At 62.1% G+C, this 51,329-nt stretch carries 47 protein-coding genes and 2 tRNA genes; 14 read left to right on the top strand and 35 right to left on the bottom strand.

Annotated elements, in window-relative coordinates:
- From KHO23_RS32185 to ltrA, 4 genes are all read right to left on the bottom strand, one after another.
- Positions 1-76, bottom strand: a tRNA-Gly gene (locus KHO23_RS32185).
- Between the two features lie 238 nt (positions 77-314).
- The gene (pgsA, locus tag KHO23_RS32180) at positions 315-908 is read right to left on the bottom strand and encodes a CDP-diacylglycerol--glycerol-3-phosphate 3-phosphatidyltransferase (RefSeq protein WP_028199185.1); all 594 of its coding nucleotides are present in this window, start codon (positions 906-908) and stop codon (positions 315-317) included.
- Between the two features lie 314 nt (positions 909-1,222).
- The gene (gene uvrC, locus KHO23_RS32175) at positions 1,223-3,430 is read right to left on the bottom strand and encodes an excinuclease ABC subunit UvrC (protein WP_211616744.1); all 2,208 of its coding nucleotides are present in this window, start codon (positions 3,428-3,430) and stop codon (positions 1,223-1,225) included.
- 192 nt (positions 3,431-3,622) lie between these two features.
- Entirely contained in the window at positions 3,623-5,323 is a 1,701-nt protein-coding gene (ltrA, locus tag KHO23_RS32170) for a group II intron reverse transcriptase/maturase (RefSeq protein WP_211616742.1), read from the bottom strand.
- 1,223 nt (positions 5,324-6,546) lie between these two features.
- Between ltrA and earP the strand changes: the two genes are divergently transcribed.
- From earP to KHO23_RS32150, 4 genes are all read left to right on the top strand, one after another.
- Positions 6,547-7,740, top strand: a complete 1,194-nt coding sequence (gene earP, locus KHO23_RS32165; RefSeq protein WP_211616740.1) for an elongation factor P maturation arginine rhamnosyltransferase EarP — start codon at positions 6,547-6,549, stop codon at positions 7,738-7,740.
- A 475-nt stretch (positions 7,741-8,215) separates the two neighbouring features.
- Entirely contained in the window at positions 8,216-8,773 is a 558-nt protein-coding gene (efp, locus tag KHO23_RS32160; RefSeq protein ID WP_201070122.1) for an elongation factor P, read from the top strand.
- A 286-nt stretch (positions 8,774-9,059) separates the two neighbouring features.
- A complete protein-coding gene (locus KHO23_RS32155) occupies positions 9,060-9,266 on the top strand; it encodes a CsbD family protein (RefSeq protein WP_211616747.1) in 207 nt (68 codons plus the stop codon).
- A 279-nt stretch (positions 9,267-9,545) separates the two neighbouring features.
- A complete protein-coding gene (locus KHO23_RS32150; protein ID WP_211616738.1) occupies positions 9,546-10,928 on the top strand; it encodes a sigma-54-dependent transcriptional regulator in 1,383 nt (460 codons plus the stop codon).
- Between the two features lie 102 nt (positions 10,929-11,030).
- Here the strand turns inward: KHO23_RS32150 and nagZ are convergent, their stop codons facing one another.
- The 22 genes from nagZ to KHO23_RS32040 all read right to left on the bottom strand — a co-directional run bounded on the left by nagZ (position 11,031) and on the right by KHO23_RS32040 (position 31,470).
- Positions 11,031-12,059 carry a beta-N-acetylhexosaminidase gene (gene nagZ, locus KHO23_RS32145; protein WP_211616736.1) on the bottom strand — a complete coding sequence of 343 codons (1,029 nt, stop codon included), beginning with the start codon at positions 12,057-12,059 and terminating at the stop codon, positions 11,031-11,033.
- Positions 12,060-12,127: 68 nt separating this feature from the next.
- Complete coding sequence (acpS, locus tag KHO23_RS32140; protein ID WP_211616735.1) at positions 12,128-12,571, bottom strand: holo-ACP synthase; 444 nt, start codon at positions 12,569-12,571, stop codon at positions 12,128-12,130.
- Positions 12,572-12,587: 16 nt separating this feature from the next.
- Positions 12,588-13,352: a pyridoxine 5'-phosphate synthase gene (gene pdxJ / locus KHO23_RS32135; protein ID WP_211616733.1), complete on the bottom strand. Its 765-nt coding sequence runs from the start codon at positions 13,350-13,352 to the stop codon at positions 12,588-12,590.
- Positions 13,349-14,329: a DNA repair protein RecO gene (recO, locus tag KHO23_RS32130; RefSeq protein WP_211616731.1), complete on the bottom strand. Its 981-nt coding sequence runs from the start codon at positions 14,327-14,329 to the stop codon at positions 13,349-13,351. The genes pdxJ and recO overlap by 4 nt, the downstream gene beginning before the upstream one ends.
- The gene (gene era / locus KHO23_RS32125) at positions 14,316-15,215 is read right to left on the bottom strand and encodes a GTPase Era (RefSeq protein WP_211616729.1); all 900 of its coding nucleotides are present in this window, start codon (positions 15,213-15,215) and stop codon (positions 14,316-14,318) included. Before era ends, recO begins: the two co-directional genes overlap by 14 nt.
- 55 nt (positions 15,216-15,270) lie before the next feature.
- On the bottom strand, positions 15,271-16,551 hold the full coding sequence (gene rnc, locus KHO23_RS32120) for a ribonuclease III (protein WP_211616726.1): 1,281 nt from the start codon (positions 16,549-16,551) through the stop codon (positions 15,271-15,273).
- Positions 16,552-16,726: 175 nt separating this feature from the next.
- Positions 16,727-17,620, bottom strand: a complete 894-nt coding sequence (gene lepB, locus KHO23_RS32115) for a signal peptidase I (protein WP_211616724.1) — start codon at positions 17,618-17,620, stop codon at positions 16,727-16,729.
- Positions 17,621-17,638: 18 nt separating this feature from the next.
- Positions 17,639-19,432 (bottom strand): translation elongation factor 4, encoded by a 1,794-nt coding sequence (gene lepA, locus KHO23_RS32110; protein WP_211616722.1) that lies wholly within the window; start codon positions 19,430-19,432, stop codon positions 17,639-17,641.
- Between the two features lie 215 nt (positions 19,433-19,647).
- Complete coding sequence (locus KHO23_RS32105; RefSeq protein ID WP_211616721.1) at positions 19,648-19,938, bottom strand: glutaredoxin family protein; 291 nt, start codon at positions 19,936-19,938, stop codon at positions 19,648-19,650.
- Positions 19,935-21,467, bottom strand: a complete 1,533-nt coding sequence (locus tag KHO23_RS32100) for a DegQ family serine endoprotease (protein ID WP_211616719.1) — start codon at positions 21,465-21,467, stop codon at positions 19,935-19,937. The genes KHO23_RS32105 and KHO23_RS32100 overlap by 4 nt, the downstream gene beginning before the upstream one ends.
- A 37-nt stretch (positions 21,468-21,504) precedes the next feature.
- Entirely contained in the window at positions 21,505-22,548 is a 1,044-nt protein-coding gene (locus tag KHO23_RS32095) for a MucB/RseB C-terminal domain-containing protein (protein WP_120290413.1), read from the bottom strand.
- Positions 22,549-22,552: 4 nt separating this feature from the next.
- Complete coding sequence (locus KHO23_RS32090; RefSeq protein ID WP_211616717.1) at positions 22,553-23,179, bottom strand: sigma-E factor negative regulatory protein; 627 nt, start codon at positions 23,177-23,179, stop codon at positions 22,553-22,555.
- Positions 23,180-23,260: 81 nt separating this feature from the next.
- Positions 23,261-23,860, bottom strand: coding sequence for an RNA polymerase sigma factor RpoE (gene rpoE, locus KHO23_RS32085; RefSeq protein ID WP_006051939.1), 600 nt, complete (start codon positions 23,858-23,860; stop codon positions 23,261-23,263).
- Positions 23,861-23,961: 101 nt separating this feature from the next.
- Positions 23,962-24,447, bottom strand: a complete 486-nt coding sequence (locus tag KHO23_RS32080) for a hypothetical protein (protein ID WP_328822016.1) — start codon at positions 24,445-24,447, stop codon at positions 23,962-23,964.
- Between the two features lie 7 nt (positions 24,448-24,454).
- Positions 24,455-25,693 (bottom strand): beta-ketoacyl-ACP synthase II, encoded by a 1,239-nt coding sequence (gene fabF / locus KHO23_RS32075; RefSeq protein ID WP_172173055.1) that lies wholly within the window; start codon positions 25,691-25,693, stop codon positions 24,455-24,457.
- Between the two features lie 329 nt (positions 25,694-26,022).
- Positions 26,023-26,262 carry an acyl carrier protein gene (acpP, locus tag KHO23_RS32070; RefSeq protein WP_004197638.1) on the bottom strand — a complete coding sequence of 80 codons (240 nt, stop codon included), beginning with the start codon at positions 26,260-26,262 and terminating at the stop codon, positions 26,023-26,025.
- Positions 26,263-26,413: 151 nt separating this feature from the next.
- Positions 26,414-27,163 (bottom strand): 3-oxoacyl-ACP reductase FabG, encoded by a 750-nt coding sequence (gene fabG, locus KHO23_RS32065; protein WP_211616715.1) that lies wholly within the window; start codon positions 27,161-27,163, stop codon positions 26,414-26,416.
- 66 nt (positions 27,164-27,229) lie between these two features.
- On the bottom strand, positions 27,230-28,165 hold the full coding sequence (gene fabD / locus KHO23_RS32060) for an ACP S-malonyltransferase (RefSeq protein ID WP_211616713.1): 936 nt from the start codon (positions 28,163-28,165) through the stop codon (positions 27,230-27,232).
- Positions 28,166-28,276: 111 nt separating this feature from the next.
- On the bottom strand, positions 28,277-29,266 hold the full coding sequence (locus KHO23_RS32055; RefSeq protein ID WP_211616711.1) for a beta-ketoacyl-ACP synthase III: 990 nt from the start codon (positions 29,264-29,266) through the stop codon (positions 28,277-28,279).
- The gene (plsX, locus tag KHO23_RS32050) at positions 29,266-30,372 is read right to left on the bottom strand and encodes a phosphate acyltransferase PlsX (protein ID WP_211616709.1); all 1,107 of its coding nucleotides are present in this window, start codon (positions 30,370-30,372) and stop codon (positions 29,266-29,268) included. The genes KHO23_RS32055 and plsX overlap by 1 nt, the downstream gene beginning before the upstream one ends.
- A 172-nt stretch (positions 30,373-30,544) precedes the next feature.
- Complete coding sequence (gene rpmF, locus KHO23_RS32045; RefSeq protein ID WP_006051932.1) at positions 30,545-30,724, bottom strand: 50S ribosomal protein L32; 180 nt, start codon at positions 30,722-30,724, stop codon at positions 30,545-30,547.
- Positions 30,725-30,825: 101 nt separating this feature from the next.
- The gene (locus tag KHO23_RS32040; protein ID WP_211616707.1) at positions 30,826-31,470 is read right to left on the bottom strand and encodes a DUF177 domain-containing protein; all 645 of its coding nucleotides are present in this window, start codon (positions 31,468-31,470) and stop codon (positions 30,826-30,828) included.
- Positions 31,471-31,715: 245 nt separating this feature from the next.
- Between KHO23_RS32040 and KHO23_RS32035 the strand changes: the two genes are divergently transcribed.
- Both KHO23_RS32035 and KHO23_RS32030 read left to right on the top strand, forming a co-directional pair.
- Positions 31,716-32,333, top strand: a complete 618-nt coding sequence (locus tag KHO23_RS32035) for a Maf-like protein (RefSeq protein ID WP_211616705.1) — start codon at positions 31,716-31,718, stop codon at positions 32,331-32,333.
- Positions 32,330-33,049, top strand: a complete 720-nt coding sequence (locus KHO23_RS32030; protein WP_211616703.1) for an SAM-dependent methyltransferase — start codon at positions 32,330-32,332, stop codon at positions 33,047-33,049. The genes KHO23_RS32035 and KHO23_RS32030 overlap by 4 nt, the downstream gene beginning before the upstream one ends.
- Before the next feature lie 122 nt (positions 33,050-33,171).
- Here KHO23_RS32030 and KHO23_RS32025 read toward each other — a convergent pair whose 3' ends face one another.
- The 4 genes from KHO23_RS32025 to KHO23_RS32010 are packed head-to-tail and all read right to left on the bottom strand — an operon-like array spanning position 33,172 to position 36,288.
- Positions 33,172-34,176, bottom strand: a complete 1,005-nt coding sequence (locus KHO23_RS32025) for a S49 family peptidase (RefSeq protein ID WP_211616701.1) — start codon at positions 34,174-34,176, stop codon at positions 33,172-33,174.
- A 33-nt stretch (positions 34,177-34,209) separates the two neighbouring features.
- Positions 34,210-34,602, bottom strand: coding sequence for a Rieske (2Fe-2S) protein (locus KHO23_RS32020; protein ID WP_211616699.1), 393 nt, complete (start codon positions 34,600-34,602; stop codon positions 34,210-34,212).
- Positions 34,603-34,610: 8 nt separating this feature from the next.
- Positions 34,611-35,270 carry an HAD-IA family hydrolase gene (locus KHO23_RS32015; RefSeq protein ID WP_211616697.1) on the bottom strand — a complete coding sequence of 220 codons (660 nt, stop codon included), beginning with the start codon at positions 35,268-35,270 and terminating at the stop codon, positions 34,611-34,613.
- On the bottom strand, positions 35,263-36,288 hold the full coding sequence (locus tag KHO23_RS32010; protein ID WP_211616745.1) for an RluA family pseudouridine synthase: 1,026 nt from the start codon (positions 36,286-36,288) through the stop codon (positions 35,263-35,265). The genes KHO23_RS32015 and KHO23_RS32010 overlap by 8 nt, the downstream gene beginning before the upstream one ends.
- Positions 36,289-37,021: 733 nt before the next feature.
- On the opposite strand from KHO23_RS32010, the gene KHO23_RS32005 reads away from it, so the two are divergent.
- The 6 genes from KHO23_RS32005 (at position 37,022) to KHO23_RS31980 (ending at position 44,512) form a co-directional block, all read left to right on the top strand.
- The gene (locus tag KHO23_RS32005) at positions 37,022-40,303 is read left to right on the top strand and encodes an Rne/Rng family ribonuclease (RefSeq protein ID WP_211616695.1); all 3,282 of its coding nucleotides are present in this window, start codon (positions 37,022-37,024) and stop codon (positions 40,301-40,303) included.
- A gap of 231 nt (positions 40,304-40,534) precedes the next feature.
- The gene (moaA, locus tag KHO23_RS32000) at positions 40,535-41,644 is read left to right on the top strand and encodes a GTP 3',8-cyclase MoaA (protein ID WP_211616693.1); all 1,110 of its coding nucleotides are present in this window, start codon (positions 40,535-40,537) and stop codon (positions 41,642-41,644) included.
- Between the two features lie 13 nt (positions 41,645-41,657).
- Entirely contained in the window at positions 41,658-42,272 is a 615-nt protein-coding gene (mobA, locus tag KHO23_RS31995; protein ID WP_211616691.1) for a molybdenum cofactor guanylyltransferase MobA, read from the top strand.
- Between the two features lie 74 nt (positions 42,273-42,346).
- Positions 42,347-43,648 carry a molybdopterin molybdotransferase MoeA gene (moeA, locus tag KHO23_RS31990; RefSeq protein ID WP_211616690.1) on the top strand — a complete coding sequence of 434 codons (1,302 nt, stop codon included), beginning with the start codon at positions 42,347-42,349 and terminating at the stop codon, positions 43,646-43,648.
- A gap of 100 nt (positions 43,649-43,748) precedes the next feature.
- Entirely contained in the window at positions 43,749-44,024 is a 276-nt protein-coding gene (locus KHO23_RS31985) for a hypothetical protein (protein ID WP_028199219.1), read from the top strand.
- Positions 44,024-44,512, top strand: a complete 489-nt coding sequence (locus tag KHO23_RS31980) for a GNAT family N-acetyltransferase (protein WP_211616688.1) — start codon at positions 44,024-44,026, stop codon at positions 44,510-44,512. The genes KHO23_RS31985 and KHO23_RS31980 overlap by 1 nt, the downstream gene beginning before the upstream one ends.
- Positions 44,513-44,544: 32 nt before the next feature.
- Here KHO23_RS31980 and KHO23_RS31975 read toward each other — a convergent pair whose 3' ends face one another.
- The 5 genes from KHO23_RS31975 to pncB form a co-directional block, all read right to left on the bottom strand.
- A complete protein-coding gene (locus KHO23_RS31975; protein ID WP_211616686.1) occupies positions 44,545-45,993 on the bottom strand; it encodes a DNA recombination protein RmuC in 1,449 nt (482 codons plus the stop codon).
- Positions 45,990-46,979 carry a 2-hydroxyacid dehydrogenase gene (locus KHO23_RS31970; protein WP_211616684.1) on the bottom strand — a complete coding sequence of 330 codons (990 nt, stop codon included), beginning with the start codon at positions 46,977-46,979 and terminating at the stop codon, positions 45,990-45,992. Before KHO23_RS31970 ends, KHO23_RS31975 begins: the two co-directional genes overlap by 4 nt.
- A gap of 42 nt (positions 46,980-47,021) precedes the next feature.
- Positions 47,022-48,449, bottom strand: coding sequence for a sodium:proton antiporter (locus KHO23_RS31965; protein ID WP_211616681.1), 1,428 nt, complete (start codon positions 48,447-48,449; stop codon positions 47,022-47,024).
- Between the two features lie 64 nt (positions 48,450-48,513).
- Positions 48,514-49,176 carry a LutC/YkgG family protein gene (locus KHO23_RS31960; RefSeq protein ID WP_211616679.1) on the bottom strand — a complete coding sequence of 221 codons (663 nt, stop codon included), beginning with the start codon at positions 49,174-49,176 and terminating at the stop codon, positions 48,514-48,516.
- Positions 49,177-49,335: 159 nt separating this feature from the next.
- Positions 49,336-50,532, bottom strand: coding sequence for a nicotinate phosphoribosyltransferase (gene pncB, locus KHO23_RS31955; RefSeq protein WP_211616677.1), 1,197 nt, complete (start codon positions 50,530-50,532; stop codon positions 49,336-49,338).
- A 279-nt stretch (positions 50,533-50,811) separates the two neighbouring features.
- On the opposite strand from pncB, the gene fdxA reads away from it, so the two are divergent.
- Both fdxA and KHO23_RS31945 read left to right on the top strand, forming a co-directional pair.
- Positions 50,812-51,135 carry a ferredoxin FdxA gene (fdxA, locus tag KHO23_RS31950; protein ID WP_054036179.1) on the top strand — a complete coding sequence of 108 codons (324 nt, stop codon included), beginning with the start codon at positions 50,812-50,814 and terminating at the stop codon, positions 51,133-51,135.
- Between the two features lie 117 nt (positions 51,136-51,252).
- A tRNA-Asn gene (locus tag KHO23_RS31945) sits at positions 51,253-51,328 on the top strand.
- Position 51,329 lies beyond the last annotated feature (1 nt).

Genomic DNA, 51,329 nt, shown 5'->3' with positions numbered 1-51,329 from the left:
TGGAGCGGGAGACGAGGCTCGAACTCGCGACCTCAACCTTGGCAAGGTTGCGCTCTACCAACTGAGCTACTCCCGCATTGTGCTGCTTTTGCCCTGCTTTTTACCGGCTAACTTCTGCCTTGTTACTGCAACTACCCTCTTACTGCCACCGACGTTTCGAACTGCGTGCATCGGAGAAACGAGATTATGGAGAAACGACTGAAACGTGTCAACCCCTTTTGCGAATGTCTTTAACTGAAAAGATTTCACTCGCGCTGCTGCGAAGCAGGGACACGCTTCGCCCATCTGGACCTCGCGCCCTGATCGCTCGCAATTCAGGCAACGCCGCCCCGCTCGCGGATCTGCGGCCACGCGAGTTTCATGTAATAGAGCATCGACCAGATGGTCAGGAACGCGGCCAGATAAATCAGCCACAAGCCCCACACACGCGTATCGACAGAGACACCGCCGCCGAACGGCAACGGCCCGTAGAACAGCAGCATTGGAATCGCGACCATCTGGCACACGGTCTTGAACTTGCCGAGCGAATTCACCGCGACGCTCTTGGATGCGCCGATCTGCGCCATCCATTCGCGCAGCGCCGAGATTGCGATCTCGCGCCCGACGATCACCAGCGCAATCGCCGAATCGATCCGCGCGAGTTGCACAAGCACCAGCAACGCTGCCGTCACCATCAGCTTGTCGGCGACGGGATCGAGAAACGCGCCGAACGCCGAGGTCTGATTCCATTTGCGGGCCAGAAAGCCGTCGAACCAGTCGGTGAGCGCCGCCAGAATGAAGATCGTCGCGGCCGCCAGATTACGGTGCGCGGGGCTCATCATCATGTCGGGCAAATAAAACACGCCGACGACGAGCGGAATCAGGACGATCCGCAGCCAAGTCAGGAAAATCGGAAAATTAAACGGCATGGGCAGGCGCAGCGTCTGACAAGGGAGATGCAATTGTGCCGTGTCACAAGACCTGCCACAAGCAAAGCGGCGCGCGGGGCCTGGCACGCGCAACGCCGGGCACCGCTTGCCAGCCTCTTATCGGCCGCTTGTCAGCCTCTTATCGGCCTCTTGCCGACTGCTTTTGCGCCGCTTCTGGGTGCGCCTCTGGGTGCGCCTCTGGGTGCGCCTCTGGGTGCGCCTCCGGGTCCGCTTCCGGGTCCGCTCCTGAGACCGCATCTGCGTGATCTGGCGACCGCCCGCTGCCGCCCCCCGGTCATCGCGGCGTGCCGCGATCAGTGCAACTGCCGGTAGATCTGCTCGGCAAGCGCCTGCGAAATCCCTTCGACGCTCGCCAGATCCTCGACGCTCGCCGCAACCACCCCACGCAACCCGCCGAAGCGCGCCAACAGCCGCTGGCGCCGTTTCGCGCCCACCCCTTCGAGTTCTTCAAGCCGCGAGGTCTGGCGTGTCTTGCCACGCTTGGCGCGCATGCCGGTGATGGCGAAGCGGTGCGCCTCGTCGCGGATTTGCGCGACCAGCATCAACGCCGCGCTCTCCTTGCCGAGTTCGAGCGGCGCGCGGCCGTCCGCGAAAATCAGGGTTTCGAGACCGACCTTGCGCCCCTCGCCCTTCGCGACACCGACCAGCATGCCGGTATCGAGACCCAGTTCGGTGAACACCTGGCGCGCGATTTCGACCTGCCCCTTGCCGCCGTCGATCAGCACGATGGTCGGCAGGATGCCACCAGCCGCCACCGGCTCCGCGGCATCCGCCACGAGCGACGGGTCCGCTGCCGCGTCAGGCTGCAATTCGGCGGCTTCGTCCGCAGCGTTCGCGGCCGCTTGCGCGACCATCTTCTCGTAGCGGCGCGTGAGCACCTGGCGCATCGCCGCGTAATCGTCGCCCGGGGTGATGCCGGTGATGTTGTAGCGGCGGTATTCGGACGACTGCATCTTGTGATGGTGATACACGACGCACGACGCCTGCGTCGCCTCGCCCATCGTGTGACTGATGTCGAAGCACTCGATGCGCAAATGCGCGAGGTCGTCGTACTCCATGCCGAGCGTGTCGGTGAGCGCGCGCGTGCGGGCTTGCTGCGAGCCTTGTTCCGAAAGAAGGCGTGCGAGCGCGAGCCGCGCGTTCTGCTCGGCCATCGCGAGCCATGCGCGCCGTTGACCTTGCGGCTGGCGCAACACCGTCACCTTGTGGCCGGCCTGCTCGATCAGCACGTCGACCAGCTCGCGCGTGGCCGGCGCGTGGCTGACCACGAGCACCGGCGGGACGCGATTGCCGATGTAGTGCTGGGCGATGAACGCCTCCAGCACCTCAGATTCGATGCCGCCGGCGGGTGCACGGCCTTTGCGTGGCGTCGAAGGTTCGACTTCAGACCCGGCCGCATCCTCCGCTTCGGCCTCGACAGCAGCGCCTTCCTCCTCACCCTCCTCACCCGACTCTTCGGACGGCATCTCCCCCGCAATCGCGAGGGCGTCAGCCGCGTCGGACGATGCGTACGCGCCCGTCTCATCCCCGCCAGACACGGAGCCCGCGCCTGCCGCGACATCAGCCGACAACGCAGCGCCGCCATCCTCTTCAAGGCCGCCCTCGCCGACCGTCAAGGCGCTTTCCACATGCGCCGGGAAATACGCCTTGTCGCCCAGATGCCGGCCACCGCGCACCATCGCGAGATTCACGCACACGCGTCCGCCGAGCGCGACGACCGCGAGAATATCCACATCGCTATCGCCGCCCACTTCAATCGCCTGTTGATGCAGCACGGTCGACAGTGAACTCATCTGATTGCGCACCGCCGCGGCCTGCTCGAACTTCAGCTCGCTCGCGAACGCGTGCATTTTCTGCTCGAGTTCCTTCATCACCTCGCCCTGCCGGCCGAGCAGAAAGCGCGATGCGTTGGCGACGTCGCGCGCGTAATCCTCTTCGCTGATTGCTGCGACGCAAGGCGCCGTGCAACGGCCGATCTGATGCAGCAGACACGGCCGGGTGCGGTTGTTGAACACGGAATCTTCACACGTGCGCAACTGGAAGACGCGCTGCAGGATCTGGATGCTCTCGCGCACCGCCCACGCGCTCGGGAACGGACCGAAGTACTGATTCTTGCGATCCACCGAGCCACGATAGTACGCCATGCGCGGAAACTTGTGACCGGTCAGCTTGAGATAGGGATACGACTTGTCGTCGCGAAACAGAATGTTGTAACGCGGCGTCAGCGCCTTGATCAGATTATTTTCGAGCAGCAGCGCTTCGGCCTCGGAGCGCGTGACGGTCGTCTCGATGCGCGCAATGCGCGTCACCATCATCGCGATCCGCGGCGACAGTTGCGTCTTTGTGAAGTAGCTCGAGACGCGCTTCTTGAGATCGCGCGCCTTACCCACGTAAAGCACCGTGCCCTGCGTATCGTAATAACGATAGACGCCGGGCAGATGCGGCAGTTGGGCGAGCACTTTTTTCGGCTCGAAAACGTCGGTTGCTTCGGGTTCGGTCATGCAGAATCGGTTGGCTGGGACAGTGTCGCGAAACCTCTGCTCGCGTGCTGCGCGGCTGAGTGGCCACCTGGACGCGCAAGCGCGGATGAGTGCTTGTCGGGTAGCCCGACTTTCTTGCGAAAGCCGGGCCCCCCGAGAACCGTACGTGCGAGTTTCCCCGCATACGGCTCAAATCTACAAACAAAGTTCTGTCTACGACAGAACCGGCTTAGTTACAACCAGCTTACCAATGTGCACTTGCTGGTGGCAGTGCGGATGGAGCAGCACCCGGTTGGACAGAGCGTCGGTACCACCATGCATCCGATACTCCAGATGATGGTCGTGCCAGCCGGTTTCGTCCGTCAGCGCACAGCCACAATGCGCGCATAACCCGCCTTGTGACATATACAGCGTCGCCCACTGCTTTCGGTAGCGCATTTGTTCCCACATGCGCCCCTGCCGCAAGGTTTCGCCATATTGCTCCCACGTCGGATCAAAAGGATTGAACTCGCCCTTGATCCTCGTGTGCCGTTTGATAGCCATACCGCTAAGCTGGTATAGCTCATTCAGCCCCCAACTGCCGTCTTCGCGTTCTGTACGAACCGCAAACACCCAGTGCCGGGCACCGATAGAGTGAAAGTACTTCTGTTTCACCCACACAGCACTCTTTTGCGGGTGCCTCCGCTTCGACCACCGCCAGAGCTTCCGAAAAATCAGATGCTCCATGCGGCTGTACGTCTGCTTGGCCGAGACCGGACGGTGGTACTGCGCCCATCCGCGCAACATCGGGTTCAGCAGTTGGATTAGATCCCCCTGCTTTGCCGTTTTGTTGCCGCTGATCGTTTCCGCCACCTTGCGATAGAACGCTTGCGCGTTCTTCTTGCTCGGCTTGATGAGCAGTTTTCCCGAGTACTTCCGAAAATTCCACCCAAGGAAATCGAAGCCGTCGTCAATATGGGTAATCCGCGTTTTCGCCTCCGACAGTTGCAGCCCCCGAACCGCAAGGAACGCTTCCACCCAAGGTCTGACCACGCTTTCCAGTATCTCTTTCGAGTCGCCGGTAATCACGAAGTCATCCGCGTATCGCACCACATTGACCTTCAACTTCTTAGCCTTGACGATCCCGAATTTCGCACCGAGGTGCGCAACCAGTTCACGCTCCAGCCCGTTCAGCGTCACATTTGCCAGCGTCGGGGAGATGATCCCTCCCTGCGGCGTACCGGCCTCAGTCGCCTGTAGCTGACCCTTGTAAATCAGGCCAGCCTTCAACCACTTCCGGAGAATCTCCCTGTCCATAGGGACATGGTTCTCCAGCCAGTCGTGGTTAATGTGGTCAAAGCAGCCTTTGATATCCGCTTCCAATACCCATCGGGACGAATCCTTCCGGGACGTGCAAGCGCGTACCTGACCCATAGCATCAGCCGTCGAACGGTTTATCCTGAACCCATAAGAGTTCGGGTCGCTCGTCGATTCCGACACCGGCTCCAAAGCCAGCAGATAGAGGGCCTGCATCGCCCTGTCCCGCATGGTCGGGATGCCCAGCGGGCGCTCCTTTCCATTGGCTTTGGGGATAAAGACTCTCCGTAATGGCAGAGGCTTGTATCCGCGCCGCTTCAACCCACCGATGGCTTCCCATCGGCTCTCAGGCGAGTCCCACAGTTCGCGATCGACTCCAGCCGTTCGCGCACCCTGGTTCTGCGTAACACGTCGTACCGCATACAGCTTCGCGGACAACGTGCGAGTCAGCATCCGTTGCAGAGCTTTCACCCTGCGCCAGTCACTTTCCCGCGTCGCCTTCGCAATTCGAATCTGCATCCCTCTCACGTTCCGTTCAACTCGACGCCAATCGATGGCGTGCCAATTGTCCGGCGCGTGGGAAAGCGCAGACCCGGTCTTTCGACCAGATACTTTCATGCTGCTCTCCTACTTGGAAGAAGTCCCCAAGCAGAAGGCGCATCTCCCCCAGAGGGGCAGACACACCCCGCTGGGGAACAACAGACACCTAAACAGGAGCGCATGCGCCCCTATCTCGGACAAACACCTCAGTACGAACGCATGCGCTCGCACCTGACCAAGTTGCTGAGGGTAGTCAGCCGCCTTGCGACGGTAGACCAGACGGAAGTCTGCCCGCTTATCGCGTGGGGTAATGTCTCAATCCCTATCCGGACCGTTACAGCCCGGCATTCGCTTTCTCCGTCCTCCCATACCTGCACAATCAACAGCGTCCCTTGCGGTTCGCCTGCCAGCCTCACTGCGCTGGCAACCATACAGGCTTACCACGTTCCCGGCATGTCACACGACCGACGTAGGTTCTGCCTATCCCCCGGTGGCTTAACAACGACGTAGCCCAAATTCTAAGTGGACTAACCAGCCACGTACCTTTTGGTTAGAGCCCGGTGTTCAAGCAGCTTTGGCTCCTCACTGGTAACGAGGTTTATCAGCAGTTCACATACGTTAACCCTATCGGCCAGCCTAGCTCCTCGACCCCTTTGCTGCTAGGAGTGTCCAGACCAATCCCTCGCGGGAACGGCCTGCCCGAAACATCCGGAGGCTACATTGTCAGAAGAGCTTCACACCCCACCGTTACCAGTGACGCATGTCTTCTTAGGCTACTGCTGGTCGTACAGCAGGTTCACTATCCTCGCCGTACAACTGACGAGGCCAAACAATGACACACCGAGCTTTCGCTCGTATCGGTTCGCGAATCCATTGCCGCTGACGGCGCAGGAATTACATACATCACTCCACCCTGTCGGCGGAGGTGAAGCCGCTGACGGGGCGGAACCTGACGGTAATCAGGTCAATGCAATGCGAGCTCTCGGAGAATGTGCTCTACCGAGACTCGTATGAACGAGACCCGGCAAACCTCTACCGGCTCTCGCTTCGCTAAAAGAGATACCCCGCTTCTGAGCAGTTGCGTCGAGGGACTCGCGCCCCTTCCCGATGCTCCGCGTGATATCTTCGCGACTGGTTAGGCTCATATAGACGCCTCCTTTGCCGCTAGTCGATGCCCCTTACGTTGGGGCTACCCGGACACGAGCGTGCGTGTCGCACTAGAATCGCCAGTTTAGAGCATTCCGCGTGCGTTCGAACCCTGCCGCATCGAACGGCGCGTCCACTCTGCGACCCACGCCACCATGTCCTCCGCTACGCCACCTTCCGAACACCCCGTTGCCGCGCCCGCAGCGATCGCCTGCGATATCTTTTGCGCAGTAATCGACAATTTCGGCGACATCGGCGTGTGCTGGCGTCTCGCGCGCCAACTGGCGAGCGAGCACGGCTGGCAGGTGCGTGTGTTCGTCGACGACCTCCACGCATTCCAGAAGCTGTGCCCGCCGCTGGCGCTGGATCGCGCGCGCCAGACGATCGGCGGCATCGTCATCGAACACTGGCACGAGCCGGCCCACGCGGGTGATACGCTCGACGTGGCCGACGTCGTCATCGAAGCATTCGCCTGCGAACTGCCGCCGATCTACGTCGCCGCGATGGCGCGGCGCGAGCGCAAGCCAGTCTGGTTGAACCTCGAATATCTCAGCGCTGAAGACTGGGTCGCGGATTTCCATCTTCGGCCCTCGCCGCATCCGCGCTATCCGCTAACCAAGACCTTCTTTTTCCCCGGACTCGGCCCCGGTACCGGCGGCGTATTGAAAGAGCAGCGTCTCGACGCCGCGCGCACGGCTTTCGAGGCGTCGCAACCGGCACGCGAAGCGTGGTGGCTGGAAACCACAGGCCGCGCACCGCCACCCGCCGCGGCCACGGTTGTCTCGCTGTTCGCCTACGAAAACCCCGCCGTCGACAGCCTGCTTGAACAATGGTGCGACAGCGCCGAACCGGTCGTAGTGCTGGTACCGGAAGGGCGCATTTCGGGTGCGCTCGCGCGCTTTTTCGGCCTGTCTTCGTTCGGTGCCGGTTCGCACGCCGAGCGCGGCGGCCTCAGCGCCCACGCGCTCGCTTTTACCGGACAACCCGGCTACGACACGCTGCTGTGGGCCAGCGACGTCAATTTCGTGCGTGGCGAAGATTCGTTCGTGCGCGCCCAATGGGCCGCCAAACCCTTTGTCTGGCACATCTACCCCCAGGCCGACGACGCCCATCTGCCCAAGCTCGACGCCGCGCTCGCCCACTACACCCGCCCCCTGCCCAACGACGCACGGGACGCGCTCGCGCGCTTCTGGCACGCGTGGAATGGCGCGGGCCGGCCAGACTGGACGGAATTCCAGCGTCATCGCGCAGTGCTGAAGCAGCGCGCAGCCGAATGGGCCGGCGAACTGGCCCAGGTGGGCGACCTCGCTGGAAATCTGGCCTTGTTCGCAAAAACTCAGTTAAAATAAGCGGTTATCCAACGGCCGACGACGCAAGCGCGGCCCGATCGCAGCGACTTGGTCTTGCGAACTCGTCTTGCAAATTCGTCTGGCAATTCGCCAGGCTAACTGGCCGGACCCACTCGCGAGGCAAACCCAGCAGGCCAATCCGTTTGGCTCTGGTGAACCCGGCATCGAAAGATGCATGACCCGCCCTCAGCTTGGCAGTGAGTGGCGCACCGTCAAAAAAGGGGCGCATCCTGTCGATCGGCGCCACTCGTGATCACGCCCGCACAGGGTAAAAAGCAGGTAACGGATTGCAGGGGTTGCAGGTTTGCAGCCTCGCCGCGGGTCATCGCGGCAAGCCGGCCGTGCTCCACGCACCGCTTCCGGCAGGCGTCGCTCTCAAGCGCCGCCGCGCCAGAGTGCAAGGAGCAGCGAGGCCGCTTGCGCCGTATGCCGTTGAGCAAAAGTTGAAGCTACTTAATTCGTACAGGACAGTTTTATGAAGACCGCACAGGAACTCCGCACCGGCAACGTAGTCATGATCGGCGCAGACGCGATGGTCGTGCAAAAGGCCGAATACAACAAATCGGGCCGCAACTCCGCCGTCGTCAAGATGAAGTTCAAGAACCTGCTGACCGGCGCAGGCATGGAAAACGTGTACAAGGCAGACGACAAGTTCGACGTCGTTGTGCTGGAACGCAAGGAAGTCACGTACTCGTACTTCGCTGACCCGATGTACGTGTTCATGGACGCCGACTACAACCAGTTCGAAGTCGAAGGCGAAATGATGGGCGACGCCCTCCATTACCTCGAAGACGGCATGGCTTGCGAAGTCGTGTTCTACAACGAGAAAGCCATCTCGGTCGAACTGCCGACCACGCTGGTCCGTGAAATCATCTATACGGAACCGGCCGTCAAGGGCGATACCTCGTCGGGCAAGGTGTTGAAGAACGCCAAGCTGACCACCGGTTTTGAACTGCAAGTGCCGCTCTTCTGCAGCATTGGCGACAAGATCGAAATCGACACGCGTACGCACGAGTACCGCAGCCGCGCCTAAGCGCCTGCAGCCTGAATCCTGCTGCCGGAGCAAGTCCGGCGCAGCGAAAAAAAAAATGGCAAAAAAAAGCGCCCACCTTGGGCGCTTTTTCTTTTTTGCGCCGCCGTGTATGGTTGAGGAAAACTTTACCGGCAGCCTTCTCAAAAATGCCTGTCCGCCATGCTTACCTTCCCGGCTTACGTCAGACAAACCCCTGATAAGATTAAATAATTGGCTTTGGCACAATTCATGCTTCTCTCCAATACAGGCCGGTAAGGTTTAATTTCCTCGACTCCGGAGATGCGACATAAATCACGACATCGCTGAAGGCAGGTGGAAGCAAATGCTCGGCAAGGCTAAAGCAGCCTGGGGCGAGTTGACTGATGACGACCTGACCAAGGCAGAAGGCCGCGTCGAGAAACTGACCGGGCTGATCCAGGAGCGCTACGGTAAAACCCGCCAGCAAGCGGAACTTGAAGTAAGACGTTTTTTCGACAGCAACCGGGATTTCTGACCAGTCGAATGAAAGAAATACAGGTGTCCGCCCGCGCGTCACATCGCGTCGGCGCTGGCACCCACTGAAAAGCAAAGGACCTAGAACTACATGAGTCGAATCGCCCCTGCGCCGCGCCCACGCCCATTGGCCCGCGGCTATTCCGCCGCCGTGGAAGGCGCTGCCCGCACGGTGCGGCATTCGACCGACAGTACCGGCCAGCCATCGCGCCCATGTCGCGCGCCAAAGTACCGGCGCGGCGCATTGGGTATTCCGTCCATCTAAAAAATAGCGCTCGCCATGCCACATGCCCTGATTGTTGAAGACGATCCCAATAGCCTGTCAGGCCTGTCCGCCATCCTCGCCGCCGACGGCTTCTCCGTCGACACCGCGACCACCATCGCCGAGGCCCGGGCAGCGCTGACGCGCTTCATCCCCGATGTCGTGCTGGTCGACCTGAATCTCCCGGACGGCAGCGGGCTCGATGTATTGCAGCACCTGCCCGCGCACCCACCCGGCGGTGCTTTGCCCGTGATCGTGATGACCGGCAACGCGACGGTCGAGAGTGCGATCGAGGGTCTGCGGCACGGCATCTGGGACTACCTGCTCAAGCCGGTCAATATCCCGCGTTTGCGCAGCCTGCTCGCCCGGATTCCGCGTCCGTACGAGCTGACCGAAGAAGTCCAGACGCTGCGCGCGTCACTGCGCCAGCTTGGCCGTTTCGGCTCGTTACTGGGCCGCAGCGGTGCGGTCCAGCACGTGTACGACACGATCGAACATATCGCGCCAACCGAAGCTGCCGTGCTGATTTCCGGCGAAACCGGCACCGGCAAGCAGATTGCCGCACGGACTCTGCACGACATGAGCCGGCGCCGCAAAGGACCGTTTGTCGCATTCGATTGCCGGACCGCAGGCAGCGTCGCGATGCATCGCACGCTCGACAGCCTGCTGTTCGGCCACGAGCGCGGCGCGTTCAGCGGTGCAGAGCAGCGCGAGCCGGGACTGTTCGAGCAGGCCAGTGGCGGCACGCTGTTCATCGACGAAATCTCTGAACTGCCGCGTGCCCAGCAGGAAGCGCTGCTGCGCGCGCTCGATTCGCAGACCTTCATGCGGGTCGGCGGCACGAATCAGGTCGCGACCGACTTCCGGCTGATCGCTTCGATACGCAGAAACCCACGCGCGGCGGTCGCCGAGGGCAGCCTGCACGAAGACCTCGCACTGCGTCTCGAAGCGGCCGCGATAACACTGCCGCCGTTGCGCGAGCGCGGCGACGATCCGGCGCTGATCGCGCAAGCCGTCGTCGATGAACTGAATCACGAAGCGATCGCGCGCGGCACGTCGGAAGCGGCCAAGCAGGTCGGCCCGAACTTCTTGCGCGAGTGTCTTTCGTACGAGTGGCCGGGCAATGTCCGCGAGTTACAGGATCGCGTACGCCGCGCGTATCACGCGTCGGGCGACGTGCTGGAGTCACTGCGCGCCGATGAAACGGGCTCGGCGAACGGGCGCGATCTGAACGGCAGCCGCGTGCAGGTCACTGTGGGCACACCACTCGCGGACGTCGAGGAAATGCTGATCCGCGCGACGCTCGATGCAGTCGGCGGCACGCGTCATCGCGCGGCATCGTTGCTGGGGATCAGTCCGAAGACGCTGTACAACAAGCTGCAACGGATGCGGTTGAACTGACCGGGTGAGGCCAGGCTTGAATAGAAAACGGCGCCTTAAAAAGGCGCCGTTTTTTTGCTCGATGCAAACGCTTGAGCCACTGACCGGCTGTCTACCATTTGCTCACGCGAACGCGCTGCGCAACAAGGCCTGTGCTTGCAAATACTGCGGCTCGGCGACCAGCTTGCTCCACTTGAGCGCCTTGCCGCGCGGCCGCATGCGCCTAAGCCGCTGCTGCGATTCCTTCGACGGCGTGAAGCGCAGCGCGTCCAGTACCTTCTCCGCTTCTTCGGGCTGATTGCAGATCAGCACCATGTCGCAACCGGCCTCGAGCGCGGCGCTCGCGCCTTCCGTCAGCGTGCCGCCCTGACGCGCGGCTTCCATCGAGAGATCGTCGCTAAAGACCGCGCCCTCGAAGCGCAATTTTTTCCGCAGGATGTCCTGCAGCCAGACACGCGAAAAGCCCGCGGGCTTCGAGTCAACTTGCGGATAGACGACATGTGCGGGCAGCGCAGCCCCGAGCGACACACCGAGCCAGTCGTACGGCGCCACGTCCTCGCGCAGGATCTCGTCCAGGGTTCGGTCGTCGACGGGCATGGCGACGTGCGAGTCCGCGTGCGCGAAGCCGTGCCCTGGAAAATGCTTGCCGCAATTGCTCATGCCGGCCAATGCGAGGCCGTGATTGAGGCTCTTCGCCAACAAGGCCACGACGCGCGGGTCGCGATGGAACGAGCGGTCGCCGATCACCTGCGACTGACCGTAATTCAGATCGAGCACCGGCGTAAAACTCATATCGATGCCGCACGCACGCAATTCGGCCGCAAGGATATAGCCGACCGCGGTCGTCACCTTGGTGGCGTGCAGCACGTCGCTGTCCCACAGCGTGCCGAGCTTGCCCATCGCCGGCAGCGCCGTGAAACCATCGGCGCGAAAGCGCTGCACGCGGCCGCCTTCGTGGTCGACGGCAATCAGCAGATCGTCGCGGATCGCGCGGATCGAATCGGTCAGCGCGATCAATTGCGCGCGGCTCTCGTAATGGCGCGCGAACAGGATCACGCCGCCGGTCATCGGATGGGCAAGGCGGCGTTTATCGTCGTCATTCAGCGTTGTGCCGACCACGTCGAGCATTACCGGTCCGGGAGTGAGTTTCATCGAATTCCGCTAGAAAAAAGCCTGAGGCAAAGAGAGACACGGCCGGCGTGCGCCGTGTTGAAAATTTTTTACTCGTCGCTGGCGGGTGCGTGCGGGGAGTCCGGCCCTCGCGCCACCTCGCCTGTTTCGGCAATCACGAACGACACGGCGTAATCGCGTTCGTCGCTGATCGTCACGCGCGCGGTGATGCCGCGCGCGTCGAGCCATTCGGCCAGCTCGCCCGATGCCACCACCATCGGCTCGCCGCTCGGCTTGTTGAGCGTTTGCAGCGCGCGCCAGGTCATCGGCCAGTGCATGCCGAGGCCGATCGCTTTCGAGAATGCTTCTTTGGCCGAGAACCGCGTGGCGAGAAATGCGAGACCGCGTGCCGCCGAACGCGCGTGGCGCGCGTGATAGACGCGCAATTCGTCCGGGCCGAGCACCTTCTCGGCGAAGCGGCCATTGGTGCGTGTCATCACCGCGGCCACGCGGCTGACCTGAACGATGTCCGTACCGATGCCATAGATCGTCATGTTCAGCGCCGCGATGTTACGCGCTTGCGCCGAGACGAGCGGCGACCATAATCGCCTTCATCTCGCGCACCGCGTTGTCCCAGCCGGCGAAGATCGCATGCGCGACGATCGCGTGGCCGATATTCAGCTCGACGATGCCTTCAATCGCGGCAATCTGCTGAACGTTGGTGTAGTGCAGGCCGTGACCCGCGTTGACCTTGATGCCGAGCGTTGCGCCGAACTCGACGGCACGCACCACGCGCTCATATTCGCGCTGCTGCTCGACGGGATCGTGTGCTTCGGCATAGCGGCCCGTGTGCAATTCGATCACCGGCGCGCCCGCTTCGTGCGCGGCGCGGATTTGCGTTTCGTCCGGATCGATGAAGAGCGACACGCGCGAATTCACGTCGGCGAGTTGCTTGCAGGCGGCGCGCACGGCTTCGAACTGGCCGGCGACGTCGAGGCCGCCTTCAGTCGTCAGTTCCTGACGCTTTTCCGGCACGAGGCAAACGTCGTGCGGCTGCACTTCACAGGCGATGTCGAGCATCTCCTGCGTGACCGCGCATTCCAGATTCATGCGCGTTTTCAACAGTGGCCGCAGCTTGCGCACGTCGGCATCGACGATATGGCGGCGGTCTTCGCGCAGATGCAGCGTGATCACATCGGCGCCGGCCTCCTCCGCCATCAACGCGGCACGGATCGGATCAGGGTAAGACGTGCCGCGCGCGTTGCGCAGCGTGGCGACGTGATCGATGTTCACGCCCAGGTCAATCACATTCGGCGACGTAAGAAAGAAGCTCATAAGTTCTGCAAGTCGATCAGTATCTGGCGCGTCGCGAGCGGCGTGCCGCCAAGGTAAGTGTTGAGCAGAAAGCGCATTAGCGTTTTGCTTTGCGCCACGGTCTGCGCCCGATGGTAATCGTCCTTTTCCATATCGAGCAAGGTCTGTCCGGCGATCACCGGCCATTGTGCTGGCAAATCGTCGGATGCTTCGCGCACGCCGCGCTCCGGGTCGAACACGTAGCGGCCTTCGGCCTGCACCGCTTTGCGTGCGACCGTGCGATCGAGCGCCATCGCATAACCGGTTTCTCGCAGCAGCACTCGTTCGAACGAGCGTAGCACCTGCACGGGCGGCTCGTCATGCGCGAGACGCGTCATCGTGACCACGTAGTGATGGAACAGTTGCGGATGCGGGTCTTCGCGCGCACAGAATTTAACCAGCAGTTCGTTGACGTAGAAACCGCAGAGCAGCGCGTCGCCCGCCAAAGGCAACATGCCGCCGACCCATTCGGCGCCGGTCAGCGTGCGCACTTCGGATTTACCGGACCATGACAACGCAAGCGGCTGGAAAGTCTGAAGCACGCCGCGCAAAGCGGAGTGCGGACGTTTCGCGCCTTTTGCGACGAGCGCGAGACGGCCATGATCGCGCGACAGCACGTCGATGATCAGACTGGTCTCACGGTACGGATAGCTATGCAGGACAAAAGCGGGTTGCTCCGCGATCCGGTAATCGGAAGCGGAAGTGCGCGGCGCGCGGCGCGCGGGCGCTTTACGCGGCTCGCCTTCGGCGCCAGGAGCACCGCTTTGAGCACCGCTTTGAGCACCGCTTTGAGCACCGCTTTGAGTACCGCTTTGAGTACCCTGAGCACTTCTGGCGCTCGATGAAGTTTTTTTGGTACTGCGCGCGGGTTTGGACGGCTCGCGCGCCGGCGCTGCCGGCGCCGAGTCGTCCGGGTCAGCGTCGGAATTCAGCGTCATCCACGCGTCATTCGTACCCATACGCGCGGAGTCCGGCTTCGTTGTCAGCCCAGCCGCTCTTCACCTTGATGAAGGTTTCCAGATACACCGGGCCGTCGAACAGCTTTTCCATATCAAGGCGCGCTTCCGTGCTGATCTGCTTCAGCTTGGCGCCCTTCTGGCCGATGATCATCGCTTTCTGCGTATCGCGCTCCACCATGATGGTGGCGAAAATGCGGCGCAGACGCCCTTCGGTTTCGAACTTGTCGATCAGTACGGTGCTCGTGTACGGCAGTTCGTCGCCGGTCCAGCGAAACACTTTTTCGCGCAGGATTTCGGCGGCAAGAAAACGCTCGCTGCGATCGGTTAGATCGTCTTCGCCGTAGATCGGCGCGCCTTCCGGCAGGAACGGCTTGACCGTCGCCATCAAACGCGTGATGTCGTCCGGATTCTTCGCCGACAGCGGCACGATCTCGTTGAACTGGCGCAACGCGGCCACCTGCTGCATGAACGGGAACAGCGAGTCCTTGTCCGTCACGCGATCGAGCTTGTTAGCAATCAGCAGGGTGGGCGCAGACGGCGGGATCAGATCGAGCACCTTCTGGTCGTCCGGGCCGAAACGGCCGGCTTCGATCACGAACAGGATGGCGTCGACCGAACTCAGCGTGGACGTAACCGCGCGGTTGAGCGAGCGATTCAGCGCGCCGCTGTGCTTGGTCTGGAAACCCGGCGTGTCGACGAAGATGTACTGCGCGTCTTCAAGCGTATGAATGCCGGTGATGCGGTGGCGCGTGGTCTGCGCCTTGCGCGACGTGATGCTGACTTTCTGGCCGACCAGCGCGTTCATCAGCGTGGATTTGCCGACGTTCGGGCGGCCGACGATCGCGACCATGCCGCAGCGAAAACCAGTGGGAGTGGGAGCGTTCATATTCGGGCTACGGCAAGTTCAGGTCGGCACGCGGGGAATGGCGCGCCGATGGCAATCAATGGCCCGCATCGGCGACGCGGGATTGCACCGCGTCGGCTACGCCGGGTTCGTGTTCGATAGGTGCAGGCACGCCGGGCGTGGGCACGGCTGCGCCGGGTGTGGTTTCCCGACTGCGATGTTTGTCGGCGATGCGAACGGTGGCGGCTTCCGATTTGGTGTCGGCGGGCTTTGATTCCGCAGGTTTTGCTTCTGCGGACTTCGAGCCTTCGGATCTGACTTCGGCGGATCTGGCGTCCAGCTTTTCGGCTGGCTTGTCTGTCGCTGCTTTGTCAGCCGACTTGTCACTCGCGTGGACGGCGGCCTTCTCGGCTCTTTCGGTCTTATCCGCACGCTCCGATTTGTCCTGTCCGCTGTATTCCACGTGCGCGGCGCGAATCACAGCCAACGGCGCGGACGTCGCGGTCAGGGTCGGCCGCTCGGCTGCGGACTCCGCCACCGGCGCGGTGCGTGTCTCGCTTCGCCCGGTCCCGCGCTCGCTCTTGCGATCCGGGCTGCGCAAATCGAGCGCAGCCTGTACACCCGTCACACCGGGCACGATCTCCTGCTCGGCATTCTTCGCTGCACGGGCGCCTTTCGAGCGCTTGGGCTTGGCAACCACGGCCGGTGCGGCAGCCATTACCTCGTCGAGCGCCTTCTTGGCCGCGGCCTGCTCGGCAGCACGACGGCTCGCGCCGGAACCGGACACTTTGACGTCCAACTTCGGCACCGTGCATTCGACTTCAAATTGCTGATTGTGCGCCGCACCATGAGTCGCAACGACGGTATACGTAGGCAACGCGATCTTGTGACCCTGCAGATATTCCTGCAGCAGCGTCTTGGCGTCTTTGCCAAGCGTGCGCGGGTCGATGTGATCGAGGATCGGCACGTAGAGGCGCTTGATGACCGTTTGGGCGGCATCGAATCCGCCGTCGAGGAACACCGCGCCCAGCACGGCTTCCAGCGTGTCAGCAAGGATCGACGGGCGGCGGAAGCCACCGCTGCGCAGCTCGCCTTCGCCGAGACGCAGGCCCTCGGAGATATTGAGGGCCTGAGCGATTTCGTAAAGTGACTGCTGTTTGACCAGATTGGCGCGGACGCGCGACAGGTCGCCTTCGTCCAGTTTGCCGAAACGTTGGAACAAAAGCGCAGCCACCGCGCAATTTAGAACGGAGTCGCCGAGAAACTCGAGCCGTTCGTTGTGCGTGGCACTATGACTGCGGTGCGTTAAAGCCTGGCGCAACAATTCCGCATTGCGAAATTCGTAGCGCAGACGGCTTTCCAACGGAGATAGGGGCATGGGCAGAGTATAACGCGGGCGCCTGCCCCGGCGAAAACGCGGGACGGCCTGCGGAAAAAGCGTGGTGAAGCGACGTTACCGCGGATTCTTAAAGTAGCGTGATAACACGCCGCGACTGGTGTGGCCTAAGTGTGGGCCACCTGCGCGGCGTGTCGTGCAATCAAGGCATGCGTGCTCAGTGGAATGAGCCGATGCGTTTCAGATCGCTGAAGTTCATCCAGATGAAAAATGCTCGGCCGACGACATTCTTATCCGGCGCAAAACCCCAGTAGCGGCTATCGGCGCTGTTATCGCGGTTGTCGCCCATCATGAAGTAATTGCCCGGCGGCACTTTGCAGATCACGCCGCGTGCGTTGTACGTGCAGTTATCGCGATACGGATAATCTTCCGCGCCGACGATGAACGGCGGCACGGCCGGGTTATTCAGAATCGCGTTCTTGCGGCCGCCGAGATCTTCTTCGAATTGCTTCGCGTAGCCGAGGCGTTCTTCGTCGAGATAGTCAGGCAGCGCCGTTTCCGGCACCGGTTTGCCGTTGATCGTCAGTTGCTTGTCTTGATAAGCAACGGTGTCGCCCGGCAGGCCGATTACGCGCTTGATGTAGTCGACGGATTCGTCCTTCGGGTAGCGGAACACCACCACGTCGCCACGCTCGAGCGGACGGCCCTCGGTGATCTTCGTGTTGGTGATCGGTAAACGGATGCCGTAGTCGAATTTGTTGACGAGGATGAAATCGCCCACCAGCAGCGTCGGCACCATCGAACCCGACGGAATCTTGAACGGCTCGACCACGAACGAGCGCACCACAAACACCACCAGAATCACCGGGAAAAAGCTCGCCGAATACTCAAGCCACCACGGTTGACGCAACTTGTCGTCACGCAGACGCGCGCGTGTTTGCGCCGCGTTTTCGTCGGCAAAACGCTCACCGACGCGTGCCTGCTGGCGGTCGAACTCAGCGACCACGGCGTCCGCTGCGCGGCGCCGTTGCGGCATGAAAACCAGTTTGTCTGCAACCCATGCGACGCCCGTCAAAATGACGAGCACAAAAAGAATCAGCGCAAAATTCATAGGGTTCCGTTGTTCGTCTTATTTGTCTTCGACACGCAGAATCGCGAGGAAAGCCTCTTGCGGAATCTCGACCGATCCCACCTGCTTCATTCGCTTCTTGCCTGCCTTTTGTTTCTCGAGCAGTTTCTTCTTACGGCTAATATCGCCGCCGTAGCATTTTGCCAGCACGTTCTTACGCAACGCTTTAATGTTCTCGCGCGCAATAATGTTCGCGCCGATGGTGGCCTGAATCGCTACGTCGTACATCTGACGCGGAATCAGTTCGCGCATCTTCGCCGCCACTTCGCGGCCGCGATACTGGCTTTGCGAACGGTGCACGATCACCGACAACGCATCCACCTTGTCGCCGTTGATCAGCATGTCGACCTTCACCACATCAGCCGCGCGATATTCCTTGAACTCGTAATCCATCGACGCATAGCCACGCGAAATCGACTTCAGACGATCGAAGAAATCGAGCACGACTTCGCCCATCGGAATTTCATAGGTCAACTGCACCTGACGGCCGTGGTATTGCATGTTGATCTGATTGCCGCGTTTCGTCGTACACAGCGTGATCACCGCGCCGACGTAGTCTTGCGGCATGTACAGATTCACGGTGACGATCGGCTCGCGCACTTCTTCGATCTTCGACGGCTCCGGCATCTTGGCCGGATTTTCGACCATGAGGATCGTGCCGTCGCGTTGCAGAACTTCGTACACCACGGTCGGCGCCGTGGTGATCAGGTCCATGTCGAACTCGCGCTCGAGACGTTCCTGCACGATTTCCATGTGCAGCAAACCAAGGAAGCCGCAACGGAAACCGAAACCAAGCGCCTGCGAGACTTCCGGCTCGTACATCAACGAGGCGTCGTTCAGCTTCAGCTTTTCCAGCGAATCACGCAGCGCGTCGTACTGGTTCGCTTCGACCGGATAGAGACCGGCGAACACCTGCGGCTTCACTTCCTTGAAGCCCGGCAGCGGCTCGGCAGCAGGACGATTCACCAGCGTGACGGTGTCGCCCACCTTCGCGGCGGCCAATTCCTTGATGCCGGCGATGATGAAGCCCACCTGGCCCGCGGACAACGATTCGAGATTCTTCGACTTCGGCGTGAAGACGCCGATATGCTCGACCGGATACTGCGCACCGGTCGCCATCATGCGGATCTTGTCTTTCGGACGCAGTGTGCCGTTGACGATACGCACAAGCATCACGACGCCGACATAGTTGTCGAACCACGAGTCGATGATCAGCGCCTGCAGTGGCGCTTCCGTATCGCCCTTGGGCGGCGGCACTTTGGCGATCAGCGCTTCAAGCACGTCCTCGACGCCAAGACCGGTCTTCGCGCTGCAATGCGTAGCGTCGGTGGCGTCGATGCCGATCACGTCTTCGATTTCCGCGATTGCGTTCTCGGGATTCGCGGCCGGCAGGTCGATCTTGTTGAGCACCGGAATGACGTCGACGCCAAGCTCGATCGCCGTGTAGCAGTTGGCGACGGTTTGCGCTTCCACGCCCTGGCTTGCGTCGACGACCAGCAACGCGCCTTCGCATGCGGACAGCGAGCGGCTGACTTCGTACGAGAAGTCGACGTGGCCCGGCGTGTCGATCATGTTCAGGTTGTAGATCTGCCCGTCACGGGCCTTATACGTCAGTGCGGCGGTTTGTGCCTTGATGGTAATACCGCGCTCGCGCTCGAGATCCATCGAGTCGAGCACTTGAGATTCCATCTCGCGGTCGGACAGGCCACCGCAGATCTGGATGATGCGATCGGCGAGCGTCGACTTGCCATGGTCGATGTGCGCAATGATCGAGAAGTTACGAATATGATCCATTCAGTACCGATCAAGCGAAAAAGGCGCGCTCGGACAATAGCGGAGCACGCCTTGTAAGTAGGTGAAAAACCTATCTATTTTAGCCGAAAAGGCTATCGCCCGGCGCATCTTGCGAGGCTCGGGCGGAAAAGACGGCTCATGAGAAGCGTGAAACGGGGCGTGAACGGCGCATGCTCGCGCCTGGTGTGCCTGGTGTGGGTTCCGGTGTTGTGCCCTTAGCTCGACCCTGAATACGTGGATGGCGAATGCGCCGCCACATAGCGTGCAGCGAGCGCGGCACGAACTCGCGCAGCGTCAAGGTGATAGTGACACAACTCAACGCCGTCGCAGACCAGAACCGGCACCCGTTCGTTGTAACGGTTTTCCAGCACGGGATCGGTGTCGATGTCGATCTCTACGACTTGCGCGCCGAATTCGACCAGCAAAGGCTCGAGTGCGGCACGCATGTCGTCGCACAAATGGCACCACGCGCGCCCGTAGAGCGTGAGCGGCGCCACCGTCTTCATTTCGGCGCGCTGCGCGGGCGAATCGGCACGAACTGCGTGTTCTCGCCACGACGAACTAACAGCGCGACCATCTTCTGCGGGTCGAGGTGCGCGCTCAGGTCGTCGAACTGCTTCGCGCTTGTGATATCCGTATCGCCCACACGCAGGACAATGTCACCCTTTTGCAGCCCGACCCGCACAGCCGGGCCGTCTACCGCGTCGATCTGCACACCGTTGTGCAGTTTCAGCGTCTTCAGTTGATCAGGAGGAATATCGCTAACGGCGAGACCCAGCACGTTCGTCGCGCGTTGCTTCGGCACCGGCGGCTTCTTCTGATCCGCCTTGGCGGCCTTGTCCGGCTGCATCTCGGCAATCGTGATCGGCAGATCGCGCGTCTGGCCCTTGCGCCAGATCGTGACAGTCGACTTGGTGCCCGGCTTCGTATCGCCGACCATGCGCGGCAAATCTGTTGCCGTGTCGACCGAATGGCCGTTGAACTTCAGAATGATGTCGCCAGGCTGCACGCCCGCCTTGTCCGCCGGACCACCCGGTTCAACGCTGCTGACCAGCGCGCCCTGCGCCTTCGGCAGTCCGAGCGAATCGGCCACGTCTTTCGTCACTTCGCCAATCGCCACCGCGATCCGGCCGCGCACGACTTTACCCGAGGTTTTCAACTGCTCGGCTACGCGCATCGCCTCGTCGATCGGAATCGCGAACGAGATGCCCATGAAGCCGCCAGTACGGCTGTAAATCTGCGAATTGATGCCGATCACTTCGCCCTGCATATTGATCAGCGGACCGCCTGAATTACCCGGATTGACGGCCACGTCGGTCTGGATGAAAGGCAGATAATCGCCCGTGTCGCGCCCTTTGGCGCTGACGATGCCGGCCGTCACCGTGTTCTCGAGACCGAACGGCGAACCGATCGCAACCACCCACTCGCCCACCCGCACCTTGTTCGAATCGCCGATCGTAATGGTCGGCAAATTGGCAGCGCTAATCTTCACGACGGCAACATCGGTCCGATCGTCCACACCGATCAGTTTGGCCTTGAACTCGCGCTTGTCGGTGAGGGTAACGTAAATGGTATCCGCGTCGTCAATGACGTGCGCGTTGGTCATCACATAGCCGTCCGCCGACAGAATGAAGCCTGAGCCGACGCCGCTGTTCTGTTCGGGATCGCTGTTATCCGGCGTGTCCTGGCTACCGCCACTACCACCGCTACCACCGCTACCGCTCCCACCGTTATCGCCGCCGCGCGGGGAACCCGGCGATTGCGGCGACTGTGGCAACGGAATGCCAAAGAAGCGGCGGAAAAACTCAGACATGTCGCCGTCGTCCATGCCCGGCGGCAATCCACCACGGGCACCGCTGTTCGACACGCGTGTGGTTGTGCGGATGTTGACGACTGCTGGGCCGACCTTGTCGACGAGGTCAGTGAAGTCGGGCAGATTGGCTGCGGGAGCCGCCGACGCCGTGTGCGGCATGAGCGGCAAACACGCCACCACCACCGCGGCCGCGAGGAATTTGCGCACCGAGAAAGTCGTCATATCGTAGCAAGCCGAGGGATTCGAGTGATTCGGAAGATTACTTCGGAGCTTTATATTCTATGGCAGACGCAAATTGCTGCAATGTGGTCTGGGGCACTTCACCAAGCAGAGTAATCCAGAAGTCGCCGCGACGCTTGACCAGCACGTGTGTGGCGCCGCTGCTCCCCGCGCCTTCCTTGCGAGTATTGTTCTCGACCGGTTCGACAAACACCGAAATGGCCGCAAGGCCGTCGGAGAATACGGCCTGATCGACAGGAATGGTCGGCTGCCCCGCGTCACGCGCGGCCATGGGACGGCGCAGCTCACGAATCTTGCGGAAGCCCGGCACGGTCGGCGTGATCTGCCAGCCTTGCGCAGCCATATCGACCGGCTCGACCGGCGGCCGCACGACGGTCCAACCTGTCGTATTACGAATGCCGTTGACGATAGCGGTCTTGTCGACCGGCACGCCGATGCGAATCTGCGAAAACGACAATTGCTCGAGCACCTGACCGTTCGGATCAAGCGTCTGCGCACGCAGCAGCAGGCCGGTCTTCTTGTCGGCCCACAGCTTGTAAGCGAAACGGTATGCGTCTTTCGGGTCGAGTTCGATCACCTGACTGTCGATACCTGCGACACGGTCGTCGCCGAGCAGCTTCGGCTCGTATACAGACAGCACCTGCTCGCCGCTTACGGCCAGCAGCGCAGGGAACGAATCTTTGTTCTGGCGCTTCTCGACCACGCACAGATGCCGCTCAGGCACGAACGTGTAGAGATCTTCGTTGTGGCGAAGCATTTTGCGCGGCTTGCCGTCGAGGCTTTCGAGTTGCTCGAATTCGCCGTCAGTGCGGGTCGCATAGTGCGCGATCCGCGATGTCTGAACGAAATTGCCGCGCTGATAGACGAACGCGCCCTCGTAGTTCTGCTGCTGGGCGGCCTGATGAATTCGATCGAGCAGTTCCGCGGCCGTGCGACGGGCGACGAGCGGATCGTCGGTTTGTGCAAAGACCCGCGGTGTAGCGGACAACAATACGGCTGCGCAAATCAGAAATGCCGGCAGCCGCCCCCAGATAGTCGTTTTATTCAACCGCGGAGTCTGCATCAAACTATTGGCCTTGCGTAGAAACTGCGGCAGCGCGAATCAGCGGCATCGAGCCCGGCATGACCGGTTGTTGCGCGAATTGCTGGTGAGCTTCCAGATACTGATCGAGACTTGCGTCACGAATGATGTTGGCGTCCTGCGAGACCGGCTGGAGCGTGGCGGCCGGCACCGATGCCATGGCCACACGTTGCAGCGAGTCACCATGCGACTGGATCGACGCGACTTGCGCCACACCCGGGCCGCCCGGCACGCCTTGCAGTTGCGGCACGACGATCCACGTCAGTGTGGCAGCGGCAGCGGCCACAGCAAAGGCCGGCACAACGCGACGGCGTAACGCCAGCAAACGGCGTGCAACCGGCATGGCGGCAGGCGCAAGCACATGCGGCTCGTTGTCGAAACGTGCCCCAAAACCGCTCAGGAACGCGCTGCTCGCCGCCGGGCTGACCGCCAGATCGTCAGAACGCAGGGCGTCGCCGATCAGGTGATAGCACGACCAGGCGGCACGATCTTCGCCGTCCAGTTCGGAAACAAACGTGTTCAGATGCTCTTCGCCGAACAACTCACCGTCGACAAAAGCGGACAGACGCTCGCCGCGCGAGCTGGCTTGCGATTGCATCGAGACCGACCCCATGATGCTCCCCATCTTACAAATACCCCGTAGTGACACCACTAATCCAGATATTGCACCCGTGCCCCGCCCGGCAGCCAGTGATTACCAGCGCTTGCCTTCAGGTGTGTCAAGCAACGGACGCAATTTTGCCGCAATGGCTTCGCGAGCGCGAAAAATTCGTGATCTGACTGTGCCAATTGGGCAACCCATCATCTCAGCGATTTCTTCGTAGCTCAAACCTTCAATTTCACGAAGAGTAATGGCGGTGCGCAACTCTTCCGGTAAAACCGCCATCGCAGCATTGACCGTCTCAGCGATCTGCTTGCTCATCAACATCGACTCAGGCGTGTTGATATCCCTTAGTTGGTCGGCGTCCGAGAAAGTTTCAGCTTCTTCAGCATCTGCTTCGGTCGAAGTCGGTGCGCGCCGCCCCTGGGTCGCAAGGTAGTTCTTTGCCGTATTGACCGCAATCCGGTACAACCACGTATAAAAGGCCGATTCCCCGCGAAACTGCGGCAACGCCCGGTACGCCTTGATAAAGGCATCCTGGGCGACGTCTTCCACTTCGGCCGGGTCTCGCACGAGGCGGGAGATCAGCCGGAGAATCTTACGGTGGTATTTGGAGACCAGAAGCTCGAACGCGGCCTTGTCGCCCTTCTGGACGCGCTCGACCAGCACCTGATCAATTTCTTTTTCGCTCACCTGATAAATCCGTTAACTATAGGGCGCAAGGCGGGGGACCATTGTAGCGTCCCCATCATCGTGGCACGTTACTCCGGTAACAGCGGTTACAGTCGTTACAGTCACGCGCCGGCGCCACGCCGGCCCAGCACGGCGAGCTCCCGGAAGACGGGCGCTGAAAGCGCATCAGCGGCAAGAAGGAGCGTGCGGGGGCGCCCATGGTCCGGCACGAGCGCCAGAATGAGCAAGCGACCGCTCCATTGCGAACAGCCCGCAATGCGGCCCTGTGTCAGCAAACCGCCGGCCCGGTTCCAGGCAGACAGTCCGTCCGGGCCGATTTTCAGCGCGACGGGCTGTGCGAGCTGATGTTTTACCGCACAGAGCGTCAGCAGCGCCCACACGGCAAGCGTCAACGGAGCCGCTTGAGAGGCGCCCAGATGCGACGCGAAACACGTATAAGCGGCCCACGTCGCAATCAGCACAAACACCCCCAAAGCGGCGCACATGGCGGCGGAGTGCCGCAACGTAATCCGTTGCGACGCTCCGCCGGGCGTTGCCGATTCGAGGGAAACCGCCGGGCAAGCCGGCGTTTTCGACTGACGTGTCACCAAACGATCAGGCGCGCTTGAAGACCAGCGTGCCGTTCGTGCCGCCGAACCCGAACGAGTTCTTCAGCGCGACGTCGATTTTCATCTCCCGCGCGGTGTTGGCGCAGTAATCGAGATCGCAGGCCGGATCCTGATTGAAGATGTTGATCGTCGGCGGCGACACCTGATGATGCACAGCCAGCACGGTGAACACCGATTCCAGACCGCCGGCGCCGCCCAACAGGTGACCTGTCATCGACTTGGTCGAATTCACGACCATGTCTTTGGCGTGGTCGCCGAAAGCGCGTTTGATGCCGGTGGTTTCAGCCAGGTCGCCGAGCGGCGTGGACGTGCCGTGCGCGTTCAGGTAGTTCACCTGATCCGAATTGATACCCGCGTTCTTCATCGCGGCCAGCATGCAGCGGCGTGCGCCGTCACCGTCTTCCAGCGGTGCGGTCATGTGATAGGCGTCGCCGCTCATCCCATAGCCGCTGACTTCGGCGTAAATCTTCGCGCCGCGTGCCTTCGCGTGTTCGTACTCTTCGAGCACCATCACGCCGGCACCCTCGCCCAGCACGAAACCGTCGCGGTCTTTGTCCCACGGACGGCTCGCCGTTGCCGGATCGTCGTTGCGTTGCGACAGCGCACGCGCCGCCGCAAAGCCGCCGACACCGAGCGGCGACACGGTCGATTCCGCACCGCCGGCGATCATCACGTCGGCGTCGCCGTATTCGATCAGGCGCGAAGCCTCGCCGATACAGTGCAGACCCGTGGTACACGCGGTCACGATCGCCAGATTCGGACCCTTGATGCCGAACTTGATCGACAGATGGCCCGAGATCATGTTGATGATCGAGGCGGGCACGAAGAACGGCGAAATACGGCGCGGACCGCGATTCAGCAATTCGGTCTGCGTGTTTTCGATCATCGGCAAGCCGCCGATGCCCGAACCGACCACGACGCCGATGCGCTCCGAATTCTCGTCGGTGACTTCGAGGCCGCTGTCCTGCATCGCCTGGATGCCGGCTGCGACGCCGTAATGGATGAACGTATCCATGTGGCGCGCTTCCTTACCGGGGATGTAGTCCTCGATATTGAAGCCCTTCACCTCGCCGGCGAAACGAGTCGAAAAGTTCGAGGCGTCGAACTTCGTGATATTGGCAATACCCGACTTGCCGGCGACCAGATTGGCCCAGCCGTCGGCAACATTATTGCCAACAGGCGAAATCAGCCCCAGGCCTGTAACAACAACACGACGGCGGCTCACGGTAACCCCTTTTTCATAGATGACAAAAGCACAAAAGCCACAGCGGCCACAGGAACTTGCCCTGTGTGCCCTGTGGCTGTTAGCCGCCCCCACCCCTGGCGCTTCGCACCAGGTCCCCCCGAGGGGGGCAATCCCCCAAGGGGACTTCCTTCGGGGCGGAAAACGCGGGGCGGCCCAGCGTTTTCTTGAAAGTCGGCAATCGCGCGGAAACTTGCGCTATCAACATCGCTGGCTCCTGCACGGCAAAAAGCGCCAGCCCTGCTGGCGTCGGAAACCGACACGGCAGGGCGTCATACGCCGCCAACGCAGAAACGCAGGCGCGAATGACTTTAGGCCTTGACGTTCGCGCGAGCGTAGTCGATCGCTTGCTGAACGGTAGTGATCTTCTCGGCTTCTTCATCCGGAATTTCCATGCCGAATTCGTCTTCGAGGGCCATCACGAGTTCAACGGTGTCGAGCGAGTCGGCGCCGAGGTCGTTCACGAACGAAGCTTCGTTCTTGATCTCAGCTTCTGCAACGCCCAGTTGTTCTGCGACGATCTTCTTGACGCGCTGTTCGATATTGTCCATTACCCCTCCAAGGGAAAAGAAGTTCAAAAATACAGGTGCGCGCATTTTATCAGGTTTGACCCGGCAAAAAAGCGGCGCATCGGGTTCCTGTCAAGGCATGCGCCTTACGCTTTTGCAAACGCGTCAAGGCGCGGATAGTAACCGAATTTGGTTACGACATGTACATTCCGCCGTTCACATGCAGTGTCGTGCCGGTGATATACCCCGCTTGCGGCGACGCGAGGAACGCCACGGCGTGCGCGATATCGTCCGGGCTGCCAAGGCGGCCGAGCGGAATCTGCGCCTTCAGTGCGGTTTGCTGCTCTTCCGGCAGGGTCTTGGTCATGTCGGTATCGATGAAGCCCGGCGCGACGCAATTCACGGTGATACCGCGGCTGCCGATCTCGCGTGCCAGTGCGCGCGTCATGCCTGCCACGCCCGCTTTCGCGGCTGCGTAGTTGATCTGCCCCGGGTTGCCGGCCGAGCCGACCACCGACGTGATGTTGATGATACGGCCGCCCTTCGCCTTCATCATCGGACGCAACACCGCGCGCGACAGACGGAAGACCGACTTGAGATTGGTGTCGATCACCGCGTCCCAGTCGTCGTCCTTCATGCGCATCGCGAGCTGGTCCTGCGTGATGCCGGCGTTGTTGACCAGCACGTGCAGCGCGCCGAATTCCTTCACCGTGCCGTCGATCAGCGCTTCGGCTGCGGCGGCGTCGTTCACATTGAGCACCGCGCCGCGACCGTTCACGCCAGCCGCGTTAAAGGCTTCGCTGATCGCCGCCGCGCCGCTTTCGCTGGTTGCCGTGCCGATCACCGTCGCGCCCTGGCGCGCCAGTTCCATCGCGATAGCACGGCCGATGCCGCGCGACGCGCCCGTCACGATTGCGATTTGCTTGTCGAGAGTCTTTTCCATCTGTCAGTCCGGATGCCCTTTCGGAGGGCCGATTGATTCTTGGTATCGAGCTTGTACCCGCGGCGTTCAGCCCGCCGTCACCAGCTTGAGCGTTTCTTCGAGCGAAGCCGGATCGAATACCGAGGCGCCTGCCAGACTGCCGTCGATGCGCTTTGTCAGGCCCGCGAGGACCTTGCCGGGACCGCATTCGATCACATGCGTGACGCCTTGCGCCGCCATCGCCTGCACGCTTTCGACCCAGCGCACTGGACCTGCTGCCTGACGCACCAGCGCGTCCTTGATCTTCGCCGGCTCGCTGACCACCGCGACGTCCACGTTGTTGATCACCGGGATCGACGGCACCTGCACGTCGACGCCGGCCAGATACTCGCGCAATTGATCCGACGCGGGCTTCAGCAGCGACGAGTGGAACGGCGCCGATACCGGCAGCGGCAACGCTCGCTTTGCGCCCTTCGCCTTCGCGACTTCGCAAGCCTTTTCGACTGCGGCCTTGTGACCGGCGATCACGACTTGCGCCGGCGCGTTGAAATTCACCGCCTCGACGACACCCGCGACCGACGCTTCGGCGCAAACCGCGCGCACCGTGTCGTCATCGAGGCCGAGAATCGCGGCCATGCCGCCAACGCCGACCGGCACGGCCGTTTGCATGGCTTGTGCGCGAAAACGCACGAGCGGCACAGCATCGCGAAACGCGATCGCGCCCGCCGCGACCAGTGCGGTGTATTCACCGAGGCTATGACCGGCGACGATGGCCGGTTTCGGACCGCCCGCCTGCAGCCACGCGCGGTAAATCGCATACGCGGCGGTCAGCATGACCGGCTGGGTATTGGTGGTGAGGTTCAGATCTTCGGCGGGGCCTTCGGCGATCAGCTTGCCGAGGTCCTGATTGAGCGCGTCGGACGCTTCCTGAACCGTCTCACGCACGATCGCATGATCGGCGAATGCGTTGAGCATGCCGACCGACTGCGAACCTTGCCCAGGAAAAACGAACGCAAATTTCATATCGTCCCCAAAATCGATGTTGTCAGATGTGGGTGGCGCGCCCAGTTGATGGCGAGCGCGCTCAAGGGTAGCTGAGCGCCGCGAAGAGCGCTCGCCACAACGTCGCCGCAATCAGTAGCGGATAACCGACGCGCCCCACGTGAAGCCGCCGCCGACGCCTTCGATCAGCACGTTCTGACCGCGCTTGATGCGGCCGTCGCGCACCGCGACGTCGAATGCGAGCGGAATGGACGCAGCCGACGTATTGCCGTGCTCGCCCACCGTGACGACCATGCGCTCCTGCGGCAAGCCGAGCTTACGGCAGGTGCTTTGCATGATGCGGATATTGGCCTGATGCGGAATCAGCCAGTCGATCTGATCGGCCGACAGATTCGCTTTTGCAAGTGCCTCGACTGCCACCTTTTCGAGCACGTTGACCGCGAGCTTGAACACGGCCTGCCCGTCCATATGCAGGAACGCGCTGCCCTCGATCACACCGCCGTTCACATTGCCCGGCGTGCAGAGAATGTTCGAATGACTGCCGTCGGCATGCAAAGCGCTCGCCAGCACGCCCGGTTCTTCGGACGCCTGCAGGATCACCGCGCCCGCGCCGTCGCCGAACAGCACGCAGGTGGTGCGGTCCTTGAAATCGAGAATGCGCGAGAAGGTTTCCGCGCCGATCACGAGCGCCGTGCGATGCTGGCCGCCGCGAATCAGGCTGTCCGCCATCGCCACCGCATAAGCGAAGCCCGAACAGACGGCCTGCACGTCGAATGCCGCGCCGTGGTTCTTGATGCCGAGCTTGTTCTGCAACAGGCACGCCGTGCTCGGAAACACAAAGTCAGGCGTGGAGGTTGCAACGATGATCAGATCGATGGATTGCGGATCGATATCGGCCGCTTCGATCGCGCGCTGCGAGGCGATCAGCGCAAGATCGCTGGTGGTGACATCGGGTTCGGCGAAGTGACGCGCATGGATGCCCGTGCGGGCAACGATCCATTCGTCGCTCGTCTCAACGCCTTCTCTGGCGAGACGTTCAGCCAGATCCTGATTGGTGACGCGTCCGGGCGGCAGATAGCTGCCGGTGCCCAGCACGCGGGAATAAATTGTCGATTGAGCCATTATGCCTTCGAGGATTGCGCAGCGTAGGGCTCGGCTGGCTGGCCTGCGATCGGGCTTGCGTGACCCGCACCGCTCGCGTCGCGCGCCGCCTGTTCGAGAGAACCCGCATTCTCTTCCATCGCTCGCGCAAGGCGTTCCAGCACGCCGTTTTTGACGGCATCATACCCGCGTTTGATAGCCCACTCAAACGCGTAGGCATCCGCCGAACCGTGACTTTTGATCACCAGCCCACGCAGGCCCAGCAGCGCGGCGCCGTTGTATTGCCGATGATCGACCCGTTTCTTGAAACGCATCAATACCGGCAATGCGAGCACCGCCATCACCTTGGTGAGCCATGAGCGGCCGAACTCTTCCTTGATGATGTTGGAGAGCATCTGCGCGAGGCCTTCCGACGTCTTCAGCGCGACGTTGCCGACAAAACCGTCGCAGACGATCACGTCGACCGTGCCCTTGAAGATGTCGTTGCCTTCGACGTTGCCGTGAAAGTTAAGTGTACTCGCGCGCAGCAGTTCGCCGGCACGTTTGATGGTGTCGTTACCCTTGATGACTTCTTCGCCGATGTTGAGCAGCCCGATGGTGGGCCGATCCTTGCCCTCGAGCGCGGACACGAGCGCGTGCCCCATCTCCGCGAACTGCAGCAGATGCTGCGGTTCGCAATCGACGTTGGCGCCCAGGTCGAGCATCGTCGTGTAGCCAGTGGGATTGGGCATGGCGAACGCAATGGCCGGGCGTTCGATGCCCGACAGCGTTTTCAGCACATAGCGCGAAACCGCCATCAGCGCGCCGGTGTTGCCAGCGGAAATGCAGGCTTGCGCCTCACCTTCCTTGACGCGATTCAGCGCCACGCGCATGGATGAGTCTTTTTTCTTGCGCAGCGCGACTTCGACCGGATCGTCCATGGCGACGATCTCGGAAGCAGGTACGACGGTCAGCGCCGGCAGGTTCTGAGCCTTCAACTTCTTCAGCTGCGCACGAATCGCACTTTCAATGCCGACGAGCAGCAGCTCAGCATCAGGATGCGAACGAACGAAGTTGACGGCAGCGGGAACGGTCACGGACGGGCCGTGGTCGCCTCCCATGCAATCTATCGTGAGCTTTACTGTCATGGAGTGCGACGAATTTCAGACGCCCCGCATGGGATCGCGGCAAGCGCTAACGCGCCAACTGCGATCGACACAAAAAAGCGGCAGTTGAATGCCGCCTTTTTGCCGAGCCGGGAAAATGTCAAGCGAGCCGATCGCCACGCGAAACGCCAAGGGGCGCAACGCAGTGAAACGATTAGTCGTTCTTCGTCTTGACGACTTTCTTGCCGCGATAGTAGCCGTTCGGGCTAACGTGGTGACGCAGATGCACTTCGCCCGTGCTCGGCTCCACGGCCAGCGGCGCTGCCGTCAGGAAATCGTGCGAACGATGCATGCCGCGCTTCGACGGCGACTTCTTATTTTGTTGAACTGCCATGACTAACTCCTAAAAATTTTCCGAATTCTAACACAGCCCGACCCGGTGTCCGCCATTGACCGAATGGCCAATGCGCCCGCTTCGCGCTCCCATGCAACTGTTCAGTGCTTCTTGTCGCCCGGCTCACCGCGCTTGAGACTTTCGAGCGCCGCAAACGGATTGGGCCGCTCGGGCTCACCGCCCTCGCCTGCTTCGTCCGGCGCAGCCTCGTCGCCCTCACCCTCTGCTCCGGCCACACCAGAGACCAGGCTCTCGTGCACTTCGGGACACACCTCATGCTTGGGCACGAGCGGCAAGGAAAGCAGCAACTCTTCTTCGATCAAGTCGATGAGATCGAACTGGCGCGAGCCAACGATCACTTCGACTTCATCCTCGTCGAGCGGAAACTCTTCGGCTTCCGCCTCAGTGTTGACGATCCGGTAAGTTGCATCGACATTGAACGCCTGAAGATAAGGCGCCATGCACCGCTGACATTCGAGCCATGCAGTACCGTGAATCGCCAGCCTCAAATAAGGCTGCGGACCCTCGGTACCATCGTCTTGCAATTCCGGCTGCGTCGCCCCTTCGGCTTGCCAGGTGAACGCGGCATCGCGGTCTGGCGCTTCTGCCGGGACTTCGTTTAACATGCGCGGCAGTTGCGAGACGCGCACGACACCCGCGGCCTGACGCCCACTCCGCGCAAATTCGAACAGATCGATATCGTGCGGGTCGGACAGACCAGCAGGGTTGCCAGGATGTTGAGTCATGTGCGCTCCTGCGTCGGCAAGGATTTCGCCGAGGGTAAATCGGTTTGCAAAGTAGCCCGCGGAACTCGTGCGCTACCCGTGTTGACCACACGGATGCCCATGCGACGCCCCGCTTGTGCAATAGCATACCGATGAAAAGCCCGAAATCATATCCGTTTTGTCTTTTCGAGTCAAACACTTAAGCCCGTACACGTGCAATACCCGCACAACCCCGTACGACCCGCCTCTCTAGCCGTTGGTTGCACATGCCAGATTCCCTCAATCGCCCGCCACGCCTGATCCTGGCGTCGAGTTCACCTTATCGTCGCGAGCTGCTCGAGCGCCTGCGCATTCCCTTCGATGTCGTCGTGCCGGCGATCGACGAAACGCCGCTCGCCGGCGAAGCGCCTGAGGCAACCGCCCTGCGCCTCGCCGAGGCAAAGGCCCGCGCGGTGGCCGGCGGACTTGGCGCCGGTGAAACCGCACTCGTCATCGGCTCGGATCAGGTTGCAACCTACGACGGCCTGCAGATCGGCAAGCCCGGCGCGCATGACAAGGCCCTCGCTCAACTTCAGGCCATGCGCGGCCGCGAAGTGCAGTTTCATAGTGCACTCTGCCTGTTCGACAGCCGTTCGGGCGCGGCACAAGCCGCCGACGTCATCACCCACGTGCAATTCCGCGACCTGCCGGACGCCGCGCTCGACGCTTACCTGCACGCAGAAACGCCATACGACGTCGCGGGCAGCGCCAAATCCGAAGGTCTCGGCATTGCGCTGCTCGAAGCCATTCACTCGGACGACCCGACCGCGCTGATCGGGCTGCCGTTGATCGCACTGTCGCGCATGCTGCTCGCAGTGGGTTATCCACTTCTGGGGGCATCATGAGCGGCACCTTATATCTGATTCCAAACACGCTCGGCGAAGGCGATGCCGATGCCCTCGATGCCGTCCTGCCCGCGCCGGTGCGCGCCCGAGCAGCGTCGCTGCACTATTACATTGGCGAAAACGCAAAAACCACGCGCGCATTCCTGAAAAAGGTCGGCACCGAAAGGCCGATTCAGGACATCGAGATTCGCGAGTTGAACGTCAATACACCGGCCGGCGAGATTGACAAACTGCTCGCGCCTTTGCTGGCGGGCACCGATGCCGGCCTGGTGTCTGAAGCCGGCTGTCCGGCAGTCGCCGATCCGGGCGCCCTTCTGGTGCGCCGCGCGCACGAGCGCGGCGTGAAAGTTGTGCCGTTTGTCGGGCCGAGTTCGATTCTGCTCGCGCTGATGGCCTCAGGCCTGAATGGCCAGAGTTTTGCGTTCCACGGCTATCTGCCGGTCGACGCCACCGAACGGGCCAAGCGCCTGCGCGACCTGGAACAGCAGTCGCGCAAAGCCAGACAAACGCAGATCTTTATCGAAACGCCCTATCGGAATCGCGCGCTGCTCGACACGTTGCTGGCGACATGCGCGCCCTCCACACTGGTCTGCGTCGCCGTCGATCTGACGCTGGAGACGGAAACCATCGCCAGCCGCACCGTGGCCGACTGGAAGAAGAAACCGGCGATTGATTTGCACAAGCGGCCGGCCATTTTTCTGATTCTCGCCGTCTGATCGCCGCCGCGTCTCAAGCCAGGCTGATTCGCTTGCCGATCGCTGTTTAGCGACAAAAAACAAAAAAGCCCCGCGCGATCTACCTTCGATCGCACGGGGCTTTTCTCATTTTTCACACTCAATCAGCGCAGGCTCAACTTCCCGCCGAGCGCCATTGCGTGAACGGCGCCGTTACCGACCGCTGCGCCGAATTTGCGCGCCACGCGATCCGTAATGCTCTCCTTGACCGTGTAGTCGACGATATCCGGCGCCTTGAAAAGGTCGCGCGCGACGTAATCCGCATCGCCGAAACCGTCGGCAAGCCCCAGCTCGACACTCTTCTGCCCCGTCCAGAAAAGCCCCGAGAACATGTCGGGGGTTTCGTGCAGGCGCTTACCGCGACCCTCACGCACGGCGTCGATGAACTGGGTATGAATCTGATCGAGCATGTCCTGCGCATGTTCGTCCATCTTCTGCGTTTCCGGTGAGAACGGGTCGAAAAAGCCCTTGTTCTCACCCGAAGTATGCAGACGGCGCTGGATTCCGAGCTTATCCATCAGCCCGGTAAAGCCGAAGCTGTCCATCAGCACGCCAATCGAACCGACGATGCTCGCCTTGTCCACGTAGATCTTGTCGGCCGCCGCGGCCGCGTAATAACCGCCCGAGGCGCACATGTCGCCGACCACGACATACAACGGAATCGACGGATACTTGGCGCGCAGCCGACGAATCTCGTTGTAGATGATGCCCGCCTGCACCGGGCTGCCGCCCGGGCTGTTACAGCGCAGGATCACGCCTGCCGTACCCGCGTCGTCGAATGCACTTTCCAATGCAGTGTTGATATCTTCCGCGTTCGCGTTCGTATCAGAAGAGATTTCGCCGTCAAGCGTAATCATTGCCGTGTGCCGCCCGGTGGTCGAAACCTTGTCGCCGGAGAAATCGAAGGCGCCCCACACCGCCAGCAGCAAAACGATCAGGAATACAAAGCGGAAGAAAATCTTCCAGCGGCGTGCCGCGCGCTGTTCGGTGATTGCCGCAAGCGCGATGCGCTCGAGCGCGGCGCGCTCCCAGCCCGGCTCATCGGCAGGCGTGCGAGGGCGGCCTGTCAGGGACGGTTCCTTCGGTTCGGGAGTCAAATTGTCAGACATGCGGTGCAGTGGAATGGTCGAGGAGGAGAAAAATCAGGGTGTGGCCGGACGTAGCTCGCCGTCCGGCAGCCAGAACACAGCGCGGCCGCCAGGTGAATCCCGCTCGTCAACCTGGAGGGAACGCAACCGGCCGCCGCGGCACGGGCCACCTACGCATTTGCCCGTATCAGGCGCGTAAATCGCACCGTGTGTGGCGCACATCAAGTATAAACCGGACGATTCGAAGAACTGCCCTTCGGCCCAGTCGAGCTCCATCGGCACGTGGGCGCAGCGATTCAGATAGCCGTACGCATGGCCATCATAGCGAACAAAAAATACCACGACGTCACCGCCGCCGAGCTTGGCCGCGCGTCGCACACCGGCACCGCCGTCGACCAGCTCTTCGGACGCGCAAATGCGAACCGCTTCCGCCACAGTCTCGGTCATACCCATACTCATGCGTTCTCTCGCAGCCATTCCGACAGTGCACTCACGCTGGAGGCGACGAATTTCGGCGACAGAGCCGTCAACGAACCGGCAGGATGCGCGCCGTATGTGACACCGATGCCCGCGACACCGGCATTGATCGCCATCTGCAAATCGTGCGTCGTATCGCCGACCATCACCGTGCGCGCCGTATCTTGCCCCAGTTCACGCGTCAGTTCGTGCAGCATGGCCGGATGCGGCTTAGAAAAGGTTTCGTCCGCACAGCGGGTGCCGTCAAACAGGCTCGTCAGACGCGATTGGTCGAGCGCGCGGTTCAGCCCGACGCGGCTCTTGCCGGTTGCCACCGCCAGCAGATAGCCCTCGTCGCGCAACGCCTGCAACATCTCGCGCACGCCGACGAACAGTTCGGTGGTCTGATCCTTCACTAAATAGTGGAAGCGATAGCGTTCCGCCAGACGCGGGTAATCGGCCGGATCGAGCGTGGGCGCGGCGATTTGCAGCGCGTCGCGAAGGCCAAGGCCGATCACGTAGCTGGCGGCCTCGTCGGCGGGAACCGGCAAACCGAGATCGCGGCACGCCGCCTGGATGCTGCGCGTGATATGCGCGGTCGAATCCATCAGCGTCCCGTCCCAGTCGAAGACGATCAGATCAAATTGCTCTCTAGCCATGCGGTGTCGTCTCCGGGTCTAACCCATTTCGTAATTCATTGAGCTGCGCAACAAAGCTGCGGCATTCGGCCGGCAGCGGCGCCTCGAACTGCACGGGCGCACCGGTTGCCGGGTGCGTCAGCTTTAGGCGGTAGGCGTGCAGGAACATGCGCTTCAGGCCCGGCTTGGCGTTGGCGCGGGCCAGCGCCTTGTTCAGCGCGAAGTCGCCGTATTTGGCATCGCCGACGATCGGCAGTTCCAGATACTGCAAATGGACGCGAATCTGGTGTGTGCGGCCGGTCTTCAGTTCCGCCTCCAGCAGCGCGTACTCCGGCCAGCGATCGATCAGATTGAAGACCGTGTGCGACGCGAGGCCGTCAGCCTGGACGCGCACGCGCCGTTCGCCGTCCGCGGTCAAATACTTATGCAGCGGCTCCTTGACCGCGCGGCGGCGGCCCCAGTCGCCCGCCCACTCACCGTGGACGCACGCATAGTAGCGCTTATCCATCTTGTTCTCGCGAATCTGCTCGTGCAGATTGACCAGCGCGGAGCGCTTCTTCGCGAGCATCAGGATGCCGGACGTCTCGCGATCCAGCCGATGCACCAATTCGAGGAATTTCGCCTGCGGCCGCGCTTCGCGCATCTGTTCGATCACACCGAACGCAACACCGCTGCCGCCGTGAACCGCCACGCCGGCCGGTTTATCGATCACGAGCATGTGCTCGTCTTCAAAAATAATTTTGAAATCGGCGCTCGGCACCGGCGTCTGGGCGATCGCCTCGTTGGGTTGAGCGACGCGAATGGGCGGCACACGCACCAGATCGCCCAGCTCGAGGCGGTACTGCGCGTCTATCCGGCCCTTATTCACCCGCACTTCCCCGCTGCGCAGGATGCGGTAAATATGGCTTTTCGGCACGCCTTTACAGACGCGCAAGAGGAAGTTATCAATGCGCTGTCCGGCCGCACTGTCGTCGATCTCGATCATCGAGACCTGGTCGCTTGCGACCGATTTCTGGGATATTTTGCCTAACTCTTTCATTATGAATATAATTTGCCCAGCAGTCTGCGGCGGCCGGCGCAGTGACCGGAATTCGGGCGGATTGCGCAGGCGCAAGCGATAAACCGTTATTTTACTTGCGCCGGGGTCTGGTTGCTCACCCTGAAAATGAGATGCAACATGTTGCACGCACGAAGTCAGTGCCCGGCAGGGACGGCGCCCACAGGCGCGTTCGGTCAAGGTCGGCTTCGACGGTAACGGAATTTTGGTAAAAAAGAATTTAACTTTCAGCTTCGATATCGGGCGGTCTGACGCCCTGCTGTACGAAGCTGCCGGTTGCGAAAATACGGCGTGCGCCCGAGGCGTCTTGTAGAAAGTACAAGACATGGCGACGTCAAAATGAGGCGAGACACCCCCAGCGAGAAAAGACGCGCCGACTGCGCGAACTTCCCGCTGCGGCATGACCGCAGCCTTCGACCCTCCGGTCACGCGCCCAGTTGGCGCACCGGCGCGAGTGGGAAAAGGCTTATGAAGGTCTGCTGGCAGAACCCGCGGCGTGTCGGGTCGTTATTTGAAGCCGTGTTCGCATGTGCCCTGCGGCACCGTGCCCATTTTTCAATGGGGCCGGGCCCTCTCAGGCAATTCTCCCGCCATTTTTCCTGCTCCAGCGTGCTTGTGAAAACACAATAAGGCGCGGCATGCCGCTGTCCGCCTGGCTCTCGCGACTGACAACCGCGCAGCCAGGGGTCAGGCTAAGCCGCTCTGGAGCCGTTCAATGAAACGCATGTTGTTCAATGCGACGCAGCAGGAAGAACTGCGCGTTGCCATCGTCGATGGGCAAAAACTCATCGATATCGACATCGAAACCGCCGGGCGCGAACAGCGCAAAGGCAATATTTACAAGGGCATCATCACCCGCATCGAGCCTTCGCTCGAAGCCTGCTTCGTCAACTACGGCGAAGACCGCCACGGCTTTTTGCCGTTCAAGGAAGTCGCCCGCCAGTATTTCCGTGACGGCGTCGACATGCGCTCCGCGCGCATCCAGGACGCCCTGAAAGAAGGCCAGGAACTGATCGTCCAGGTCGAAAAGGAAGAGCGCGGCAACAAGGGCGCGGCCCTCACCACCTTCATCTCGCTCGCCGGCCGGTATCTGGTATTGATGCCGAACAACCCGCGCGGCGGCGGCGTGTCGCGCCGGATCGAAGGCGACGACCGTCAGGAACTGCGCGAAACCATGGCGCAACTGCAATTGCCGGAAGGCATGAGCATCATCGCGCGCACGGCCGGTATCGGCCGCAGCGCCGAAGAGCTGCAGTGGGACCTGAACTACCTGATGCAACTGTGGCGCGCTATCGAAGCCGCGTCGCAAAGCGGTTCGAACGGCCAGCCGATGCTGATTTATCTCGAATCGAGCCTGGTGATCCGCGCGATTCGCGACTATTTCCAGCCGGATATCGGCGAAATCCTGATCGACACCACCGAAATCCATGACCAGGCCCGCGCCTTCATGGATATCGTGATGCCGGACAATGTCAGCAAAGTGAAGCGGTATCACGACGACGTGCCGCTGTTCTCGCGCTTCCAGATCGAACACCAGATCGAAACCGCGTACTCGCGCACGGTGCCGCTGCCCTCCGGCGGCGCAATCGTGATCGACCACACGGAAGCTTTGGTCGCGATCGACGTGAACTCGGCGCGCGCCACCAAGGGCGCCGACATCGAGGAAACGGCTGCACGCACCAACCTCGAAGCCGCCGACGAAGTGGCCCGCCAGTTGCGCCTGCGCGACCTGGGCGGCCTGATCGTGATCGACTTCATCGACATGGAATCGGCCAAGAGCCAGCGCGAAGTCGAGCAACGCCTGAAAGACGCCTTGAAGCACGACCGTGCGCGCGTCCAGATGGGCAAGATCTCGCGCTTCGGCCTGATGGAACTGTCGCGTCAACGTCTGCGCCCGGCTTTGTCGGAAGGCAGCCACGTGACCTGCCCGCGCTGTAACGGCACGGGCCACATCCGCGATACCGAATCGTCCGCGCTGCAAGTGCTGCGGATCATTCAGGAAGAAGCGATGAAGGAAAACACCGCGGCGATCCATTGCCAGGTGCCGGTCGAAGTGACCGCCTTCCTGTTGAACGAAAAGCGCGCGGAAATCAACAAGATTGAATCGCGGTTCAAGGTCAACGTCGTTCTGATCCCGAACAAGCACCTGGACACGCCGCATTACAAGCTCGAGCGTCTGCGTCACGACGATGCGCGCCTCGATGAGCCGCGCGCCTCGTGGAAGATGGCCGAAGAAGCAGCCCGCGAACTGGAATCGGAAACCGGTTACAGCAAGCGCGCCGAAGAAGTGAAGCCGAAGCAGGAAGCCGCGGTCAAGGGCATCACGCCTGAGAAGCCGGCCCCGAGCGCGCCGGTCCGTCCGGCAACCCCGGCTCCGGTGGCCGTCACGCCGGCCAGCGGCGGCTTTATCGGCTGGCTGAAGAATCTGTTCGGCATGCAGCCGGCCACGCCGGCGCCTGTCGCACCGGCTACGACCGAAAAGCAGGCGCGTCCGCAACGCGGCGAACGCACGGAGCGCGGTGAGCGCACCGGCGAACGCGGCGGCGATCGCAACCGCAATCGCCGTGGCGGCGCAGGCGGCCGCGATGCAGCGGGCCGTGGCGAAGGCACGAGTGCCGGCCGCCAGGCTCAAGGTCAGCAGCCGTCGCAGCGTCGCGAGGAACGCGAACCGCGTGAAGGCCGCGAGGCACGTGAAGGTCGTGAACCGCGCGAAGCCCGTGAATCGCGCGAGCCGCGTGGTACTCGTGAGCCGCGTGAACCGCGTGAGGCCCGCGAAAGCCGCGAACCGCGCGAGGCTCGTGAGCCGCGCGAAGGCCGCGACCGCGACAATCGTGGCAGCGACCGTGCGGAAACCGTTGAAGGCGCACCGCGCGCCGAACGTGGCGAGCGGCAGGAACGCGGCGAACGCCGTGAGCGTGGTGAGCGCGCAGAACGTGGCGAACGCCGCAAGCAGCAGCCTGAAGCAGCAGAAGCGCTGACGCAGAACGACGCGCTGTCGGCGGAAGAACTGGCGCAAAACCAGGCCGCCTTGGGCGAAAACGGTGCGCCGATCGATCAGGAAGCGGTGGCGCGTGAAGGTGAAGAGCGCCGTCGCCGCCGTCGCGGCCGTCGTGGTGGCCGTCGTGAGCGCGAAGAAGACGTGAACGGCAACCTGGCTGCGGACGTCGCGGAAGCTGAAGGCGACAACGCCAATCTGACCGCCGAAGCACCGGTGCGCACCGCGCATCAGCCGGTCGAGCACAAGGCCGAAGTCAACGAGGCGAACGGCGTCAAGCCGGTGGAAGTGGTTGTCGCTGCTGTCGCAACGGAAACGGCTGTCGTCAGCGAACTGCATGTTGCAGCCGAAACGCCGGCTGTGGCCGTCGAGCAGGCCGCGAAGACGGAAACGTCCGTGCCGGTCGCAGAAGCGCCGGTTGCAGTCGAGCAAGCCGTGGAAGCGCCGGTGGCGCAAGCTACCGCCGCGCCGGTTGAAGCTGCGCAAGCAGCGCCGGCCGCCAGCGAAACGGTTTCGCTCGCCGAGCCGGTTGCTCGTGTCGATGCCCCGGTTGAAGCTCGGATCGAAACGCCGGCAGTCGCTCCGGTCGTCGAAGCGCAAGCCGCGCCGGCTCCGGTAGAAACCGTGGCCCCGACGGCAGCGATTGAAGCGCCGACCGTCCAGCCGGCGCCGCAAGCCGCGATCGCCGAGCCGCAACCCGTCGTTGCAACGGCCGCTCCGGCAGTTGAAGCGGTCGTTGAACCGGCAGCAATCGGACCGGCGCCCGTCGCAGTTGCGCCGCAAGCCCCGCGTAGCGCCGGTGTGTCGGCGGAAGCTCTGAAGCCGGTGCTGGAACAAGCCGGTCTCGTCTGGGTGAACACCGACACCGACAAGCTGCGGGCCGCGCAGGAAGCTGCTGCGCAAGCGGTCAAGCCGGCTCGCGTGGGTCGCGAGCGTAAGGCATTGCCGCCGGCCGAAACCGCGCCGATGCAAATGGTGGAAACCGGTAAGCATCCGCAGTAAGCGAACCGCCGCCGTGCAAAAAGCCCGCCCTCACCGGCGGGCTTTTTGTTTTATTGGGGGTGGCGCGCCCGCCTGATCGCGCGCTGTATGCCACTCCCCGTATACCCGGACAGCATCCGGGGGCCCGCGGCCACAGGATGCATTTCCGCTAGAATGAAAGTCCAGGTTCCAATCGCAGCACCGGTCACAGCACCTAAGCGGCCCCAAACGAAGCATCAAGCGAAGCAATTCATGTCCCGACGCATCATCCCTGTTGCCGATCTCAGCGCGGTGCCGATCATTTCCGGCCCCGTGCAGGCGCCTAGCGGCGCGCTGCACGACACGCTGACGCGCCCGCTGCGCGATCTGCGCATCTCGGTGACGGATCGCTGCAATTTCCGCTGCGTCTATTGCATGCCGCGCGCGGTGTTCGACAAGGATTACGCGTTCTTGCCGCATAGCGCACTGCTCAGCTTCGAAGAAATCGAACGGCTCGCGCGGCTCTTCGTCGCGCATGGCGTCGAGAAAATCCGTCTTACGGGCGGCGAACCGCTGCTGCGCAAGAATCTGGAATTCCTGATCGAACGGCTCGCGCAACTCACCACGCCGGAAGGCCGCCCACTCGATCTGACGCTGACCACCAATGGCTCGCTGCTGGAGCGCAAGGCGCGCAGCCTGAAAGACGCCGGCCTGACCCGCGTGACGGTAAGTCTCGACGCCCTCGACGACACCCTGTTTCGCCGCATGAACGACGCCGACTTCGCAGTCGCCGACGTGCTGGACGGAATCGCCGCGGCCCAAGCGGTGGGGCTCGCGCCGGTGAAGGTCAATATGGTCGTCAAGCGCGGTACGAATGACAGCGAAATCGTACCGATGGCGCGTCATTTCAAAGGCTCGGGCGCGGTGCTGCGCTTTATCGAGTATATGGACGTGGGCACGTCGAACGGCTGGAACATGACCGAAGTGCTGCCTTCCGCCGACGTCGTGACGCGCATTGCCGAGCTTTTCCCGCTCGTGCCGCTCGAAGCGCACAGCGCAGCCGAGACCGCCCAGCGCTGGGGTTACGTGGACGGCGGCGGAGAGATCGGCGTCATTTCGAGCGTGACACGCGCGTTTTGCGGCAGTTGTACGCGCGCACGTCTGTCGACGGAAGGCAAGCTATACCTGTGCCTGTTCGCGTCGTCCGGTCACGATCTGCGCGCCTTGCTGCGCAGCGGCGCAAGCGACGCCGATATCGCCACCGCCGTCGCCGAAATCTGGCAAAACCGCAGCGACCGTTATTCGCAATTACGCGGCAGCAACGCAGCCGCCCCGCGCGAGCAGGACGGCCGCCGCGTGGAAATGTCGTACATCGGCGGCTAGAACGGCCGAACCCATGAGCCCGGCACGCGAACACATCACCGGTCTGGTCCTTGCGGGCGGGCGCGGCATGCGTATGGGCGGCGTCGACAAGGGACTGCAAACGCTGCATGGCGAGCCGCTCGCCTCCCATGTGCTGAAGCGGCTCGCGCCGCAATCCGGCGCCCTCCTGATCAGCGCCAATCGTCACCCTGATGTCTATAGCGCACTCGGCGCGCCGTTCGGCGCCAAGGTGCTTGCCGATACCCTGCCCGGCTTCCCCGGACCGCTGGCGGGCCTGCTCGCCGGGCTGCGCGCCGCCGGCACCGCTTACGTGCTGAGCGCACCCTGCGATACACCCGGACTGCCCGCCGAACTCGCCCTACGCCTCGCGCAGGCACTCGACTCGAATCAGGCCGATATCGCCACCGTCACGACCACCGACGCCGAAGGCCACGTCTCGCTCCATCCCGTGTTCGCGTTGCTGCGCACAAGTCTCGCAGACGACCTGGCAGCCTTTCTGGAAGCTGGTGAGCGCAAGGTCCGCGCGTGGTACGCGCGCCACAAGACGGTCGAAGTCGCCTTTGCCGACGAGCGCGCGTTTTACAATATCAATTCGTTACAAGAACTCGCCGACCTCGAGCGTTGCTGAGGCCCCGGTTGAAATCACGCTCCGGCCGCACGGCAACAGCCGCGCCCGCCTCCGGTCGCGACGCCCAGCCCTTCATGACCACGCTTAACGAATTTTCCCGCTGCGTCGCGCAGTACGATCCACACGCGCTACCTGTTTCGGCCGCCCAGGCAATCGTCCGTCAATGGGCGACGCCCGTCACGGCGGTCGAACGCGTGCCTCTGCGCGATGCGCTCAATCGTGTGCTGGCTGCCGACATCGTCTCGCCGATCGACGTCCCTTCGCACGACAATTCGGCGATGGACGGCTACGCGTTCAACCGCGCAGCCTTGGCAACGAGTGCGACCACGGTCGACTTGACGGTTGTCGGGAAAGCGCTGGCCGGTCATCCGTTCGCGGGTCACGTCGACGCGACGCAATGCGTGCGGGTCATGACGGGCGCCTGCATGCCCGCTGGCTGCGACACCGTTGTGCCGCAGGAGCTTGTCGAGCGCGGCGCCGATTCCGCCTCGATCCATTTTGCGGCCAACGCCGTGCGGGCCGGCTCCAACCGGCGCCTTGCCGGCGAAGACCTCGCCCGCGGCCATGCCGCGCTACGTGCAGGCCGGATCATGCGCGCGTCCGACCTCGGTTTGCTGGCTTCGCTCGGCATTGGCGAAGTCAACGTGCGGCGACGCTTGCGCGTCGCATTTTTCTCCACCGGCGACGAATTGCGCTCGCTCGGCGAACCGCTCGATCCGGGTTCGGTGTACGACAGCAATCGCTACACCCTTTTTGCGATGCTCCGGCGCCTGAACATGGATACGCTCGATCTGGGTGTCGTACGAGACGAACCCGCCGCGCTCGAAGCCGCGTTGCGCAGCGCCGCAGCCAGCGCCGATGTGGTGCTGACTTCGGGCGGCGTCTCGGTCGGCGAGGCGGATTTCACCAGGCAATTGCTACAGACGTTCGGCGACGTCGCGTTCTGGAGCCTCGCGATGCGCCCAGGCCGGCCGCTCGCTTTTGGCCGCGTCTGGTCCGGCGACCATCCGGGTCTCGGGCTGCCCGCGTTATTCTTTGGCTTACCGGGCAATCCAGTGGCCGTGATGGTGACGTTCTACCAGATCGTGCGCGAAGCGCTGCTGCTGATGGCCGGCGCAACGCCGCAGGCACTGCCGCTGCTGCGCGCCGCCAGCCGTCAGATCATCCGCAAGCGCGCCGGGCGCACCGAGTACCAGCGCGGCGTCGCCGGGCAGGATGAGCACGGCCAATGGCAGGTCACGCCAACCGGTTCGCAAAGCTCGGGCGTGCTGAGTTCGATGAGCGAAGCAAATTGTTTCATCGTTCTCGGGCACGATGAAGCCGATATTGCCGAGGGCGAGCACGTCGATATCATGCTGTTCGACGGTCTTATCTGACGCCTGACGGAACGCTTCCGTTGCCGCTTTTCTGCAGCCTGATTTGCAGTTTCATTAGCGGCTTCAATCATTACCACTACGACACACGGGTTTGACTTACATGAAAAAACAGATCTCGTTCATTGCACCGGGACAGACAGCCAAAGCGCTTATCCTCGTGTACCTGACATTCTCGGTGCCGATCGTGCTGCTCGGCGTACTGGTGGCATTCATCCGTTACGGCTCGGTCGAACTGAGCACGGTGTTCAGCGCGCTGCTGCTGAACGCGATTCTCGGCTTTGTTCTGCTGTGGATTGCATGCCACGCCTACAACTGGGTGGCGTCGCGCTTTGGCGGCATCGAAATCCAGCTCACCGACGCGCCGGAAGAAGCGTAATGACGGCGACGATCCGCGCCGCGACGCCTGAAGATACGGGCGCGATCTTTGCGCTGACGTACGATCTGGCTGAATTCGAAAGCCTCACGCACGTATTTGTCGCGACCGAAGACGGCTTGCGTGACGCCCTGTTCGGCGCGCGGCCCGCGATCGAAGCGCTGGTGGCGGAAAACGACGGACGCATCGTCGGCTATGCGCTGTTCTTCCACAATTACTCGAGCTTCGCCGGCAAGCGCGGGCTGTATCTCGAAGATGTCTACGTGCAACCGAGCCAGCGCGGCAGCGGTCTGGGCGCCGCAATGCTCGCCCGGCTGGCGGCGCTGGCCGTCGAGCGGCAGTGCGGACGCTTTGAATGGACCGTGCTCGACTGGAACAAGCGGGCCATTAGTTTCTACGAAAAGATGGGCGCGACGGTCATGCCGGATTGGCGTGTCGTGCGCCTAACGGGCGACGCGCTGGAACGACTGGCCGCAGGCGCCGCTTCCTGACCCGGATCATCCCGGTCTGGCTCTGCCGGTCTCTACTGCTCGTCGGGATCCACGCCCGATAGTGCGTCGCCGAGCAATCCGCTCGCCTCTTCGCCCGGCAATGCCTCCACGTCACGCAGCTTGCGGCTCATGACCCGAGTGCGTGTCTCCGCGGCTTCGATCGAACGCGTCACGGTTTCGAGTTGTGCCCTGGTTTTTGCCAGCACGTCACCGAACTTGCCAAACTCCGTTTTCACCGCGCCGAGCACTTGCCACACCTCGCTCGACCGCTTCTCGATCGCCAGCGTGCGGAAGCCCATCTGCAAACTATTGAGCAACGCGGTGAGCGTGGTCGGGCCGGCAATCGTTACGCGGTAGTCGCGTTGCAGCAGATCCGTCAGGCCCGGGCGACGCAGGACTTCCGCGTACAGGCCTTCGGTCGGCAGAAACAGCAGCGCGAAATCCGTGGTGTGCGGCGGCGACACATACTTTTCCGCGATCGTGCGCGCCTCGGCGCGTATCCGCGATTCGAGCGCGCGCGACGCGTCTTCCACGGCAACGGGATCGGCACGCTCCTGTGCCTCGATCAGCCGCTCGTAGTCTTCGCGCGGGAACTTGGCGTCGATCGGCAGCCAGACCGGCGTGGCGGATTCACCCGTCTCGGCCCGGCCCGGCAATTTGATCGCGAATTCGACGCGGTCAGCGCTCTTCGGCACCGTGGCGACGTTCTTCGCGTATTGGTCCGCTGTCAGCAGTTGTTCGAGCAGTGCTTCGAGCTGCACCTCACCCCAGGTGCCGCGCGTTTTGACATTGGTGAGCACCTTCTTCAGATCGCCGACGCCCGCAGCCAGTGTCTGCATTTCACCGAGTCCGCGATGCACCTGCTCCAGCCGGTCCGACACCAGCTTGAACGATTCGCCCAAACGCTGTTCGAGCGTGGCATGCAATTTTTCGTCGACGGTGCGGCGCATTTCTTCGAGCTTGGCCGAGTTGTTCGCCTCGATGTCTTTCAGCCGCTGCTCGATGGTCGCACGCACTTCGGCGAAGCGGCGATCGTTCGCCTCGGTGAGTTGGCCCAGTTGCAAGGTCAGCGTTTCGCCGAACTGCTTGAGCGTGCGCCCTTGCTCGTCGCGTGCCTGCTGCGCCTGTTGCTGCAGACTGTGACGCACCGCGTCGAGTTGCTGCGCAAAGCCGTCGATCTTGCCGCCCTGCACCGTCGTCATACTGCTGAATTGCGATGCAAGCGTTTGCTGAAAATGCGCGAACCCACTGCTCTGCTCGGTACGCGAAACGCGCGCCGTTTCGGTGATGTCATTGCGCAGCTGTCGCTCGAGCCGCTCATAGGCATGCGACTGTGCATCTGCCGCTGCGTCGATACGTTCGCTGAGAATCTCGAACTGCTCGCCTCCGTCAGCGCGACTGTTGCCGCGCATCAGCAACGCCAACGCGATGACCAATGCGACCGCCAGCACTGCCACGGCCGCCACCAGAATCATTGTCATGAACGCGCCTTGCCGATGACATCGGGGTTGATCGGATTCGGCGGCCGGCCGGCGCGCGGCCCTTCACCCAGCGCCGCGATCAGATTGTCCGCGGCAAGGTTCGCCATGGCCCGGCGCGTTGCTTCAGTCGCGCTGGCGATGTGCGGCGTCAGGACGACATTCGGCACGGTCAGCAGATCCGGATTCAGATTCGGCTCGCCTTCGTATACGTCCAGACCCGCTGCCGCGATCTGTTTCGTGCGTAGGGCCTCGACCAGCGCCGCATCGTCGACGATGCCTCCGCGCGCGATGTTGGTGAGCGTTGCGCTCGGCTTCATCTGCGCGAATTCGGCCGCGCCGATCGTGTGATGGTTTTCCTTCGTGTACGGCAAGACGAGCACCACGTGATCGGCGCGCTTCAGCAGATCCTGTTTGGACGCGTATTCCGCGTTCAACTCGGCCTCGATCTCCGGTGCTACGCGCGAACGATTGTGATAGATCACCTGCATATTGAAGCCCTTCGCGCGACGCGCCAGCGCCTGCCCGATCCTGCCCATGCCGATCACGCCGAGTGTCGAACCGTAGATGTCCGTGCCGAGAAAACCGTCATAGATCCACTTCTGCCATTGGCCCGCGCGCAACCAGTGCTCCGATTCGGCGATACGGCGTGCCGCGGCCATCATCAGCGCCCAGCCGAAATCCGCGGTCGATTCGTTGAGCACGTCCGGCGTATTGGTACCGAGTACGTTCGCCGCGTTGAACGCGGCCATGTCGAAGTTGTTGTAGCCCACCGCCATGTTCGACACCACGCGCAGACGCGGCGCCGCGGCGAGCACCGCTGCACCGACCGGATCGCCCGCGGTTAGCGCACCGTCCTTATCCGCGAGACGGCGCGTCAGTTCGTCAACGGACAGCACGTCGCCCTGGTGCCAGTCGACGTCGAAATACTGTTTGAGCCGTTCGATCACATCGGGAAAGATCGGGCGGGCGACGAGGATCTTCTGCATTGCAATTCTCCGAATAACGCGTCGAGTTCAATTGCCTCGGCGTCAAAAAAACAGCCAGCCAGTGACGAGAAACACGGGCATCAACACCACAACCGACCAGCCGAGATACGCGAAAAAACTCGGCATGCGGACGCCGCGCGACTCCGCGATCGCTTTCACCATGAAGTTGGGCGCATTGCCGATATACGTGTTGGCGCCCATGAATACCGCGCCGGCGGAGATCGCCGCGAGTGTCGTGGCGCCGGTGGTCATCAGCGTCTGCGCGTCGCCGCCGGCCAGGTTGAAGAACACCAGGTAAGTCGGCGCATTGTCGAGAAATGACGACAGCAGGCCGGTTGCCCAGAAGTACATCAAGTCGTGCGGCGCGCCAGCCGGGTTGACCAGATGGACGATTGCGGCAAACGCACCCGCCTCGCCGGCACGCAGGATCGTGATGACCGGCGCGATCGTCACGAAGATGCCGGCAAACAGTTTGGCGACCTCTTCGATCGGCGCCCAGTTGAAGTCATTGCCCGCGCGTGCCGCGCGCGGCGTCAACGCCAGCGAGAGCAAAGTGACGCCGATCAGCGCAACATCGCGCACGGCATTTTGCAACGCGACGTGGGTACCGAAGACGTCAAATTCCACGCCCGGCTTCCAGAGTCCGCTCATCAGCACCAATGCAATCACGGCTGCGAGAAGCACGAAGTTGATTTTGCCGTCGATACCCAGCGGCGGCGAATCCGGCGTCGGATCGAGAAAGCGCGAGCGCTCTTCTTCACGCCGATGAAAATAGAACGAGTCCAATGCATAGAACGCGACAAGCAGCACGGCGCAGACGAACAGCATCGGCAACGCCAGGTGCGTGGTGGTCCAGAAGAAACTGACGCCCTGCAGGAAGCCGAGAAAGAGCGGCGGGTCGCCGAGCGGCGACAACGAGCCGCCCGCGTTTGCCACCAGAAAGATGAAGAACACCACCACATGAACGACGTGCTTGCGGTTGTCGTTGGCGCGCAGCAACGGGCGGATCAGCAGCATCGCCGCGCCGGTCGTACCCATGATGCTGGCCAGCAAGGTACCGAGGGCGAGAATGCCGGTATTCAGCCGCGGCGTGCCGTGCAGATTGCCGCGCACGCAGATGCCGCCTGCAACCGTATAAAGCGCCGCCAGCAATACGATGAACGGAATGTATTCTTCGAGCAACGCATGGACCAGCGTACCGAATGCGATTCCCGTACCGAAGGTCAGCGCGAACGGCACCAGGAATAGCAGCGCCCACGCGGCCGCGATCTTGCCGAAATGGTGATGCCAGAATGCCGGCGCGACCAACGGAAACACCGCGATCGACAACAGCACACCCGCAAACGGCAAGCCCCACAGTGCCGACAAAGTCGCGCCGTCGAGCGTAGCCGCCGAAGCAAGTTGAGGCCATCCCGCCAGCGTCAGGGCAGCGGCGAGCATCATGCTCGCCCACACGGCATGTCGTTTCATATTCTTGAAGTCCTTGTTTGCACGAGTGACGGCGCGCGGCCGGAGACCCAGCCGCTCGCCGCGTTCAGGCGCCACGTACGACGATCACATGGACCCGGTACGGCCCATGTGCGCCAAGCACGATAGTCTGTTCGATATCCCCGGTGCGCGACGGCCCGGAGACAAAATTGACCGCACGCGGAAGTTCGCCGCGTTCGCTACGGATCAGACCGAATGCCTCTTCATGGCCTGAGACGATGCGCGAAGCCGGCACGATCGCAATGTGCGTTTCCGGCAGCAAGCCGGCCGACGCATAGGTTTGCGGCCCCGACAGCAGAACGAGGGTGCCGGTCTCCGCGGTCGCGCAGAAGCAACCGGTGAACCCGACCACGTCGCCGTCTTCAGGCTTGCGAAATTCGACGTTGATGCCGGCTTCGGCCCATTGCAGATCCTGGAGGGTTTGCCATGCGATCGCCTGCAGCGGCAAAGCATGTTCAGTGAGGTAGCGATGCGCGGCGGAAGGCACCTCGCTCAGCGTTTCGACCGTATCGACCGTGGTCGCCATTTTCCGCGCTTCTTCGATGAAGCGCGCGGTCAGATCGGCCGGCATGTCCGGACGCGGGCCCGGCGGATGGCGCGCCAGATAATCCGCGGCCGCCTCGCGTTCGGAAGCGGAGGACTCGGGTTCGCGCCCCTGCGCAGCGCGGATGCGCGCCAGGATATTACGGCGGGCAATCGATGTATCCATATGCGAAATCCTCGTGTCGACAGCCTTGCGATATGGCGAGGATTATACCGGCCGCCCTGCGCGCGACCACCCTGGCCGAACGGCCAAGTGCCGCGTATCGGGCGCGCGGCCTGCGCAATGGCGCCGCAATATCCCGACGATATTCGCGCAGGCGCCGCGTTACTTCGCAGCTTCCTCCTCGGGCTGCGCAATGCCGAAAACCTGGCGCAGATACGCGAGGTAGGCCTTGTCTTCGCACATGTTCTTGCCCGGCGAATCCGACAGCTTCGCCACCGGCTGACCGTTGCAGCGAACCATCTTGATGACGATCTGCAAAGGGTTGTAGCCCAGGTCGTTGGTCAGATTGGTTCCTACGCCGAATGCCAGCTTGCAGCGGCCACGGAAACGCTCGTACAGTTGCAGCACCTTTGGAATATCGAGCGCGTCGGAGAACACAAGGATCTTGGTGCGCGGATCGCACCGGTTCGCCTCGTAGTGCTTGAGCAGGCGCTCGCCCCAGTCGAACGGATCGCCGGAATCGTGGCGCGCGCCGTCGAACAGCTTGCAAAAGTACATGTCGAAGTCGCGCAGGAACGCCTCCATGCCGTACACGTCCGATAGCGCGATACCCAGGTCGCCGCGATATTCTTTGGCCCACATTTCGAAGCCGTAGATTTGCGAATCGCGCAGCCGCGGACCGAGCGCCTGACACGCCTGCAGGTATTCATGCGCCATCGTGCCGAGCGGCGTGAGGTTGTGCTTCATCGCGTAGAAGACGTTGCTGGTGCCGGCGAATTGTTCGCCGAGGCCGTCTTTCAGCGTGAGGATCACTTCTTCGTGCCATTGCTTCGAGAAGCGGCGGCGCGTGCCGTAGTCGGCGATCTTGCAGTCGGCGAATTCCGGGCGCGCGCCCAGCAGTTTGATCTTCTCGACGAGACGCCCGCGCCCCTCGCTGTAATCAGGCTTTTGCTGGGTGTTGCGGAAGTACACCTCGTTGACGATCGCGAGCATCGGAATCTCGAACAGGATCGTGTGCAGCCACGGCCCCTTGATCTCGATGTCGATTTCGCCATTGCCCTTCGGCGACGGTTCGATCGAGATGTATTTCTCGTTCAGATGGAACAGCGCGAGAAACTCGATGAAGTCGCCCTTGATAAAGCGCATGCGCCGCAGGTAATCGAGCTCGTCATCGGTGAAGCGCAAATCGCACAGCTTGCGCACTTCATCGCGAATCTCGCCGATATACGGCACGAGGTCGACCTTCGGCGTGCGGCAGCGAAACCGGTACTCGACATTCGCCGCGGGAAAGTGATGCAACACCACTTGCATCATCGTGAACTTGTACAGATCGGTATCGAGCAGCGAAGTAATAATCATGATGGTGCGAACTGGACTGCAGGAAAAACGGAAAGCCTGGCTCGACCAAACGCGTCAACCCATGCGCGTGCGGCGCGCCCCGTGCGCACCGGCCTCACGCATGTTACCCGAATGCGCCTGGATTCAGCGCGCCGGCGGGCGGCTGCGCCGGACGTCATAAACTAATCACGAAAACGTATAAAAGGCTTTGCCCGATGCCGTATGCGGCTCTTGACGTTACGTTACAATACCGCTTTTGGCGTTTCGCCTTCCCTGATTCCGCATGCAGGAGCTGCCTGAATGACTCACGTTGTGACCGAAAGCTGCATCAAGTGCCGCTATACCGACTGCGTCGATGTGTGCCCGGTGGACTGCTTTCGCGAAGGTCCCAACTTCCTCGCGATCGACCCCGATGAATGCATCGACTGCGCCGTGTGCGTGGCCGAGTGCCCAGTGAACGCCATTTATGCCGAAGAAGACGTGCCGGGCGACCAGCAGCACTTCACCGAGCTGAATGCCGATCTGGCGAAGAACTGGCCGAGCATCACCAAGACCAAAGCGCCCCTGCCGGAAGCCGACGAGTTCAAGGACGTGAAGGAAAAGCTGGCCCTGCTCGTACGTTGAGCGGCGTGACCTGCCTCCCGCCTGGCCGAATCTGACGCAAATCGAGATGAACGCAAGGTATTGACAGGTGCCCAAGCTGCCCCTACAATTTCGCTTCTCTGCTGTTTGTTGTTCTGTTCCTCGATAGCTCAGTCGGTAGAGCGCCGGACTGTTAATCCGTAGGTCCCTGGTTCGAGCCCAGGTCGAGGAGCCAA

The organism is Paraburkholderia haematera (genome assembly GCF_905220975.1).
In the GTDB taxonomy this organism is placed as follows: domain Bacteria; phylum Pseudomonadota; class Gammaproteobacteria; order Burkholderiales; family Burkholderiaceae; genus Paraburkholderia; species Paraburkholderia haematera.
This window is presented reverse-complemented; position numbering and strand designations above follow the sequence as displayed.

What these genes read in the sequence shown, in the direction of transcription:
- pgsA (WP_028199185.1), bottom strand. Translation starts at nt 908, where the DNA reads ATGCCGTTTAATTTTCCGATTTTCCTGACTTGGCTGCGGATCGTCCTG.
- uvrC (WP_211616744.1), bottom strand. Translation starts at nt 3,430, where the DNA reads ATGACCGAACCCGAAGCAACCGACGTTTTCGAGCCGAAAAAAGTGCTC.
- ltrA (WP_211616742.1), bottom strand. Translation starts at nt 5,323, where the DNA reads ATGAAAGTATCTGGTCGAAAGACCGGGTCTGCGCTTTCCCACGCGCCG.
- earP (WP_211616740.1), top strand. Translation starts at nt 6,547, where the DNA reads ATGTCCTCCGCTACGCCACCTTCCGAACACCCCGTTGCCGCGCCCGCA.
- efp (WP_201070122.1), top strand. Translation starts at nt 8,216, where the DNA reads ATGAAGACCGCACAGGAACTCCGCACCGGCAACGTAGTCATGATCGGC.
- KHO23_RS32150 (WP_211616738.1), top strand. Translation starts at nt 9,546, where the DNA reads ATGCCACATGCCCTGATTGTTGAAGACGATCCCAATAGCCTGTCAGGC.
- nagZ (WP_211616736.1), bottom strand. Translation starts at nt 12,059, where the DNA reads ATGAAACTCACTCCCGGACCGGTAATGCTCGACGTGGTCGGCACAACG.
- acpS (WP_211616735.1), bottom strand. Translation starts at nt 12,571, where the DNA reads ATGACGATCTATGGCATCGGTACGGACATCGTTCAGGTCAGCCGCGTG.
- pdxJ (WP_211616733.1), bottom strand. Translation starts at nt 13,352, where the DNA reads ATGAGCTTCTTTCTTACGTCGCCGAATGTGATTGACCTGGGCGTGAAC.
- recO (WP_211616731.1), bottom strand. Translation starts at nt 14,329, where the DNA reads ATGGGTACGAATGACGCGTGGATGACGCTGAATTCCGACGCTGACCCG.
- era (WP_211616729.1), bottom strand. Translation starts at nt 15,215, where the DNA reads ATGAACGCTCCCACTCCCACTGGTTTTCGCTGCGGCATGGTCGCGATC.
- rnc (WP_211616726.1), bottom strand. Translation starts at nt 16,551, where the DNA reads ATGCCCCTATCTCCGTTGGAAAGCCGTCTGCGCTACGAATTTCGCAAT.
- lepB (WP_211616724.1), bottom strand. Translation starts at nt 17,620, where the DNA reads ATGAATTTTGCGCTGATTCTTTTTGTGCTCGTCATTTTGACGGGCGTC.
- lepA (WP_211616722.1), bottom strand. Translation starts at nt 19,432, where the DNA reads ATGGATCATATTCGTAACTTCTCGATCATTGCGCACATCGACCATGGC.
- KHO23_RS32105 (WP_211616721.1), bottom strand. Translation starts at nt 19,938, where the DNA reads ATGAAGACGGTGGCGCCGCTCACGCTCTACGGGCGCGCGTGGTGCCAT.
- KHO23_RS32100 (WP_211616719.1), bottom strand. Translation starts at nt 21,467, where the DNA reads ATGACGACTTTCTCGGTGCGCAAATTCCTCGCGGCCGCGGTGGTGGTG.
- KHO23_RS32095 (WP_120290413.1), bottom strand. Translation starts at nt 22,548, where the DNA reads ATGCAGACTCCGCGGTTGAATAAAACGACTATCTGGGGGCGGCTGCCG.
- KHO23_RS32090 (WP_211616717.1), bottom strand. Translation starts at nt 23,179, where the DNA reads ATGGGGTCGGTCTCGATGCAATCGCAAGCCAGCTCGCGCGGCGAGCGT.
- acpP (WP_004197638.1), bottom strand. Translation starts at nt 26,262, where the DNA reads ATGGACAATATCGAACAGCGCGTCAAGAAGATCGTCGCAGAACAACTG.
- fabG (WP_211616715.1), bottom strand. Translation starts at nt 27,163, where the DNA reads ATGGAAAAGACTCTCGACAAGCAAATCGCAATCGTGACGGGCGCGTCG.
- fabD (WP_211616713.1), bottom strand. Translation starts at nt 28,165, where the DNA reads ATGAAATTTGCGTTCGTTTTTCCTGGGCAAGGTTCGCAGTCGGTCGGC.
- KHO23_RS32055 (WP_211616711.1), bottom strand. Translation starts at nt 29,266, where the DNA reads ATGGCTCAATCGACAATTTATTCCCGCGTGCTGGGCACCGGCAGCTAT.
- plsX (WP_211616709.1), bottom strand. Translation starts at nt 30,372, where the DNA reads ATGACAGTAAAGCTCACGATAGATTGCATGGGAGGCGACCACGGCCCG.
- rpmF (WP_006051932.1), bottom strand. Translation starts at nt 30,724, where the DNA reads ATGGCAGTTCAACAAAATAAGAAGTCGCCGTCGAAGCGCGGCATGCAT.
- KHO23_RS32040 (WP_211616707.1), bottom strand. Translation starts at nt 31,470, where the DNA reads ATGACTCAACATCCTGGCAACCCTGCTGGTCTGTCCGACCCGCACGAT.
- KHO23_RS32035 (WP_211616705.1), top strand. Translation starts at nt 31,716, where the DNA reads ATGCCAGATTCCCTCAATCGCCCGCCACGCCTGATCCTGGCGTCGAGT.
- KHO23_RS32030 (WP_211616703.1), top strand. Translation starts at nt 32,330, where the DNA reads ATGAGCGGCACCTTATATCTGATTCCAAACACGCTCGGCGAAGGCGAT.
- KHO23_RS32025 (WP_211616701.1), bottom strand. Translation starts at nt 34,176, where the DNA reads ATGTCTGACAATTTGACTCCCGAACCGAAGGAACCGTCCCTGACAGGC.
- KHO23_RS32020 (WP_211616699.1), bottom strand. Translation starts at nt 34,602, where the DNA reads ATGACCGAGACTGTGGCGGAAGCGGTTCGCATTTGCGCGTCCGAAGAG.
- KHO23_RS32015 (WP_211616697.1), bottom strand. Translation starts at nt 35,270, where the DNA reads ATGGCTAGAGAGCAATTTGATCTGATCGTCTTCGACTGGGACGGGACG.
- KHO23_RS32010 (WP_211616745.1), bottom strand. Translation starts at nt 36,288, where the DNA reads ATGAAAGAGTTAGGCAAAATATCCCAGAAATCGGTCGCAAGCGACCAG.
- KHO23_RS32005 (WP_211616695.1), top strand. Translation starts at nt 37,022, where the DNA reads ATGAAACGCATGTTGTTCAATGCGACGCAGCAGGAAGAACTGCGCGTT.
- moaA (WP_211616693.1), top strand. Translation starts at nt 40,535, where the DNA reads ATGTCCCGACGCATCATCCCTGTTGCCGATCTCAGCGCGGTGCCGATC.
- mobA (WP_211616691.1), top strand. Translation starts at nt 41,658, where the DNA reads ATGAGCCCGGCACGCGAACACATCACCGGTCTGGTCCTTGCGGGCGGG.
- moeA (WP_211616690.1), top strand. Translation starts at nt 42,347, where the DNA reads ATGACCACGCTTAACGAATTTTCCCGCTGCGTCGCGCAGTACGATCCA.
- KHO23_RS31985 (WP_028199219.1), top strand. Translation starts at nt 43,749, where the DNA reads ATGAAAAAACAGATCTCGTTCATTGCACCGGGACAGACAGCCAAAGCG.
- KHO23_RS31980 (WP_211616688.1), top strand. Translation starts at nt 44,024, where the DNA reads ATGACGGCGACGATCCGCGCCGCGACGCCTGAAGATACGGGCGCGATC.
- KHO23_RS31975 (WP_211616686.1), bottom strand. Translation starts at nt 45,993, where the DNA reads ATGACAATGATTCTGGTGGCGGCCGTGGCAGTGCTGGCGGTCGCATTG.
- KHO23_RS31970 (WP_211616684.1), bottom strand. Translation starts at nt 46,979, where the DNA reads ATGCAGAAGATCCTCGTCGCCCGCCCGATCTTTCCCGATGTGATCGAA.
- KHO23_RS31965 (WP_211616681.1), bottom strand. Translation starts at nt 48,449, where the DNA reads ATGAAACGACATGCCGTGTGGGCGAGCATGATGCTCGCCGCTGCCCTG.
- KHO23_RS31960 (WP_211616679.1), bottom strand. Translation starts at nt 49,176, where the DNA reads ATGGATACATCGATTGCCCGCCGTAATATCCTGGCGCGCATCCGCGCT.
- pncB (WP_211616677.1), bottom strand. Translation starts at nt 50,532, where the DNA reads ATGATTATTACTTCGCTGCTCGATACCGATCTGTACAAGTTCACGATG.
- fdxA (WP_054036179.1), top strand. Translation starts at nt 50,812, where the DNA reads ATGACTCACGTTGTGACCGAAAGCTGCATCAAGTGCCGCTATACCGAC.